At 44.8% G+C, this 56832-nt stretch carries 61 protein-coding genes and 2 pseudogenes (2 of these 63 running past the window's edge); 29 read left to right on the top strand and 34 right to left on the bottom strand.

Annotation, left to right across the window (positions count from 1 at the left end; translation table 11 throughout):
• The 3 genes from FB592_RS06415 to FB592_RS06405 form a co-directional block, all read right to left on the bottom strand.
• On the bottom strand, window positions 1-191 hold the 5' end (the start) of the coding sequence (locus tag FB592_RS06415) for a monooxygenase (RefSeq protein WP_141949381.1). Its footprint begins 1306 nt before the window's first position; the window shows 191 of its 1497 coding nt (coding positions 1-191); the start codon lies at window positions 189-191; the stop codon falls past the left edge of the window.
• A 180-nt stretch (window positions 192-371) separates the two neighbouring features.
• Entirely contained in the window at window positions 372-878 is a 507-nt protein-coding gene (lepB, locus tag FB592_RS06410; protein ID WP_003233128.1) for a signal peptidase I, read from the bottom strand.
• 1 nt (window position 879) lies between these two features.
• Window positions 880-1503, bottom strand: a complete 624-nt coding sequence (locus FB592_RS06405; RefSeq protein ID WP_010886465.1) for a TVP38/TMEM64 family protein — start codon at window positions 1501-1503, stop codon at window positions 880-882.
• A gap of 151 nt (window positions 1504-1654) precedes the next feature.
• Here FB592_RS06405 and FB592_RS06400 point away from each other — a divergent pair, with 151 nt between their 5' ends.
• From FB592_RS06400 to FB592_RS06390, 3 genes are all read left to right on the top strand, one after another.
• Window positions 1655-2026 (top strand): YhjD family protein, encoded by a 372-nt coding sequence (locus tag FB592_RS06400; protein WP_064671203.1) that lies wholly within the window; start codon window positions 1655-1657, stop codon window positions 2024-2026.
• 198 nt (window positions 2027-2224) lie between these two features.
• Window positions 2225-2425, top strand: coding sequence for a DUF3311 domain-containing protein (locus tag FB592_RS06395; protein WP_103803927.1), 201 nt, complete (start codon window positions 2225-2227; stop codon window positions 2423-2425).
• Window positions 2422-3891, top strand: a complete 1470-nt coding sequence (locus FB592_RS06390; RefSeq protein WP_070548774.1) for a sodium:solute symporter family protein — start codon at window positions 2422-2424, stop codon at window positions 3889-3891. The genes FB592_RS06395 and FB592_RS06390 overlap by 4 nt, the downstream gene beginning before the upstream one ends.
• 43 nt (window positions 3892-3934) lie before the next feature.
• Here FB592_RS06390 and FB592_RS06385 read toward each other — a convergent pair whose 3' ends face one another.
• A complete protein-coding gene (locus FB592_RS06385; RefSeq protein WP_103803929.1) occupies window positions 3935-4204 on the bottom strand; it encodes an excalibur calcium-binding domain-containing protein in 270 nt (89 codons plus the stop codon).
• 216 nt (window positions 4205-4420) lie between these two features.
• Between FB592_RS06385 and FB592_RS06380 the strand changes: the two genes are divergently transcribed.
• Window positions 4421-5320: an SDR family oxidoreductase gene (locus FB592_RS06380; protein WP_041851019.1), complete on the top strand. Its 900-nt coding sequence runs from the start codon at window positions 4421-4423 to the stop codon at window positions 5318-5320.
• A 44-nt stretch (window positions 5321-5364) separates the two neighbouring features.
• On the opposite strand, the gene comK is transcribed toward FB592_RS06380, so the two are convergent.
• Window positions 5365-5943: a competence transcription factor ComK gene (gene comK / locus FB592_RS06375; protein WP_029317573.1), complete on the bottom strand. Its 579-nt coding sequence runs from the start codon at window positions 5941-5943 to the stop codon at window positions 5365-5367.
• 292 nt (window positions 5944-6235) lie between these two features.
• Here comK and FB592_RS06370 point away from each other — a divergent pair, with 292 nt between their 5' ends.
• Complete coding sequence (locus FB592_RS06370) at window positions 6236-6469, top strand: IDEAL domain-containing protein (protein WP_003233142.1); 234 nt, start codon at window positions 6236-6238, stop codon at window positions 6467-6469.
• Between the two features lie 27 nt (window positions 6470-6496).
• Here the strand turns inward: FB592_RS06370 and FB592_RS06365 are convergent, their stop codons facing one another.
• On the bottom strand, window positions 6497-7354 hold the full coding sequence (locus FB592_RS06365; RefSeq protein ID WP_021479616.1) for an SDR family oxidoreductase: 858 nt from the start codon (window positions 7352-7354) through the stop codon (window positions 6497-6499).
• A 111-nt stretch (window positions 7355-7465) separates the two neighbouring features.
• Here FB592_RS06365 and FB592_RS06360 point away from each other — a divergent pair, with 111 nt between their 5' ends.
• From FB592_RS06360 to phoE, 7 genes and pseudogenes are all read left to right on the top strand, one after another.
• Window positions 7466-8995 carry an FAD-dependent oxidoreductase gene (locus tag FB592_RS06360; RefSeq protein WP_064671201.1) on the top strand — a complete coding sequence of 510 codons (1530 nt, stop codon included), beginning with the start codon at window positions 7466-7468 and terminating at the stop codon, window positions 8993-8995.
• 54 nt (window positions 8996-9049) lie between these two features.
• Window positions 9050-9676, top strand: a pseudogene (locus FB592_RS21285) (protoglobin domain-containing protein); the annotation flags it as partial.
• A gap of 240 nt (window positions 9677-9916) precedes the next feature.
• Window positions 9917-10432: a methyl-accepting chemotaxis protein gene (locus tag FB592_RS21280; protein ID WP_326255844.1), complete on the top strand. Its 516-nt coding sequence runs from the start codon at window positions 9917-9919 to the stop codon at window positions 10430-10432.
• Between the two features lie 134 nt (window positions 10433-10566).
• Window positions 10567-11127, top strand: coding sequence for a biotin transporter BioY (locus FB592_RS06350; protein WP_003233151.1), 561 nt, complete (start codon window positions 10567-10569; stop codon window positions 11125-11127).
• Window positions 11128-11133: 6 nt separating this feature from the next.
• Window positions 11134-12573, top strand: coding sequence for an acyl-CoA synthetase (locus FB592_RS06345; protein ID WP_103803933.1), 1440 nt, complete (start codon window positions 11134-11136; stop codon window positions 12571-12573).
• On the top strand, window positions 12570-13664 hold the full coding sequence (locus FB592_RS06340) for an acetyl-CoA C-acyltransferase (RefSeq protein WP_103803935.1): 1095 nt from the start codon (window positions 12570-12572) through the stop codon (window positions 13662-13664). The genes FB592_RS06345 and FB592_RS06340 overlap by 4 nt, the downstream gene beginning before the upstream one ends.
• 70 nt (window positions 13665-13734) lie before the next feature.
• Complete coding sequence (gene phoE / locus FB592_RS06335) at window positions 13735-14316, top strand: phosphatase PhoE (protein ID WP_103803937.1); 582 nt, start codon at window positions 13735-13737, stop codon at window positions 14314-14316.
• A gap of 31 nt (window positions 14317-14347) precedes the next feature.
• On the opposite strand, the gene FB592_RS06330 is transcribed toward phoE, so the two are convergent.
• From FB592_RS06330 to FB592_RS06320, 3 genes are all read right to left on the bottom strand, one after another.
• A complete protein-coding gene (locus FB592_RS06330) occupies window positions 14348-15319 on the bottom strand; it encodes an ABC transporter substrate-binding protein (protein WP_072173854.1) in 972 nt (323 codons plus the stop codon).
• 216 nt (window positions 15320-15535) lie between these two features.
• Window positions 15536-16528, bottom strand: a complete 993-nt coding sequence (locus tag FB592_RS06325) for an NADPH:quinone oxidoreductase family protein (protein ID WP_003233163.1) — start codon at window positions 16526-16528, stop codon at window positions 15536-15538.
• A gap of 74 nt (window positions 16529-16602) precedes the next feature.
• Window positions 16603-17052 (bottom strand): GNAT family N-acetyltransferase, encoded by a 450-nt coding sequence (locus tag FB592_RS06320; RefSeq protein ID WP_015252428.1) that lies wholly within the window; start codon window positions 17050-17052, stop codon window positions 16603-16605.
• Between the two features lie 434 nt (window positions 17053-17486).
• Between FB592_RS06320 and aprE the strand changes: the two genes are divergently transcribed.
• A complete protein-coding gene (gene aprE, locus FB592_RS06315; RefSeq protein WP_015715621.1) occupies window positions 17487-18632 on the top strand; it encodes a subtilisin AprE in 1146 nt (381 codons plus the stop codon).
• A 38-nt stretch (window positions 18633-18670) separates the two neighbouring features.
• Here the strand turns inward: aprE and FB592_RS06310 are convergent, their stop codons facing one another.
• Window positions 18671-19951 (bottom strand): M48 family metallopeptidase, encoded by a 1281-nt coding sequence (locus tag FB592_RS06310; protein WP_103803941.1) that lies wholly within the window; start codon window positions 19949-19951, stop codon window positions 18671-18673.
• A gap of 148 nt (window positions 19952-20099) precedes the next feature.
• Here FB592_RS06310 and FB592_RS06305 point away from each other — a divergent pair, with 148 nt between their 5' ends.
• Window positions 20100-20495 carry a YhfM domain-containing protein gene (locus tag FB592_RS06305; protein WP_014479359.1) on the top strand — a complete coding sequence of 132 codons (396 nt, stop codon included), beginning with the start codon at window positions 20100-20102 and terminating at the stop codon, window positions 20493-20495.
• Window positions 20496-20533: 38 nt separating this feature from the next.
• On the opposite strand, the gene lcfB is transcribed toward FB592_RS06305, so the two are convergent.
• The 4 genes from lcfB to FB592_RS06285 all read right to left on the bottom strand — a co-directional run bounded on the left by lcfB (window position 20534) and on the right by FB592_RS06285 (window position 24644).
• Window positions 20534-22075 carry a long-chain-fatty-acid--CoA ligase LcfB gene (gene lcfB / locus FB592_RS06300; RefSeq protein ID WP_103803943.1) on the bottom strand — a complete coding sequence of 514 codons (1542 nt, stop codon included), beginning with the start codon at window positions 22073-22075 and terminating at the stop codon, window positions 20534-20536.
• A 117-nt stretch (window positions 22076-22192) separates the two neighbouring features.
• Window positions 22193-22837: an SDR family oxidoreductase gene (locus FB592_RS06295; protein ID WP_103803945.1), complete on the bottom strand. Its 645-nt coding sequence runs from the start codon at window positions 22835-22837 to the stop codon at window positions 22193-22195.
• Window positions 22838-22901: 64 nt separating this feature from the next.
• On the bottom strand, window positions 22902-23897 hold the full coding sequence (lplA, locus tag FB592_RS06290; protein ID WP_014479356.1) for a lipoate--protein ligase: 996 nt from the start codon (window positions 23895-23897) through the stop codon (window positions 22902-22904).
• 12 nt (window positions 23898-23909) lie between these two features.
• Window positions 23910-24644, bottom strand: coding sequence for an MBL fold metallo-hydrolase (locus FB592_RS06285; RefSeq protein ID WP_103803947.1), 735 nt, complete (start codon window positions 24642-24644; stop codon window positions 23910-23912).
• A gap of 158 nt (window positions 24645-24802) precedes the next feature.
• On the opposite strand from FB592_RS06285, the gene yhfH reads away from it, so the two are divergent.
• Window positions 24803-24937, top strand: coding sequence for a protein YhfH (yhfH, locus tag FB592_RS06280; protein WP_003244802.1), 135 nt, complete (start codon window positions 24803-24805; stop codon window positions 24935-24937).
• A 270-nt stretch (window positions 24938-25207) separates the two neighbouring features.
• Entirely contained in the window at window positions 25208-26497 is a 1290-nt protein-coding gene (gene gltT / locus FB592_RS06275; protein ID WP_003245579.1) for a glutamate/proton symporter GltT, read from the top strand.
• Window positions 26498-26533: 36 nt separating this feature from the next.
• Here gltT and FB592_RS06270 read toward each other — a convergent pair whose 3' ends face one another.
• The 4 genes from FB592_RS06270 to FB592_RS06255 form a co-directional block, all read right to left on the bottom strand.
• Entirely contained in the window at window positions 26534-26941 is a 408-nt protein-coding gene (locus tag FB592_RS06270; RefSeq protein WP_003233192.1) for an ASCH domain-containing protein, read from the bottom strand.
• A gap of 12 nt (window positions 26942-26953) precedes the next feature.
• Window positions 26954-27994 (bottom strand): M42 family metallopeptidase, encoded by a 1041-nt coding sequence (locus FB592_RS06265; RefSeq protein WP_014479351.1) that lies wholly within the window; start codon window positions 27992-27994, stop codon window positions 26954-26956.
• Window positions 27995-28127: 133 nt separating this feature from the next.
• Window positions 28128-28379: a hypothetical protein gene (locus tag FB592_RS20925; protein WP_015715616.1), complete on the bottom strand. Its 252-nt coding sequence runs from the start codon at window positions 28377-28379 to the stop codon at window positions 28128-28130.
• A 26-nt stretch (window positions 28380-28405) separates the two neighbouring features.
• Window positions 28406-29182, bottom strand: coding sequence for a YhfC family intramembrane metalloprotease (locus FB592_RS06255; protein ID WP_072173858.1), 777 nt, complete (start codon window positions 29180-29182; stop codon window positions 28406-28408).
• A gap of 128 nt (window positions 29183-29310) precedes the next feature.
• On the opposite strand from FB592_RS06255, the gene fabHB reads away from it, so the two are divergent.
• A complete protein-coding gene (gene fabHB, locus FB592_RS06250; protein WP_003233200.1) occupies window positions 29311-30288 on the top strand; it encodes a beta-ketoacyl-ACP synthase III FabHB in 978 nt (325 codons plus the stop codon).
• Between the two features lie 41 nt (window positions 30289-30329).
• Here the strand turns inward: fabHB and FB592_RS06245 are convergent, their stop codons facing one another.
• The 6 genes from FB592_RS06245 to FB592_RS06220 form a co-directional block, all read right to left on the bottom strand.
• Window positions 30330-32657 (bottom strand): YhgE/Pip domain-containing protein, encoded by a 2328-nt coding sequence (locus FB592_RS06245; RefSeq protein WP_038829126.1) that lies wholly within the window; start codon window positions 32655-32657, stop codon window positions 30330-30332.
• 70 nt (window positions 32658-32727) lie between these two features.
• Window positions 32728-33303 (bottom strand): TetR/AcrR family transcriptional regulator, encoded by a 576-nt coding sequence (locus FB592_RS06240; RefSeq protein ID WP_038829129.1) that lies wholly within the window; start codon window positions 33301-33303, stop codon window positions 32728-32730.
• A 145-nt stretch (window positions 33304-33448) separates the two neighbouring features.
• Window positions 33449-34861: a protoporphyrinogen oxidase gene (hemY, locus tag FB592_RS06235; protein ID WP_141949380.1), complete on the bottom strand. Its 1413-nt coding sequence runs from the start codon at window positions 34859-34861 to the stop codon at window positions 33449-33451.
• A gap of 14 nt (window positions 34862-34875) precedes the next feature.
• Window positions 34876-35808 (bottom strand): ferrochelatase, encoded by a 933-nt coding sequence (gene hemH / locus FB592_RS06230; RefSeq protein ID WP_014479346.1) that lies wholly within the window; start codon window positions 35806-35808, stop codon window positions 34876-34878.
• 71 nt (window positions 35809-35879) lie between these two features.
• On the bottom strand, window positions 35880-36941 hold the full coding sequence (gene hemE / locus FB592_RS06225; protein WP_038829123.1) for a uroporphyrinogen decarboxylase: 1062 nt from the start codon (window positions 36939-36941) through the stop codon (window positions 35880-35882).
• A gap of 121 nt (window positions 36942-37062) precedes the next feature.
• Window positions 37063-39207: a transglycosylase domain-containing protein gene (locus FB592_RS06220; protein WP_038829121.1), complete on the bottom strand. Its 2145-nt coding sequence runs from the start codon at window positions 39205-39207 to the stop codon at window positions 37063-37065.
• A gap of 121 nt (window positions 39208-39328) precedes the next feature.
• On the opposite strand from FB592_RS06220, the gene hmoB reads away from it, so the two are divergent.
• The 4 genes and pseudogenes from hmoB (at window position 39329) to sndC (ending at window position 42909) form a co-directional block, all read left to right on the top strand.
• On the top strand, window positions 39329-39829 hold the full coding sequence (hmoB, locus tag FB592_RS06215; protein WP_003244748.1) for a heme-degrading oxygenase HmoB: 501 nt from the start codon (window positions 39329-39331) through the stop codon (window positions 39827-39829).
• A 44-nt stretch (window positions 39830-39873) separates the two neighbouring features.
• Window positions 39874-40190: pseudogene (locus FB592_RS06210) on the top strand (hypothetical protein).
• A 65-nt stretch (window positions 40191-40255) separates the two neighbouring features.
• Window positions 40256-41647 carry a hypothetical protein gene (locus FB592_RS06205; RefSeq protein ID WP_080474457.1) on the top strand — a complete coding sequence of 464 codons (1392 nt, stop codon included), beginning with the start codon at window positions 40256-40258 and terminating at the stop codon, window positions 41645-41647.
• Between the two features lie 71 nt (window positions 41648-41718).
• Complete coding sequence (gene sndC, locus FB592_RS06200; protein WP_064671190.1) at window positions 41719-42909, top strand: N-acetyl amino acid acetylase SndC; 1191 nt, start codon at window positions 41719-41721, stop codon at window positions 42907-42909.
• A gap of 17 nt (window positions 42910-42926) precedes the next feature.
• Here the strand turns inward: sndC and FB592_RS06195 are convergent, their stop codons facing one another.
• From FB592_RS06195 to ecsA, 3 genes are read right to left on the bottom strand one after another with little or no spacing between them, the layout of a single operon-like run.
• Window positions 42927-43637 carry an EcsC family protein gene (locus tag FB592_RS06195; protein WP_141949379.1) on the bottom strand — a complete coding sequence of 237 codons (711 nt, stop codon included), beginning with the start codon at window positions 43635-43637 and terminating at the stop codon, window positions 42927-42929.
• 19 nt (window positions 43638-43656) lie between these two features.
• Window positions 43657-44883: an ABC transporter permease EcsB gene (gene ecsB, locus FB592_RS06190; RefSeq protein ID WP_003245169.1), complete on the bottom strand. Its 1227-nt coding sequence runs from the start codon at window positions 44881-44883 to the stop codon at window positions 43657-43659.
• On the bottom strand, window positions 44876-45619 hold the full coding sequence (gene ecsA, locus FB592_RS06185; protein ID WP_003233230.1) for an ABC transporter ATP-binding protein EcsA: 744 nt from the start codon (window positions 45617-45619) through the stop codon (window positions 44876-44878). The genes ecsB and ecsA overlap by 8 nt, the downstream gene beginning before the upstream one ends.
• A gap of 487 nt (window positions 45620-46106) precedes the next feature.
• Here ecsA and FB592_RS06180 point away from each other — a divergent pair, with 487 nt between their 5' ends.
• From FB592_RS06180 to trpP, 3 genes are all read left to right on the top strand, one after another.
• A complete protein-coding gene (locus tag FB592_RS06180; RefSeq protein WP_003233231.1) occupies window positions 46107-46544 on the top strand; it encodes an HIT family protein in 438 nt (145 codons plus the stop codon).
• 146 nt (window positions 46545-46690) lie between these two features.
• Complete coding sequence (gene serC / locus FB592_RS06175; RefSeq protein ID WP_141949378.1) at window positions 46691-47770, top strand: 3-phosphoserine/phosphohydroxythreonine transaminase; 1080 nt, start codon at window positions 46691-46693, stop codon at window positions 47768-47770.
• Between the two features lie 124 nt (window positions 47771-47894).
• The gene (gene trpP, locus FB592_RS06170; RefSeq protein WP_003233236.1) at window positions 47895-48413 is read left to right on the top strand and encodes a tryptophan transporter TrpP; all 519 of its coding nucleotides are present in this window, start codon (window positions 47895-47897) and stop codon (window positions 48411-48413) included.
• Window positions 48414-48486: 73 nt separating this feature from the next.
• On the opposite strand, the gene yhzF is transcribed toward trpP, so the two are convergent.
• Window positions 48487-48678 (bottom strand): membrane protein YhzF, encoded by a 192-nt coding sequence (gene yhzF / locus FB592_RS06165; protein WP_014476318.1) that lies wholly within the window; start codon window positions 48676-48678, stop codon window positions 48487-48489.
• Between the two features lie 126 nt (window positions 48679-48804).
• Here yhzF and FB592_RS06160 point away from each other — a divergent pair, with 126 nt between their 5' ends.
• A complete protein-coding gene (locus tag FB592_RS06160) occupies window positions 48805-49161 on the top strand; it encodes a YtxH domain-containing protein (RefSeq protein WP_003245875.1) in 357 nt (118 codons plus the stop codon).
• Window positions 49162-49338: 177 nt separating this feature from the next.
• Window positions 49339-49950 (top strand): HTH-type transcriptional regulator Hpr, encoded by a 612-nt coding sequence (locus tag FB592_RS06155; protein WP_003239501.1) that lies wholly within the window; start codon window positions 49339-49341, stop codon window positions 49948-49950.
• Here the strand turns inward: FB592_RS06155 and FB592_RS06150 are convergent.
• Window positions 49947-50288: a YhaI family protein gene (locus FB592_RS06150; protein ID WP_009966921.1), complete on the bottom strand. Its 342-nt coding sequence runs from the start codon at window positions 50286-50288 to the stop codon at window positions 49947-49949. The two genes, FB592_RS06155 and FB592_RS06150, sit on opposite strands and share 4 nt — an antisense overlap.
• A 207-nt stretch (window positions 50289-50495) precedes the next feature.
• Here FB592_RS06150 and FB592_RS06145 point away from each other — a divergent pair, with 207 nt between their 5' ends.
• Both FB592_RS06145 and FB592_RS06140 read left to right on the top strand, forming a co-directional pair.
• Window positions 50496-51014, top strand: a complete 519-nt coding sequence (locus FB592_RS06145) for a DUF3267 domain-containing protein (protein ID WP_003245590.1) — start codon at window positions 50496-50498, stop codon at window positions 51012-51014.
• Between the two features lie 107 nt (window positions 51015-51121).
• Complete coding sequence (locus FB592_RS06140) at window positions 51122-51304, top strand: hypothetical protein (RefSeq protein WP_024571667.1); 183 nt, start codon at window positions 51122-51124, stop codon at window positions 51302-51304.
• A gap of 52 nt (window positions 51305-51356) precedes the next feature.
• Here the strand turns inward: FB592_RS06140 and yhzE2 are convergent, their stop codons facing one another.
• Together yhzE2 and yhzE1 are read right to left on the bottom strand one after the other, a co-directional pair.
• Window positions 51357-51443, bottom strand: a complete 87-nt coding sequence (yhzE2, locus tag FB592_RS06135; protein WP_003155248.1) for a sporulation protein YhzE2 — start codon at window positions 51441-51443, stop codon at window positions 51357-51359.
• 124 nt (window positions 51444-51567) lie between these two features.
• Window positions 51568-51654 carry a sporulation protein YhzE1 gene (gene yhzE1, locus FB592_RS06130; RefSeq protein WP_003327753.1) on the bottom strand — a complete coding sequence of 29 codons (87 nt, stop codon included), beginning with the start codon at window positions 51652-51654 and terminating at the stop codon, window positions 51568-51570.
• Window positions 51655-51813: 159 nt separating this feature from the next.
• Here yhzE1 and prsA point away from each other — a divergent pair, with 159 nt between their 5' ends.
• On the top strand, window positions 51814-52692 hold the full coding sequence (prsA, locus tag FB592_RS06125) for a peptidylprolyl isomerase PrsA (RefSeq protein ID WP_014476317.1): 879 nt from the start codon (window positions 51814-51816) through the stop codon (window positions 52690-52692).
• Window positions 52693-52732: 40 nt separating this feature from the next.
• Here prsA and yhaL read toward each other — a convergent pair whose 3' ends face one another.
• From yhaL to sbcE, 3 genes are all read right to left on the bottom strand, one after another.
• Window positions 52733-52945 carry a sporulation protein YhaL gene (yhaL, locus tag FB592_RS06120; protein WP_003233252.1) on the bottom strand — a complete coding sequence of 71 codons (213 nt, stop codon included), beginning with the start codon at window positions 52943-52945 and terminating at the stop codon, window positions 52733-52735.
• Window positions 52946-53069: 124 nt separating this feature from the next.
• A complete protein-coding gene (gene yhaM, locus FB592_RS06115) occupies window positions 53070-54014 on the bottom strand; it encodes a 3'-5' exoribonuclease YhaM (RefSeq protein ID WP_003245698.1) in 945 nt (314 codons plus the stop codon).
• Window positions 54015-54087: 73 nt separating this feature from the next.
• Window positions 54088-56832, bottom strand: the 3' portion of a protein-coding gene (gene sbcE, locus FB592_RS06110; protein ID WP_129110487.1) for a DNA repair/recombination ATPase SbcE. Its footprint extends 147 nt past the window's final position; the window shows 2745 of its 2892 coding nt (coding positions 148-2892); the start codon falls outside the window, past its right edge — the gene reads right to left on this strand; the stop codon is at window positions 54088-54090.

Raw genomic sequence — 56832 nt, 5'->3', positions numbered from 1 at the left:
AACCGCTCTAAAATCCCTCTCATCTCAAGGAGCTCCAGCGTTCGGGGATGCAGCGTCAACGCCTTGGAATGCGGAACAGGTTTTTCAAGCCGTTCAATCACACATGTTCCCACTCCGGCCATCGCAAGCTCAGAAGCCAGCATAAATCCAACCGGTCCTCCTCCTATAATCACTGCTTCATATTTCATCATTCACCACTCCTTTTGTTTCATGAAAAACGAACAAAAACCAATAAAAACGGCCCTCCAATCAAAAAAATATATAAATTTTGTTACGATAGTAACAATTTTGATTATAGCTCCTTACAAATTTTTCTTCAACACATTTTTCCAAACGGCATACAAAAAGACGCCTCTTCCATTAGCGTCTTTTTATTCGGCATCAGAAATCACACCGACAATATTTTTTTCTCTTATCGGACCAAAATGCCGGCTGTCGAAGCTGTATATGCGATTATCTCCAACGACAAAATATTTTCCTTTCGGCACCTTGCTTGTTCCCGTCACATCTTTCAAAGAAAAATCACCCGTTACATGGCTGCCGGCAGAAACAGATTTCAAATGCTTCAAAAATGGCTCAGCAACCTGCTTTCCGTTCACATACAGCTGATCATCTTTATATTTGATCGTTTCACCGGGCAAGCCGATTACCCGTTTAATCAGCACTTTATGATCAGGGCCTTTAAAAAGGACGATGTCAAAACGATGGATGGTTTTAAATCGATGCGAAAATTTATTGACCAACAATTCGTTTCCTTCCTGGAAGGTCGGGTTCATACTGACGCCTTCTACCTTGTAATCAATAAAGACAGCATTTTTAACCTGAATGGCGAGAACAACGGACACTACACCGGCAAGAAACCAAAACCGTTTTTTCATGTTACTGTCTCCCTCCATCATGCTCACGCTGACTGGCTCTTACATGCAGATACCGCTCCACCTTTTTGCCGACATACCATAAGACAGTGATCACCAATACGGCGATGACCGTTCGAATCGGCTGTGTAATCAGCGCGTGCAGATCATATCCGATGAAGCTGATCATAAAAATCATGACAAGCTTCCCCGAGGCTGCCGCCAAAATAAACGGCCGCGTTCCGATCCTTGACAAACCGGCAACAACATTCACCGCGGCTGACGGTGTAAATGGAAAACAAAGCAGAAGAAACATGGGACCGAAGCCGTGTCTTTCCACCCATAACATCAGCTTTCTTACAGACGGATGACTGCGGATAAATCCAAGCAATTTTCTCTGTCCGTATTGACGGACAATCAAAAATACGAGAATGGAACCAGCAGTTGATCCCGCCCAAGACAGGATGAATCCTTCCCACAAGCCAAACGAGTTCGTATTCGCCACCACAAACACGATCAGCGGCAAAAACGGGAGAAATGCTTCAATTAAAGGCAGCAGCACAGCTATGAGCGGACCGAAAGCCCTATAGCTTTGAAATAATTCAGTTAAATGTTCTTGTGTCAAATAGGATAAAAAATGCTCCAACATTTATACTCCTTACCGGGTTTGTCTATCCTTATTCTACACATTATCAGCAGAAAACTAAAAAGTTTTGGTGATTTTTTCTGTCTTGAAACATTTCACCAGCCGATATAGAATACAAATAGAACAAACGTTCCCTTAGAAAGAAGGAGTCAACATGCCAAATCTGCAGGAGGAAATATACGATTTAATTGAACGGGCTCTCTTTTTGCCCATGGCCATTACGATTTTTAACCGTGATCTCGCCGGAATTGAAGAAAGCACATTAAAATTGAAGCATCCTTATAAACAGCTTATCGGCGAATCATTAAAAATAGCACAAAAGGATTTGATGGAGGTCAGAAAAGAACTGAGGAAAAGAAAAATTGCAATCCGCGAGACGGAACGCGATGAAGCCTTTACGCTCTATACATTTGTCATCGACGGTTATGAAGAAAACCATCGCTATTTTAATCCGCGAATCCGTGAGCAGGTCAGCGAATTATTAACATACTATCTATTTGCCCCGGACAGACTCCGAGCCTTTTGAATCATACTGCCCGTTCCCTCTTCGGGCGATTCAAAGCATTAATTTCAGACAATTCACACTATACAAACAAAATAAATTTATTTATAATTCGAACCACAGCCTTTCACCCTAAAAAGTGACATGTGCTGCCATATCTGCGACATCATTTTCAGTACGCTTAGGCTTGTACACCCCAATCCTAAATAGAAGGAGGATTCTATGAAACTGATTCACGTTCTTGCCGCTTTGCCCTTTATCGGAATCTTACTCGGCATCCCTTTTGCAAATAAGGTGACCCCCTATGTGTTCGGCATGCCGTTTATTCTTGCCTATATTGTGATGTGGGCTCTTGTGACCTCTGCGCTGATGGCGATTGTGTATGTCCTCGACAAGGAAAATAAAAAGGAGGAAGCAGAATGAATGCAGCTCTCATCATCATTTTCGGTGTCCTGCTCTTGAGTATTTTTCTCGGTATACGCGCCCAAAAAGGAAAAGACATGAACCTGGAGCAGTGGACGGTCGGAGGGCGCGGCTTCGGAACTGTTTTCGTCTTCCTTTTGATGGCAGGCGAAATTTATACTACTTTTACGTTTCTCGGCGGCAGCGGCTGGGCCTACGGAAAAGGCGGTCCAGCCTTTTATATCATCGCCTACGGATGTCTGGCCTACATCCTTTCTTACTGGCTTCTTCCAGCAGTTTGGACGTACGCGAAACAGCATAAACTGATGTCGCAGTCTGATTTTTTCACAAAAAAATACAACAGTCCGCTGCTTGGCATTCTCGTTTCACTGGTCGGCATCGCCGCACTCATTCCCTATCTTGTACTGCAGCTGAAAGGCCTCGGGCTGATTGTATCGGAAACCTCGTACGGCAAAATCACCCCGACCGCCGCCATCTGGATCGGCGCTGTTTCCATCACGGTTTATGTTATGGTTTCAGGCATTCACGGGTCTGCCTGGATATCGGTTGTGAAGGACATCATGATTCTGGTTGTCGTTCTGTTTTTAGGTGTGTATTTGCCAATTCATTACTACGGCGGATTTCAAGACATGTTTCAGCAGATTGAAACGGCAAAGCCTGGCTTTCTTACGCTACCCGAATCGGGACAAAGTGTGGCCTGGTTCAGTTCAACCGTACTCTTGACAGCGCTCGGGTTTTACATGTGGCCTCACACGTTTTCCGCTTCGTATTCAGCCGAAAACCCAAAAGTGTTTCGTAAAAACGCCATCATCATGCCTTTGTACCAGCTGGTCCTGCTCTTCGTCCTTTTCGTCGGCTTCGCGGCTATCCTGCAAGTTCCAGATCTGAAAGGCGCAGACGGGGATCTATCGCTTTTGAAACTGTCTCTGCAAGCATTTGACCCTTGGTTTGTCGGAATTATCGGTGCTGCCGGACTGCTGACAGCACTTGTGCCAGGGTCTATGATCTTAATGTCCGCCTCCACGCTGTTTGCAAAAAATGTATACAAGGTAATTGCGCCCCGCACGACAGAACAACAGGTATCGGCTCTTGCTAAGTTTTTAGTGCCGGTGATTGCGCTGATTTCGGTTTATTTTACCTTCAAAGGCGGGAATACCATCGTTACGCTGCTTTTGATGGGCTACAGCCTTGTCACACAGCTATTCCCCGCCCTTTTGTTCAGCCTGCTCAAGCATAATATGGTGACAAAACAGGGGGCCTTCGCCGGCATTATTGCAGGTGTTGGAGCAGTTACTTATATTACAATGACGGAAACGACCATCGGCACTTTATTTCCGGCGCTGCCGCAAGCCGCAAAAGACTTGAATGTCGGCATCGTCGCCCTGCTTTTGAATATCACGGTCATGATGGCAGTCAGCCTTATGACAAGGAAGGCGAAAAGCGCTGCGGCCGATCAGGCGGCTTAAGCAATAGAAAAAGCAATCTGGTCATCAGATTGCTTTTTCTTGTTTAACGTTCACAGGCGATAAGATCTTTATCGCGGTCTTTATTTTTATTGGCATCATAAAGCGCCTTAGAGACGTAAGGCTTGTACTTCGTTTTTCCGCCTTTGTTTTTCGCCTTCGAAGTGCGGGCCACCCCGCCTTTGTATACTTTGTTTAACTCCTTGCAGTTCTTATAGACCTTCACCTTTGTTTTGGCTTCTGCCACATGGTCAGCTCCGTATGAAAAACCGAAAACGAGACCGAGTGACAGCAAAACCGCGGCAGCTTTTTTCATGACGATTCACTCCCCCAACACCCAATATTTAGTTGATTTATAGCTCGAATTTATCATAATTCATATAGTCTTATTTGACAAGATAAATATGGAAGAAGTCTTTGTTTTTTCTTGTTTTCTTTTTCCTTCACTATTCAAACTGCCAAAACATGTTTTTCTGCTTATGCTCAGGGGTACACATACGAATGTACACCAAACAGAAAAGGAGCGTTGATGATGTCTGATTCAAATCTTACGAATCCTATAAAAGCATTTTTTCATGATGAATTTCCTGAACAATATCAAGAGCCGCCAGGCCTGCAAAAGAACATGAAGCCTGTCCCTGATTGCGGAGAAAAAAGCTACAAAGGATCAGGTAAACTAACGGGTCGAAAAGCGCTTGTCACGGGCGGCGATTCCGGTATCGGCCGCGCTGCCGCGATTGCTTACGCCAGAGAAGGTGCCGATGTGGCCATTAACTACTTGCCCGAGGAACAGCCAGATGCTGAAGAGGTAAAAGAGCTGATTGAAGCAGAAGGCCGAAAAGCAGTGCTGATCCCCGGAGATTTGAGCGACGAATCCTTTTGCCAAGATCTAGTCAAACAGTCGCATCACAAACTCGGCGGACTTGATGTGCTAGCGCTCGTTGCAGGCAAACAGCAAGCGGTCGAAAACATCGAAGATCTGCCTACTGAACAAATCTATAAAACATTTGAAGTGAACGTCTTTTCCCTTTACTGGGTTGTAAAAGCGGCGCTTCCGTATTTGCCGGAGGGAGCTTCAATTATCACAACTACCTCAGTTGAAGGCTATAATCCAAGCCCGATGCTGTTAGATTACGCAGCAACAAAAAACGCCATTATCGGCTTTACCGTTGGACTGGGAAAACAGCTTGCTTCCAAAGGCATCAGAGTAAATTCAGTTGCGCCCGGACCAATTTGGACACCGCTGCAAATTTCCGGCGGACAGCCGACGGAAAACATCCCGAAATTCGGACAAGGCACGCCGCCAGCTCCATTAAATCGCGCTGGACAGCCAGTGGAATTGGCCGATGTTTATGTATTTCTAGCTTCAGAGAATTCAAGCTATGTGACATCTCAGGTATATGGAATCACCGGAGGAATTCCGACGGCATAGGTTTATGAAAGGAGCTGCCCTGTAGGTCAGCTCCTTTCTATTTTCTAATACCGCTCCCCGAGCTCACGCAAAATAAAATCATAAATCATCTTCGTCCGCTCTTCCTTCGGGTACAGCATAAATTCCTGCCTTTTCGGCACGCGGTGGTCGATTCTGTCTTGGAATTTGGTTCTGAGCCACGCTGTTCGGTATACCTGGTTCTCGAACGAATTATAAGAGATCGGCAGCTCCATCGTTTTCCCATTCGAAAACGTCACTTCCGTATCGTCGAATTCAGTCGCTTTGAATTCTTTTACATGCACATGGGAAATCCAGCCGCATTGGGGTCTTGTCGAAGAAAGTGTAGGGAATAAAAAGATTTGGTTCGAAGGGTCCACCATGATCGGCGGCTTGTGTGAAATTTTTGTCACTTCATAAGTTCCTGCTTTTCTTCCCGCATAGCTTGATCCAAAAAATCGGCAGCTTCTGTCGACAATTTGCAGCGGCTTCATGTTGACATAAAACACGCAATCTTTTTCAATAATTCTGGAACAGATTTTGCCGTCTATTTCTTCTGGCAGCACGGCAATTGTTGCGCCGTTCACTTCATACGATTCTAAAGGTGCGTCTGTTTTCTGACTCATATTATGGCCTCCATCCTTTTTCTGCAAAATTTATACTAATAATCTATCATCTGTTTTTGTAAAACGACAGGTTTTTTTAACATTTAAGATAAAATCATCTTTTAATGATATTTACTGGTACTAAATGACTAGTAATAAACCGATTTTACTTTCATAAGATTTGCCGGTTTACGGCATTTTGCAGGATATGTCGATAGATTGCCAAGTATTAGTTGTCTAAAAATTATAAAAATTTATTGATTTTTTCGACCGTTATCCATATACTATAAAAAAGGCATTGGGGGGATTCTTTATGAAAGAGAAAAAATCGTACACTGAGCTCATGAAGTCCCGCAACACGCAAAAAACAAAAGAATTCGATGTCACAATGACGGATATTTACATTCAAATGGTGCTCGATGAATCCTTGTATAACCGTCGGCTTGCCATGCTGACGGACCAAATTAACAAAGCCTTGGACGAAAAAGATAAAGATGCGTTTCTTACGCTCTCTAAAGAATATGCAGCGCTCAAGCAGAGCGAATAAGCCAATCCTTCAAGGATTGGCTTTTTATTATCCGTTCACAATTGTTCCGCCATTGACGTGAATCGTCTGCCCTGTGACGTATGTGGAATCGTCGCTGGCAAGGTATAGATAGCTTGGCGCCACTTCGACCGGCTGTCCCGGGCGTTCCATCGGCACGTCTGAACCAAACACTTCCACGTCTTTTGCGGCAAAGCTGGCCGGGATAAGCGGTGTCCAAATGGGACCCGGTGCCACTGCATTGACCCGTATGCCCTGCTGAACAAGCGACTGGGAAAGGGACCTTGTAAACGTAACGATCGCGCCTTTTGTCGCTGAATAATCGATCAGCGTTTTATTGCCTTTATAGGCGGTAATTGAAGCGGTATTAATAATAGAGCTCCCTTTTTTTAAATGAGGCAGCACTGCCTTTGTTAAGTAAAACATGGAAAAAATGTTTGTTTGGAAGGTTCTCATCAGCTGGTGGCTGGTGATTTTTTCAATGCTTGGCTGGACATGCTGCTCAGCTGCATTGTTAACCAATATATCAATGGATGGAAACACTTGGCTTGCCTGCCCGACCACATCATTGCAAAACGCTTCATCCCCGACATCTCCTGCAATCAGCAGGCATTTTACCCCTTCCTTTTCTACATACTGCTTTGTTTCCTCGGCGTCCTGATGTTCATTCAAATACACAATGACCACATTAGCCCCTTCTTTTGCGAATAACACCGAGACAGCGCGTCCAATCCCGCTGTCTCCTCCAGTAATAATAGCGGTTTTGCCCTCTAATTTTTTCGCTTTCTTCGGCTTATCAAAAACCGGACGCGGGTCCATCAGATATTCAAAACCAGGCTGCTGGTTCTGGTGCTGAGGCGGTAATGTTTTCTTTTTTTGATTCGCCAATGAAATCACTCCTTTTCAACCTTATTATGTTATGAACAATGCCTGCTTCCTATGTATGAAAAGATAGAATATGGAAAAATTAAGAATAAATCTGATTGGAGGTATAACGGCTTGGCTAATCAACATTTTGCAAAGGAAGCACCTGAAACATACTGGAAAACATCAACTGACCTGCCTTCTTTTCCTGCGCTTCAAGAGGACACTGAATGTGACGTCACCATTATCGGAGGCGGGATTACGGGAATCACAACGGCATATGAACTTACGAAGAGAGGCTTCCGTGTCGTTTTGATTGAAGCAAATCAGGTTCTTAACGGAACCACTGCGCATACAACTGCTAAAGTTACCGCACAGCATGACATGATATACGACGAATTTATCCGCCATTTCGGATTAAACCATGCGAGGCTTTATTATGAAGCAAACCAAAACGCAATTGATTACATAAAAGGCATTGTGGATGAACATCAAATTGATTGTGAATGGATCGAGCAAGACGCATATCTTTATACGGCAAATGAAAAAAATGTTCAAAAAATCCGCACCGAGCATGAGGCATACACAAAGCTGGGAATTGAAAGAGACCTTATCAAGGATCTTCCAATTCCCTTAGGTTCTAAGCTGGCGCTTGTCATGAAGAATCAAGCTCAATTTCATCCGCTTCAATACTTAAAAGCGCTTCTGGAGCAAATTGTTCAAAAAGGCGGCCGAATTTATGAAGAGACCGTTGCGCTTGATATCAAAAAAGGCGAAAGGCCCGAAGTGGTAACAAAAAGCCGGCACGCCATTAAGAGCCGCTTTATCATATGCTGTTCCCACTTCCCTTTTTATGACGGAGGCGGATTATATGCTGCGAGAATGTACTCCGACAGATCTTATGTCCTTGCCATCAAGCCGAAGATCGAGTATCCCGAGGGCATGTATTTGAGTATCGATCAGCCGTCAGTGGCGCTCCGCTATACGGTTGTAAACGGTGAAAAGCTGATTCTCTTCAGCGGAGTAAGCCATAAAACAGGCCAGGGAAAAGCCATGTCTACACATTATGAAACACTGAGACAACTGGCCGAAAGCTCCATCGGCATCGAAAGCATTCCATATTATTGGTCCACACAAGATCTAGTGACGATCGACAAAATCCCGTTTATCGGGCCGATGTCGGAAAATGAGGACAATATTCTAGTAGCGACCGGGTTCAAAAAATGGGGCATGACGTCCTCAGCAGTCGCAGCCACTCTATTGTCAGACCTTGTAGAGAAAAAAGACAATCCATACGAAAGCATTTTCACTCCGTCCCGTTTCCATCTGAATCCCGGGTTGCAGAAAGTGATTTCCTACAATGCCGATGTCGCCAAGCATTTGATTAAAGGAAAGCTTGAAAAGCCTGATGTCCAATTTGAAGACATTTCGCCAGGAGAAGGGAAAGCCGTCACCATAAACGGCAGGCGAGCGGGAGCATTTCGGGATGAGACAGGCTGCCTCCATCTCGTTGATACGACTTGTACCCATTTAGGCTGCGAGGTCGAGTGGAACGACAGTGAGCATACGTGGGATTGTCCGTGCCACGGGTCACGCTTTAAGCCATCTGGCGAAGTTGTAGAGGGTCCGGCCATTAAACCATTAAAACAAATAGATCTCGATTAAACCGTTCATTTTAATGAACGGTTTTTCAAATATTTTTCATCTGCAGCTTCATTCATGTTTCCCTTGGCCGATAAAAAAGAAAAAGGCTTAAAAAGCCAAAAAGTAAAAATTATATTTTTCCCAAGGGGGATCATTGTATTGTTATTTAAAAAAGACAGAAAACAAGAAACAGCTTACTTTTCAGATTCAAACGGACAGCAAAAAAACCGCATTCAGCTCACAAACAAACATGCAGATGTCAAAAAACAGCTCAAAATGGTCAGGTTGGGAGATGCTGAGCTTTACGTGTTAGAGCAGCTTCAGCCACTCATTCAAGAAAATATCGTAAATATCGTTGATGCGTTTTATAAAAACCTTGACCATGAAAGCTCATTGATGGATATCATTAATGATCACAGCTCAGTTGACCGCTTAAAACAAACGTTAAAACAACATATTCAGGAAATGTTTGCAGGCGTTATCGATGATGAATTCATTGAAAAGCGTAACCGAATCGCCTCCATCCATTTAAGAATCGGCCTTTTGCCAAAATGGTATATGGGTGCGTTTCAAGAGCTTCTTTTGTCAATGATTGACATTTATGAAGCGTCCATTTCAAATCAGCAAGAACTGCTAAAAGCCATTAAAGCAACAACAAAAATCTTGAACTTAGAACAGCAGCTTGTCCTTGAAGCGTTTCAAAGCGAGTACAACCAAACCCGTGATGAACAAGAAGAAAAGAAAAACCTTCTTCATCAGAAAATTCAAGAAACCTCTGGATCGATTGCCAATCTGTTTTCAGAAACAAGCAGATCAGTTCAAGAGCTTGTGGACAAATCTGAAGGCATTTCTCAAGCATCCAAAGCCGGCACTGTAACATCCAGCACTGTTGAAGAAAAGTCGATCGGCGGAAAAAAAGAGCTAGAAGTCCAGCAAAAACAGATGAACAAAATTGACACAAGCCTTGTCCAAATCGAAAAAGAAATGGTCAAGCTGGATGAAATCGCGCAGCAAATTGAAAAAATCTTCGGCATCGTCACAGGCATAGCTGAACAAACAAACCTTCTCTCGCTCAATGCATCTATTGAATCCGCCCGCGCCGGAGAACACGGCAAAGGCTTTGCTGTCGTGGCAAATGAAGTGCGGAAGCTTTCTGAGGATACGAAAAAAACCGTCTCTACTGTTTCTGAGCTTGTGAACAATACGAATACACAAATCAACATTGTATCCAAGCATATCAAAGACGTGAATGAGCTAGTCAGCGAAAGTAAAGAAAAAATGACGCAAATTAACCGCTTATTCGATGAAATCGTCCACAGCATGAAAATCAGCAAAGAGCAATCAGGCAAAATCGACGTCGATCTGCAAGCATTTCTTGGAGGACTTCAGGAAGTCAGCCGCGCCGTTTCCCATGTGGCCGCTTCCGTTGATTCGCTTGTCATCCTGACAGAAGAATAACCATCAAAAACCGGTCTGCGATACGGCCGGTTTTTTTGCGTTCATTATGTAAACTTAAATTAAAAATCAGTTGACATAATAATTACCTGCATTTATTGTATAACCATATTTGATTACTGTTTGGAGGATTTCACATGCTGAAATTAATCGACATGATGCATATTGCTATTTTCACCGCGCTGATGGCAGTGCTCGGCTTTATGCCCCCTCTCTTCTTATCCTTTACACCTGTTCCGATTACATTGCAAACGCTTGGTGTCATGTTGGCAGGCAGCATCCTCAGGCCAAAGTCTGCTTTCTTAAGCCAGCTTGTCTTTTTGCTGCTCGTCGCCTTCGGAGCGCCGCTGTTGCCCGGCGGACGAGGCGGTTTTGGTGTGTTTTTCGGACCGAGCGCAGGCTTTTTGATTGCTTATCCCCTCGCTTCATGGCTGATCAGTTTAGCCGCTAACAGGCTGCGGAAGGTGACAGTATTGCGTCTCTTTTTCACTCATATCGTATTCGGCATCATCTTTATTTATCTGCTTGGTATACCGGTACAAGCTTTTATCATGCATATTGATTTGTCACAGGCCGCCTTCATGAGCCTTGCATATGTGCCTGGTGATTTGATAAAAGCGGCTGTATCTGCATTTCTGGCGATAAAAATCACTCAAGCCTTGTCTCTTTCTGATACGATGTTTACAAAAGGAGGATGACACTACATGACAATTACTCATACCTATTCATCTACTGCCGAAACATCGCCCGGCCGTGTAGCGATCCAGACTGAATCGGAGCAAATCACGTACCATGATTGGGATCGGCTTGTCTCTCAAACCGCAAATTGGCTGCGGTCACAGCCGAGCATGCCGAATCGTGTGGCGATCCTGCTCCCAAATAGTCTGGCGTTTTTACAGCTGTTTGCCGGAGCCGCAGCGGCTGGATGCACAGCCATTCCCATCGACACACGCTGGAGCCCGGCTGAATGTAAGGAGCGGCTGTCCATAAGCAATGCGGATCTTGTGGTTACTTTAGCCTTTTTTAAAAACAAACTGACAGATAGCCAGATACCTGTTGTTTTGCTGGATAACTGTATGGCAGATATTTCTGAAGCAACCGCTGATCCCTTGCCTACCATTGATCCGGAGCACCCTTTTTATATGGGATTTACGTCGGGCTCGACAGGAAAACCGAAGGCCTTTACGCGATCTCACCGCTCATGGATAGAGAGCTTTACCTGTACAGAAACAGATTTTTCGATTTCATCAAATGACACAGTATTGATTCCCGGGACGTTAATGTCCTCTCACTTCTTATACGGGGCAGTCAGCACTTTGTTTCTTGGAGGAACCGTTTGTTTGCTGAAAAAGTTTTCTCCTGCCAAAGCGAAGGAATGGCTGTGCCGTGAATCCATCAGCGTTCTCTATACCGTACCGACGATGACAGACGCCCTCGCAAGGATTGAGGGTTTTCCCGACAGTCCCGTCAAAATCATTTCATCCGGCGCAGACTGGCCGGCAGAATCCAAGGAGAAGCTTGCCGCTGCATGGCCTCATCTCAAGCTGTACGATTTTTACGGCACATCAGAGCTTAGTTTTGTGACGTTTTCTTCACCGGAAGACAGCAAACGGAAGCCTCATTCAGCGGGCCGCCCTTTTCATAATGTCCGGATCGAAATCCGCAACGCTGGAGGAGAACGCTGCCAGCCAGGGGAAATCGGAAAAATATTTGTCAAAAGCCCGATGCGTTTTTCCGGCTATGTTAACGGCAACACACCAGATGAATGGATAACAGTGGATGATATGGGCTATGTTGATGAGGATGGCTTTCTATACATATCAGGAAGAGAAAACGGGATGATCGTGTACGGAGGATTAAATATTTTCCCAGAAGAAATTGAACGTGTGCTTCTCGCCTGCCCAGAGGTTGAAAACGTGGCTGTCGTTGGCATTCCCGACGAGTATTGGGGAGAAATCGCTGTAGCTGTCATTCTTGGAAACGCTAATGCCAGAAAGCTGAAAGCCTGGTGTAAACAGAAATTAGCCTCCTACAAAATCCCGAAAAAATGGGTGTTTGCAGACAGCTTGCCGGAAACGAGCAGCGGAAAAATTGCCCGTTCCAGCGTGAAAAAATGGCTGGAAGAGGGTGTACAGTATAATTGAATGCGGTTATTGTTGATGCAAAACGAACGATCTTTGGAAATCAAAACGGACTGCTGAAGCCCTTCCTGCCGGAGGATTTGGCGGCTCCCATCATCCGCTGTCTCAGCCGAAAGCTAGAGGATCAAATTGACGAGGTTATTCTCGGAAATGCTACCGGCAGAGGCGGCAACCTCGCCAGACTGTCAGCCCTTCAAGCCGGACTGCCTTTATCGGTTCCCGGAATGACAATTGACAGACAGTGCGGCTCCGGCCTTGAAGCTGTGCGTTATGCCTGCAGCCTTATTCAAGCGGGAGCCGGCACGGTGTATATCGCGGGCGGCTCAGAAAGCAGCAGCCAATCCCCTTTTTCAGAACGGGCCCGCTTTTCTCCAGATGCCATCGGCGATCCCGACATGGGCATCGCAGCAGAATATACGGCAGCACGCTATTCCATCAGCAGAAACATGCAGGATGAGTACGCGCTTCTCAGCCATCAACGCAGCAGGAACGCGCATGATGGAGGATTTTACCGTGAAGAAGTTGTTGCTCTCGGGGAATTGGAGACGGACGAAGCATTTTTGAAAACGCGGCCAATAGAAGCGATTATTCCCCGTGCAAAGCCGGTTTTCGACACCAGCTCCGGAACAGTCACAGCAGCCAACAGCAGTGGCATAGCAGACGGAGCAGCGGCTCTTTTGGTAATGGAAGAAGAAAAAGCGGCAGCCCTGGGACTTAAGCCTGTTCTCCGGTTTATCGGCAGCGCTGTCAGCGGGATTCACCCCAACTATCCGCCCGCGGCACCGGTTGATGCGATCCGTAATCTCTTACATACACACGATGTAACACCTGAGGATATCGGTTTATTTGAAATCAATGAAGCCTTTGCCGTCAAAATTTGTGTCTGCTCGCAAGAACTCGGCATTCCCTTTTCAAAAATCAATGTGCGCGGCGGCGCATTAGCTCTTGGCCATCCGTACGGTGCATCAGGTGCAGCTCTGGTAACCAGATTGTTTTATGAAGCGAAAAGACGGACAGACTGTCAATATGTGGTTGCAGCCATCGGAAGCGGCGGCGGAATCGGACTGGCTTTATTATTTGAAGTTCTTGCATAGGCTTTTTCATAGGACACACGCTTTCGATTTAGTATAATAGCGATATGAATAAAGTCAGGAAGGGGATTTTATGACAGCCGTTTGTTTAGTAAGACATGGAGAAACCGATTGGAACCTGCAGCAAAAATGCCAAGGCAAAACCGATATCCCGCTAAACGCAACAGGTGAACGCCAAGCAAGAGAAACCGGAGAATATGTAAAGGACTTTTCTTGGGATATTATTGTGACGAGCCCGCTGAAAAGAGCGAAAAGAACCGCGGAAATTATTAATGAATATCTGCATCTTCCGATAGTCGAGATGGATGATTTTAAGGAACGCGATTACGGCGACGCGGAGGGCATGCCGCTGGAGGAACGGACAAAGCGCTATCCAGATAACATCTATCCGAATATGGAAACCTTAGAAGAACTCACTGACAGGCTGATGGGCGGTTTGGCAAAAGTGAACCAGGCGTATCCAAACAAGAAGGTGCTGATCGTGGCGCACGGTGCGGCAATTCACGCCCTGCTGACAGAAATATCCGGCGGTGACCCGGAGCTTCAAAGCACCCGTCTCGTCAACGCCTGCCTCAGCAACATTGAATTTGCAGAAGAAAAATGGCGGATAAAAGACTATAATATCAACAGCCACTTATCCCGCTTTATCAAATAAGAAAAAGACAGGCGTTTGCCTGTCTTTTCTTTTATTTCTTAGCAGCCGGCATCTCTTTTTGAAGCTCGTCCAAAATGGCATTCGCCCCGTCTACACTACGGCGCAGAGACCACACCGCACGGTCCATGTGGTATACATGCCCGTTTTTCACTGCCTTCAGTTTTTTCCAAAGGACATTCTTTTCGATCGGGCGTTTACCGTCGGCGTCGAGGTCATCTGTTTTTCCTGTCATCAGGATGATCACATCCGGATCTGTTTTCAGCAGCTGCTCCAGTGTCATTTTCATATTCACAGAGTCGCCGCCATTGCTTGAATCGCTATTGCCTGACGTACTGATTGCATATCGGTAGCCGACCTGTGTTAAAAGTCTCGATGTAAAGAAGTTTTCATCCCTGGCCATAATGGTATCATTTGTATTTCCGATCAAAAGCACGGACTGGCTGTTCGCGCTGATTTTCTGCTTTGTCTCGCTAAGCTTTTCTTCATGCGCCGTCAGCTTTTTCTCCATTTCCTTCTCCTTGCCGACTGCTTTTGCAATTGTAAGCGAAGCGTCAATTGTATCCTGATAATCAGCATTTAAATTATTAAGTGCAATCGTCGGCGCTATTTTTTTCAGCTGATCGTACACCTTCTTATGCCGGGTCGTGTCAGCAATAATTAAATCGGGTTTTAATGAAGCGATTTTTTCCATGCTTGGCTGTGAGCGAGTGCCGACAGATGTGTAGCCGTCAATTTTCTTCAGCACATCCTTGTTGATCAGCTGCTTCGCTTTGTTATCATCGGCAACCCCGACAGGCGTAATGCCGAGATCAAGCAGTGTATCAATAAAACCAAGCTCAAGAACAACAACCCGCTCCGGATGCTCAGGTACATTTGTCTTCCCTAAATCATGTGTTACCGCCACTTTATGGTCTTTACTGTTTTGATTGCCGCTTGAAGACGAGCAAGCAGCCGTTAAGACAGAAAGAAGTAAAACTGTAAGAATAATCAGTGTTTTTTTCATATGTTCCAGTCTCTCCTGTTGGTAGTTTCTATGGTTAAGATGTCCAAGAGTAGTATAACACGGAATGAGAATCATTATCACCAATTATTTTTTAAATGAGAAGAGAAAGTTCGGCTTACAGGAAAATCTTGTTTCACGACACAGCAGTTCAGCAGCTGAACATCCTGTCCACAAAAAAGCTTGCAGAAAAATAACATTCTCTGCAAGCTGATCCTGTTAAAGCTTCACAATCACTCTTCCTTGAATGCGATTTTGCAAAATATCTTTTAACGCACCCGGCGTTTCTTCCAATGATACTTCCCTGTCCACGATGGTCAGCAACTGATCAGGCTTGAGATCAGAAGACATGCGCTCCCAAACAGCGGCTCTGACGTCCATCGGACAGTATACTGAATCGATTCCGAGCAGGCTTACTCCGCGAAGAATAAAAGGATACACCGTTGCCGGAACTTCTCCTCCGCCGGTTAAGCCGCTCACTGCGACAGATCCGCCGTATTGAATTTTGCTTAAAAGCGAGGCAAGCTGTTTTCCGCCGACTGGATCAACCGCTCCCTGCCATTGCTGCTTGGACAGCGCCTTAAGCGTTCCGTCATAGACATCTTCCCTGCTGATTACTTCGCTTGCACCAAGCTGTTTCAAATAATCAGCCGCCTCCCGATTTCCGGTACTTGCCACCACATCATAGCCCCGCTTGTTCAGCATCGATACCGCAATTCCGCCGACACCGCCAGTTGCTCCTGTGACTAGCACGCTGCCTTTTTCCGGAGACAGACCGTTCTGTTCAAGCCGATGCACTGATAACGCCGCAGTAAATCCCGCCGTTCCGTACACCATCGCTTCTTTTAACGAAAGATTCTGTGGCAAAGGCACCAGCCAGTCACCAGGCACCGAAGCGTATTCACTTAATCCGCCATCACGGGAGACACCGAGCTCATAGCTTGTCGCGATCACCTCATCCCCCTCCGCAAAACGCGGATCATTGGAAGAGACGACCGTACCCGCAGCATCAATGCCTAAAATAAGCGGATACTCTCTGACGATATTGCCTCCTGCTTTTCCGGCCAGACCATCTTTGTAATTGATGCCGGAATAAGCAACTTTAATCAGGACACCATCCTTCGGCAAATCCTCTGTTGATATGGTTTTCACATGGACTGAAACATCATCGGCATTTTTTTCTGCCTGCAATGCTTGAAATAACGTTGACATTCGGCACACTCCTTTTCATTTATATCGTAACCGAAGAACGTTCAAAAAACCAAATCATCATCAAGCCGCCATTTTCACTTCGCCGGCACATTGAGACAATAATGGACAAATCCGGTATCCTCTTCATAGCCGTTTTGCTCATACAAGCTTCTTGCCTTCCGGTTGTGGTGCTCAGTCTGAAGTGTTAAACATTTTGCCCCGTTTTCCTCTGCATAATCCTTTGCGGCAGAAAGCAGCCGGCCGCCGGCTCCCTTTGTACGCGCATGAGGAACGACAAATAAGTCATTTAATATGTAGATCCTTTTCATTGACACAGAAGAAAACGTTGGATAGAGCTGGGTAAAGCCTATGAATTCTCCATTTTCTTCTGCTATCAAAATAACAGACTCGTGATTTTCCAAACGAGCTTTCAAAAAAGCCTCTGCCCCTTGCAAATCGGATGCCTGTCTATAAAATTCCCGATATTGGTTAAACAACGGCGCAATGGCGGCCGCATCTGATGTCTTTGCTTGGCGAATGTTCATCTTATTTCTTCCTCCCTCTCAATAATTTTTTCATTCTATCCCTTTTCTGTAAAGTTTATTTTTCAGAATACTTTTATCATCATGCTTTGAAAAAATATCACGATAATATCCATTGTTCTCACGGAAGCACACGCAGGTCATTTGAACGAATTTTTTCGACAGAAATTTGCCGGGACTCAGGAGCATTTAACCTAAAAAAGCATGACATTTCAGCATAATGAACATTTACTCATGTCTATTTTCGTTCTTTTCTGTATGAAAATAGTTATTTCGAGTCTCTACGGAAATAGCGAGAGATGATATACCTAAATAGAGATAAAATCATCTCAAAAAAATGGGTCTACTAAAATATTATTCCATCTATTACAATAAATTCACAGAATAGTCTTTTAAGTAAGTCTACTCTGAATTTTTTTAAAAGGAGAGGGTAAAGAGTGAGAAGCAAAAAATTGTGGATCAGCTTGTTGTTTGCGTTAACGTTAATCTTTACGATGGCGTTCAGCAACATGTCTGCGCAGGCTGCCGGAAAAAGCAGTACAGAAAAGAAATACATTGTCGGATTTAAACAGACAATGAGTGCCATGAGTTCCGCCAAGAAAAAGGATGTTATTTCTGAAAAAGGCGGAAAGGTTCAAAAGCAATTTAAGTATGTTAACGCGGCCGCAGCAACATTGGATGAAAAAGCTGTAAAAGAATTGAAAAAAGATCCGAGCGTTGCATATGTGGAAGAAGATCATATTGCACATGAATATGCGCAATCTGTTCCTTATGGCATTTCTCAAATTAAAGCGCCGGCTCTTCACTCTCAAGGCTACACAGGCTCTAACGTAAAAGTAGCTGTTATCGACAGCGGAATTGACTCTTCTCATCCTGACTTAAACGTCAGAGGCGGAGCAAGCTTCGTACCTTCTGAAACAAACCCATACCAGGACGGCAGTTCTCACGGTACGCATGTAGCCGGTACGATTGCCGCTCTTAATAACTCAATCGGTGTTCTGGGCGTAGCGCCAAGCGCATCATTATATGCAGTAAAAGTGCTTGATTCAACAGGAAGCGGCCAATATAGCTGGATTATTAACGGCATTGAATGGGCCATTTCCAACAATATGGATGTTATTAACATGAGCCTTGGCGGACCTTCTGGTTCTACAGCGCTGAAAACAGTCGTTGATAAAGCCGTTTCCAGCGGTATCGTCGTTGCTGCCGCTGCCGGAAACGAAGGTTCGTCCGGAAGCTCAAGCACAGTCGGCTACCCTGCAAAATATCCTTCCACTATTGCGGTAGGTGCGGTAAACAGCAGCAACCAAAGAGCTTCATTCTCAAGCGCAGGTTCTGAGCTTGATGTGATGGCTCCTGGCGTATCCATCCAAAGCACACTTCCTGGTGGCACTTACGGTGCTTACAACGGAACATCCATGGCGACTCCTCACGTTGCCGGAGCAGCAGCGTTAATTCTTTCTAAGCACCCGACTTGGACAAACGCGCAAGTCCGTGATCGTTTAGAAAGCACTGCAACATATCTTGGAAACTCTTTCTACTATGGAAAAGGGTTAATCAACGTACAAGCAGCTGCACAATAATAGTAAAAAGAAGCAGGTTCCTCCATACCTGCTTCTTTTTATTTGTCAGCATCCTGATGTTCCGGCGCATTCTCTTCTTTCTCCGCATGTTGAATCCGTTCCATGATCGAAGGATGGCTGCCTCTGAAAATCTTCACAAGCACCGGAGGATCAACCTGGCTCAGCCCCGTCACGGCCAAATCCTGAAACGTTTTAACAGCGGCTTCTCTGTTCTCTGTCAACTCGATCCCATACTGGTCAGCCTTATTCTCCTGATAACGCGAGACAGCATTAGAAAAAGGCGTCACCGCAAAGCTCAAAACAGAAAACAAAAGCAATAACAGCGGAAGTGCCGCAAGATCATGCCGCCCTTCTATATGAAACATGCTGCGGGTTAGGCGAACCGTCCGCTTGTAAAGCTTATCAATGACATAAAATCCGGCGAGCGACACGAGCAAATAACCAGCCAGACCGATGTAAACGTGCTTCATGACATAATGGCCCATTTCGTGGCCCATAATAAACAGAATTTCTGAATCGTCAAGTTTGTTCAGTGTCGTATCCCACAATACAATCCGTTTATTGGCCCCAATTCCTGTAACATAGGCATTCAGCGCATTTGTTTTTTCCGACATGTTCACTTCATATACATGATCAGCCGGAATATTGGCTTCTTCTGCCAGCTCTAAAATTTTGCTTTCAAGCTCTTTATTTTTCAGCGGATAAAATTCATTGTATAAAGGATCGATAATGACCGGCTGAATAAAAAACAGAAAAAGCGAAAACGGCACTGTTAACAGCCAGGCGTATAACCACCATTGTTTTTCATGCCTTTTGATCAGCCAATAAAAAACGAGAACGCAAAGCGCAAAGATTGGGAAACTGATCCAAAAGCTGATAACCTGATCCTTAGCCCAGCTGGCCGTAGTCTGTGTGGAAATGTTATAGTCAAGCGATACTTGATAGCCTATCCAATCTAAAGGCAGCGTCACCAATGTTGTAATCAGCGAAAGCACAAACACAAAACCAACGATCTGCAAAAACCGAAAAGGCACGGCCGCTTCCATCCATTTCTTGATTTTCTTTGAAACACCGCTGACCAGCAGAACAAAAAACAGAAACCAATCAAGTGGCACCCCGATAAAAAATAAAAAATTCTTGACATTCGAATACTGCTCGGCCACTGCCAGCTCAGACGGCTTCATGAAAGAAGCCGGATCAGCCTGCGTCCCTTTCACGGCTTCCGGTATTGCGGAATCACCCGACAAGAAAAAATACCAATAAAAAAACAGCCCGTACAGAACGTAAGCAAGTCCTGCTGCCGCGATCCACTTGCGCATAACGCCTCACTCCTCACATCAACCCGTTACTTCTATTGTAATCATAAATTCAAATTCTTAGAACCAAGCTGTGTTCCGCACTTTTCCACCCTTTTAAGCATGGAAAGCCCGATCGCTGGGAAAACTAACAATGTTTGGAGTGATGCAAATGAAAAAAATAGTGGCAGCCATCGTGGTAATCGGTCTTGTGTTTATAGCATTTTTTTATCTTTACAGCCGATCAGGGGATGTGTATCAATCGGTAGACGCGGATTTGATCACACTGTCTTCAAGCGGCCAGGAAGATATCGAGATTGAAAAAAGACAGCACGTCAAAGATATGCTGGATATTATGAATCAGGGAAAACAGGTGAAGACAGAAAAAACATCAGCCCCTGATTACGAAGGGACAATCAAGTTTCATAAAGACCGGTATGACTCATTCAGACTATGGATTGACGGCAGCCAGCAAGCCGTTTTTTCGAAGGATGGCACATACTACAAATTGAGCAAAAATGATACAAAGGCGCTGCTAAATATTATTAAAAAAGAAGCAAAGGATTGAAAATGAAAAAGCGAAGCTAACCGCTTCGCTTTTTCATTTTATTGGGGCAAAATATCTCTCAGTGCCCGTCTGAGCATTTTCCCCGTCGCATTTTTCGGAATATCGTCAAGAAACGTAATGGCGGCAGGCCGCTTGTATTTTGCCAGATACTTTTCGCAGTGCTGCATGATGTCCTCCTCTGTTACCCCAGAGCGTTTCGGCACCACATATCCCTTTACCGCTTCCCCGCTTTGGGGGTCCGGCACGCCGATGACAACCGCCTCCTTGACGTCCGGATGGCTGTACAGCACCTCCTCCACCTCCCGCGGATACACATTGTATCCTCCTACAATGATCATGTCTTTTTTCCGGTCAACAATGTAAAAATAGCCGTCCTCATCCCGTCTTGCCAAGTCCCCCGTATAAAGCCACCCGTCTTTTAATGCATGCTCTGTTTCCATCGGCATTTTATAATAGCCCTTCATCACATTGGGGCCTTTCACGATCAATTCACCGACCTGGTGAGCGGGCAGCTCGCGTCCGAGCGGATCTACGACCTTGTTTTCGACATGTAAGATACTTGTCCCGATGGAGCCCGGCTTTCTGCCCCTGTCAAACGGGTTAAAGCACGTGACGGGTGATGCTTCCGAGAGCCCGTAGCCTTCCAAAATGGTAACACCGAATTTTTCTTCAAACGCCGTCAGCAACGCGACTGGCATGGCCGCGCCTCCCGAAATGCACAGCCGGATCGAAGAAAAATCATCTTTCTTTCCGTTTTCATGCTGAAACAAGTAGTTATACATTGTAGGCACACCGGCAAAAATGGTCGCCTGCTGCTGCTTAACAAGCTTAAAAACAGATGCCGGACTGAATTGAGGCTCAATCAAGACAGTTGCGCCGCTCATCAGCGGTGCATTCATGCAGACGGTTAAACAAAACACGTGAAACATGGGAAGAGCGCAGACCACATTGTCCCTCTCATCCATTCCCAAATAGCCTGCGACATCGTTGGCATTGCTGTACAAATTCTGATGTGTCAGCATCGCGCCTTTCGGTTTTCCAGTCGTTCCTGACGTATATAAAATAACCGCGGTATCATCAGGTACAGGTTCTTGGTTTTGTTTAGCGGCAGATGTCGGGCGCAATTTTTTTGCAAACGTTGTCATTTTCATCCTGACCTCTGGGTCCGCAGCTTCCGGCTCCTCCTCCCTCGTCTGGCATAAAATGACGAGCTCAACCTTTGGCAGCGAATCATGCATGCTCTCATAAAGCGGCAAAAGCTGGCTAACGCCCACAATCGCCTTTACATCGCCATTTGTCAGCATATAACCAATTTCTGTCGGCGTGTACAACGGATTGATGGGAACAACCACGATCCCAGCTTTTAAAGCGCCAAAAAACGCGATGATAAAATCAGGCGAATTGCCAAGCAGCAAAGCTAGATGGTCCCCTTTCTCCATACCGGCTTCCTGAAGGCCGTCCGCAAATCGCTGAATATGTTCATTCAGCTCTTGATACGTCATCAAGTGATCTTTAAACCTGCATGCGATGCTGTCGGGCTTCTCAGATGCTGTTTCTTCCAATTTTGAAACAAGATTCATTCTCCCACCCCTTAAAGTGAATGAATAGTCATTCATTATTGAAGCCTAGCTTTCTCCTCCATTATAGAGAAACAGAAAAAAACACTCAAGAGCAAAAAGCCCTGAGTGTCAGTACTGTCATAGTTTCTTCAATGCTTCGGCAATCGGTATATCTCCTTCGGTCAGATCAAAGGCCCGATTTTCCGTATTCTTCTCATCTAAAGAGGCAATGACCGTTTTTGCAACGTCATCACGGGAAATAAATCCCCGCTCCAGATTCTTAGCTGCTGAAACAGTTCCCATTCCAGGCTCATTGCGAAGGCCTCCCGGACGGATAATCGTATAGGTTAAACCGCTCGCTTCCAGAATTTTATCAGCATAATGCTTGGCCACATAATAAGGCTTGAGTGCCTCATTCCAATTTTCACGGTGATGGGCTTGCAGGGCGCTGACCATAATAAACCGTTTGATTCCGGCAATGGCCGCAGCTTCAATGGCTTTTGCCGCTCCATCAAGATCCACCAGCAGTGTTTTATCATAGCCTGTACTGCCGCCGGAACCAGCTGTGAAAATGATCGCGTCACAACCTTTTGCCGCAGCGGCGATTTCTTCCGGGCTGCCCTCCAGATTCGCAAGCACAGCTTCTGCACCGGCAGCTTCAAGAGACGCTTTCTGTTCTTCTTTTCTGACCATCGCTCTGATGGAATGATCAGGATTATCTTGGAATAAAGAGACGAGTCTTTGCCCGATTTGTCCGTTCGCTCCGATTAAAAACACTTTCATGTGAATCCCTCCTGCCTCCATTATTTCAAAAACACAACCGCTCTTTCAAACGATGTGTTTTGCCTTAATAAATCAGATCAAGGAAATCCTCTTTCGTAATGTTCCCAAAGTAATGCTTGAGATTCACACCTTCGAGCACATCAGCGATGACGCTGCGTTCGTATTGTTTTCCGACCAGCAGGTTTTCAATTTCAGATACATCACCGACACCGAAGAAATCTCCGAAGATTTTGCAGTCCTCGATTTTGCCTTTCTTGACTTCCAGGCGCAAATCGATCGATCCAACCGGATAACGCTTCGAATGATTAAGGTTAAATTTTGGTGAGCGGCCGTAGTTCCAATCCCAATTCTGATAGCGCTCTTTCGAAATTTGATGAATGGTCTCCCAATCTTTTTCCGTCAGCTTATACTCCGGCACGTTTCCAATGTCGTTTGTGTTAAAAATATGGCGAAGCAAATGGCTGCGGAATTCTTCGGTGGTCATTTTATCATCGAGAAACTCACTGATGTTTGCCACTCGGCTTCTGATCGATTTGATGCCTTTTGATTCAATTTTATCCTTTTTCACCTTTAATGCTGATACAACATGATCAATGGCTGAATCAAACATGAGGGTGCCGTGGCTGAAAATACGGCCTTTCGTTGCAAACTGAGCGTTTCCGGATATTTTCCGGCCATCCACTACAATGTCGTTCCGGCCGCTTAATTCAGCTTCAACCCCAAGCTGATGTAACGCCTGAATCACCGGCTCAGTGAATTTTTTAAAGTTATGAAAGCTGTCCCCGTCATCCTTGGTAATAAAGCTGAAGTTCAAGTTCCCCAGATCATGGTACACAGCGCCCCCGCCTGATAAACGGCGGACGACGATAATCCCGTTTTCCTCAACATATTTTGTATTGATTTCTTCTATTGTATTTTGGTTTTTCCCAATGATAATAGACGGTTGATTCACATAAAAGAGCAAATATTGCTGTTCAGGGTCTAAATGCTTTACACAGTACTCCTCAATAGCAAGATTGATCCGCGGATCATTGATATTTTGATTGTCTATAAATAACATGGTGCTCCTCCTTTATCCTTCCCACACAAAACCTGATTTCGCAATATTCACTTCTCCGTTAAAAACGGTTTTCGCTTCTTTGCGAAGGTTGTCATGCACGCCAAAATGCGGCAAATGGGTCAGCAGCAGTTCTCCCGCTCCCGCTTCTTTTGCAATGCGCCCGGCTTCCAGGCTGTTCATATGGCCTGCACTTGTTCCGTCTTGATCGGCATAAAAATTGCATTCTGAGATCAATAAATCAGCATCTTTCGAAAACGGTATAAATGAATCCTGATAGCTGGAATCAGCAGTATAAACGACAGTGTGGCTGCCGTCAGTAATCCGCATGGCATAGCACGTCACCGGGTGAATCGTTTTTAAAAAGGTGATCGTAAACGGACCGGCAGTCAACGGCTGATCCGGCTGATAGGCGATCCCTTTCGTATGTGTTTTATATGTAAGCTTTTGAAACTGTTCTATATCAGCATCATGTCCGTAAATCGGAAGCGTATGATCTCCTTTGCCGAGAAACGAACCGACTTGCTTGGCAAATTGCAGCGGCCCGATATCAGCGATATGGTCATGGTGATAATGAGACAGAACGACCGCATCCAGCTTTTCCGCCGGCACATATCCGAACAGCTTAGACAAAACGGCACTGCCGCAATCAACAAGCAGAGAGTAATCACCTGACTGAAACAAATAGCCTGACGTCGCTTCATTTGCGGCCGGAAAACCGCCATAGCATCCGATAACTGTAACTTTCATAATGTCCTCCTATCTTTTCAAAAAAAATTGATCCTCCTTCAATATACCCATTTTTCTTGAAAAAAGCATGTTTTAAACATTGTATCAAAACAGTTATTGATTTTTGCGCTCTGTTATATTACAATGAAATCACTACAAAGGGGAAAGAGGGATTGGTTATGCTGGGGAAAATCACAGAATTTTTTAGAAACCTGCCTTCGAAAAAGTGTGCGGAATGCGGAAAAAAGATAGAAGAGCAGCATGAGTGTTATGGTAATATCTGCAATGACTGTATAAAAGTAAACGATTTGTAATGAGCGAAAATCCCGCGCCTTACGCGTGGGATTTTCTTATTTTTTCACATATCTCTTAATTTTGAAATAATAGTCAGGTTAGGTCAAAGCTCACCTGTTTTTAGATAATTCTGGTGATTATCATAATGTCATTGAATATTCTTTATTTTCGAAATATAATTTACTATAGACGAATTGATTTCTTATCTATTATAATTTGATCTAATAGTGAGATTAAATATATGTCTATTCATGATATATGTTGATACTTTGTTTTTTGGGAGGTAATCTATGAAAAGAATTAAGTTTGGATTAGCCACACAAATATTCGTTGGACTTATTCTAGGTGTCATTGTTGGCGTCATTTGGTATGGCAACCCAGCATTGCCTACTTACCTGCAGCCAATCGGGGATCTCTTTTTACGCTTAATCAAAATGATAGTGATTCCTATTGTTGTCTCCAGCTTAATCATCGGTGTAGCCGGTGCAGGAAATGGAAAGCAAGTCGGTAAATTAGGCTTCAGAACGATTCTGTACTTCGAGATCATCACGACTTTTGCCATTATTCTCGGACTAGCCCTTGCAAACATCTTCCATCCGGGTACAGGAGTTAATATACACGAAGCTCAAAAATCGGACATCAGTCAATATGTTGAAACTGAAAAAGAACAAAGTAATAAATCAGTGGCGGAAACGTTCCTCCATATTGTGCCGACAAACTTCTTCCAGTCATTGGTCGAAGGGGATCTTCTAGCCATCATCTGCTTTACAGTACTATTTGCATTGGGTATTTCCGCGATCGGTGAAAGAGGCAAGCCTGTATTAGCCTTTTTTGAAGGTGTATCCCATGCCATGTTCCACGTTGTAAACCTTGTGATGAAAGTGGCGCCATTCGGCGTTTTCGCTCTTATCGGAGTGACTGTGTCTAAATTCGGACTCGGTTCTCTTATCTCTCTCGGAAAGCTCGTCGGATTGGTTTATGTCGCGCTTGCTTTCTTCTTAATTGTTATTTTCGGGATTGTCGCAAAAATTGCTGGCATCAGCATCTTCAAGTTCCTTGCTTACATGAAGGACGAAATCTTACTGGCGTTCAGTACGTCCAGCTCTGAAACGGTTCTTCCGCGCATCATGGAAAAAATGGAGAAAATCGGATGTCCAAAAGGCATTGTTTCATTTGTCATTCCGATCGGTTACACGTTTAACTTAGACGGTTCCGTTCTCTATCAATCTATTGCCGCACTCTTTTTAGCACAGGTATATGGCATTGATTTGACGATTTGGCACCAAATTACGCTTGTGCTCGTCTTAATGGTGACATCCAAAGGGATGGCTGCCGTACCTGGTACTTCTTTTGTTGTCTTGCTTGCAACGCTTGGCACCATCGGCGTTCCGGCTGAAGGACTTGCCTTTATTGCCGGCGTAGACCGCATCATGGATATGGCACGTACAGTTGTCAACCTGACTGGTAACGCGCTTGCTGCCGTTGTGATGTCTAAATGGGAAGGCATGTTTAATCCTGCGAAAGCAGAAACTGTTATGTCCCAATCGAAAACAGAACAAAACGCAACCATTTCTGGTTAATGAAAAGCCTGCGGGGTTCTTGCCCCGCAGGCTTTTTTAATCTTTAACAAGCACAAACAGTTCTGTAATCAAAACAGTATCCTCATTCAGCTCCAGTTCACCGCTTTTGATCAGTTCCGCCCATGCCATCCGATGATCCTCTTGAAACTCCTCAATTCGGTCTCCATTGCCCTCTCCTTTGACTAACCTCATATCAGGCGCACCAAAGGTGGTTTCAAAGACATCTGTCACTTTTATATTGCATCTTGGATTGTCATGTTTATCATAAACGGTAACAAGCTGACCCGCTGTTTGATAAACGTCCCTCAATTCATCTTTTGAATACAATGATTTCGGCGCGCACGTGGCGGTTTTTTCTCCGGCAAGGATCTGCTGAATCAGCTGTTCTCCCAACCCGTCATCACCTTCCCAGCCGAATGTGCTTTTCAGCTTATAAATCTTCATTGGTCCTCCCCCTTATACCATTGGTGACTGTACATAGTAATACAGAAGCTTAGCGGTATGGCGAAGAGATGATTTATGGGTGCGTTCAAATGCATGGGAAGCGTCAATTCCCGGCCCTATGAGGCCATGCACAATATCATGCCCGGATTTGATCGCTGCTGATGCATCAGACCCGTAGTACGGATATATATCAAGCTTATAGTCAATATGATGCTTCTCGGCTAATTGAACTAAATGCTTTCTGAGCTGATAATGATACGGCCCGCTCGCATCCTTCACACAGATTGATACTGAATATTCATCTGTCGCCTGCCCGTCACCGATAGCGCCCATATCAACCGCCAAATATTCAACTGTTTCAGGAGGAATATTCGAATTCCCGCCGTAACCGATTTCTTCATTATTGGAAATAAGAAAATGGGTTGTATACGGCAGCTCAATGTCTTCTGTTTGAATTTCATGAATTAAGCGGAGCAATAAGGCGACGCTTGCTTTGTCATCCAAATGGCGCGATTTAATAAATCCGCTTGATGTGATCTCGACACGTGGATCAAACGACACAAAGTCTCCGACGCCAATGCCAAGCTCCTCCGTATCTTTCCGGCAGTGAACAGGTTCATCTAGGCGGATCTCCATATTCTCTTGATTCCGCTCAGCCTTTCCCGCGTCTTTGTATACGTGCACAGACGTTTGATGCATTAAAATTGTGCCTGTGTACGTTTTTCCTGAGGCGGTTTCAATTTGGCAATACTCCCCCTCAATCGAGTTGTAGCGGAACCCGCCGATTAAATCGATTTTCAGCCGGCCGTCCGCTTTAATTTCCTTTACCATAGCGCCGAGGGTGTCAACGTGCGCAGTCAGCATGCGATGCCGGGATGTGTCGCGTCCTGGAAGCGTTGCAATTAAGCCGCCCTTGTGGTTCCGAACCGTTTCTACCTTCCATTCTTTTAAAAGGCTTTCAATATAATTGATCACCTCATATGTATTTCCTGTCGGGCTTGGGATCGATACCAGTTCTTTAATGAGCTCCATCGTTTTACGTACAGACGTCATAGGGCATTCCTCCTTTTATTTTCTACTTAAAATATACTCTTTTCCCGAGGGACCCGTCCAATCTTTTCCTATCAATCTCTCATATGCTGTAGAGAGCATGGGAAGAGGAGGGATTTCTATGTGCTGTCGTCATTCACATGAACAGAAATGTCGTTGTCACGATTGGTTCGATGATTTTTGGTTCTTTGACGAGTGGTTCGATAAAGATTTCCACGACCATTGCAAGAAAAAGAAAGAATGCCATGACCCTTGCGAGAAGAAGAAAAAGAAACACCATTGTTTCTCTTGTAAAAAACACAGACATTCTTGCTGTCATTGTAAAGACTGAATCAGAAATATTCTGATGACCCATGCTTAATGAATATTTCCATTCACATTTTTCCAAGCGGGCATTGCTGCTGCTTGGACCTTTTATTGAAACACCCTTTTTGCTTTTACAATCCAATAAACTGATAAAGCCGCTATAAGAGCAATAATGATTTCAACAGCTGCAGCATGCTCTATGATTCCTCTCTGATATAAAACCGCCGGTACATTAAACAGTGCATGTAAAAGAATAGAATACAACAAAAACAGCGGCCGGCGGCTTTTAACCGCGTACAAAACAAGCAGAGACAGCCCAATTTGGACGGCAATGGCACTGATTCTTTCTATTCCGCCCAGCATCCATTCATACGAAGGAGTATGCAGCAGCTGCTCCTGTATCGGCAAAAGCGCCTGTTTGACGTCGCCATTGACCAAAAGCTGTTCAAACGTCCCGCTATTGATTGCAAATGCGTATACAATAAGTGAGATAGAGGACAAGCCTGTAATCAGGATGGCTTCAAGCCCGCCATGGCCTGCCCCGAAAGCCAGACCATCCGCCCAGGTATGATGGCGCTTCATAAAAAATCGCATCATCATATACCTTCCGCACTCCTCAAAAATTCCGGCCATCAAGCAGCCGTAAATGCCATACCATAATGGATGTTGCATCGCTTCTTTCGTCATTTCATTCACTTGCAGTACATAAACATGAACGCCGCCTTCCAGCAGCTGAGCGAAGACAAAAAACGTGAGAGCGCCAATAAAAAACACTTTAAGCGAGGCGCCATACTTTCGCTTAAACCATACAATCAGCCCGATTGGCAACAGAAACGCAATAGCCCCGGATAATGCCAAAAAGACTACTGCTTCTTGACTGACCATTTTTCAGCCTCCTTTTTCTTTTTCATAGATTCCCTATTCTACACTTCTCTTTTTTTGTAAAAAAACCTTCTTTTTAGTACCAGATACTAATATCTAGTGTTATAATCTGACCATAAGGAGTGATTCATATGTCAAAAGCAAAAATTACAGCTATCGGCACCTATGCGCCGAGCAGACGTTTAACCAATGCAGATTTAGAAAAGATCGTTGATACCTCTGATGAATGGATCGTTCAGCGCACAGGAATGAGAGAACGCCGGATTGCAGATGAACATCAATTTACCTCTGATTTATGCATAGAAGCGGTGAAGAATCTCAAGAGCCGTTATAAAGGAACACTTGATGATGTCGATATGATCCTCGTTGCCACAACCACATCCGATTACGCCTTTCCAAGTACGGCATGCCGCGTACAGGAATATTTCGGCTGGGAAAGCACCGGCGCGCTGGATATTAATGCGACATGCGCCGGGCTGACTTACGGCCTCCATTTGGCAAATGGATTGATCACATCTGGCCTTCATCAAAAAATTCTCGTGATCGCCGGAGAGACGTTATCAAAGGTAACGGATTATACCGATCGAACGACATGCGTTCTGTTCGGCGATGCCGCTGGTGCGCTGTTAGTGGAACGAGATGAAGAGACGCCGGGATTTCTTGCGTCTGTACAAGGAACAAGCGGGAACGGTGGCGATATTTTGTATCGTGCCGGACTGCGAAATGAAATAAACGGTGTGCAGCTTGTCGGTTCTGGAAAAATGGTGCAAAACGGACGCGAGGTATATAAATGGGCCGCAAGAACCGTCCCTGGCGAATTTGAACGGCTTTTACATAAAGCAGGACTCAGCTCTGATGATCTCGATTGGTTTGTTCCTCACAGCGCCAACTTGCGCATGATCGAGTCAATTTGTGAAAAAACACCGTTCCCGATTGAAAAAACGCTCACTAGTGTTGAGCACTACGGAAACACGTCTTCGGTTTCAATTGTTTTGGCGCTCGATCTCGCAGTGAAAGCCGGGAAGCTGAAAAAAGATCAAATTGTTTTGCTTTTCGGGTTTGGCGGCGGATTAACCTATACAGGATTGCTTATTAAATGGGGAATGTAACAAAAAAAGAACTTGTTTCCAAGGAAACAAGTTCTTTTTCTTTATGAAGCCGGCTGTTCTTCTGATGATTCTTCCTTCCGGCTTAACATTGTAAAGTAAGTAATGCTTAGTGCAATCATGACGAGGGCGATGCCGATTAAGACGCCGGCCATCTGCCACATGTAGCCAAAGTCACCGTTTGAAATGACCGCTCTGAATCCGTTAATGCTGTAGGTCATCGGCAATGCGCCGTGGATGACCTGATAGAAATTCGGAAGCAATTCAAGCGGGAAGGTTCCTCCGCTCGCTCCCAGCTGCAGCACTAAAATAATGACTGCGATAAAACGTCCAGGGTTGCCCATCGTTGTAGCCAAAAATTGAATCATCGCCAGGAAAGCGAGACTCGTAATGATCGTAAACACGTAAAATCTCCACGTGCTCTCTACCTCGAGACCAATTCCCAATAGAAGAACCGTCGCCACAATCAATGATTGAATGATTCCTACAAGCATCATGACATTGAATTTGCTGAAGAACCACTCAAAACCGTTTCTCGGACGTCCTGACGCTTCCTTCAGCGGGAAGACAACCGTCAGCATGATGCCGCCGACATACAAGCCCATTGACAGGATATAAGGTGTCAGCCCTGTTCCATAGTTAGGAACGGAATGAATGGCATCATCTTTGGTTTTAACCGGATCCGCAAACATGCCGTATGTTTGATCATCAGCATCGATATCTCCTGTTTGATCAGCCGCATCCTTCAGCTTACTAGACAGCTCTCCTGTGCCGTCCAATAGCTTGCCTAAACCTGTATCAAGTGATGCAGATCCGTCTGCAAGTTTTGATGATCCGCTTTGGACCTGTTTAGACCCGTCTAACAGCTTAAACAATCCGCCGGATACTTGGCTGCTTCCTGTCACCAATTGCTCTGAGCCCGCTTTTGCCTTTGCGAACTGCTTATTATATTCACCGATGCCGGCTGTCAGTTTAGTTTGGCCATCTGTCAGCTTCTGTGAACCATTGTATATCTTATCAGCTCCCTCAGTTAATCTGTCAATCGCATCTTGGATTGTTTTTGCGCCGTTATAAAGCTTAGATGTAGCTTCCGGCATGGCTTTCACCTGCGCCACCTGCGCTTTCACGTCTTCAAGAGAGCTTTTTATCGTTGCGATGTCAGGCAGCTGATCAGCTGAAGGAAGCCCACTTAAAATTTCATCAAAATCAGGCGCATCAACTTTCGGCAGCTGCTTTTCAACAGAGCTGATCAACTGGCTTTTTTGCTCCGCTGTTAAGAAATCACTCGAATTGATGAGATTTTTGAATGCCTGATCACGGTTTTTTAAGCTGTTTTCAAAGTCAGACAGCTGTTTTTTAAATTCCTTCATCGCAGTTTCTGATTTTTCCAGATTGTTTACAGCAGTTTCAAGCTTCGTTAAATCGAGCGCATTAATGAGCTTTTCCGCTTTTGCTGCTTTCTCAGAACCTTCTTGGGCTTTACTGTTGAGCTGATCCAGCCCGTTAGTAAGATTAGGCGCACCCTTCTGCACATTTTGAAGTCCAGCAAGAAGTTCATTCATCTTGCTTGTCAGCTCGCCTGATCCTGCTGCAAGCTGACTAGATTTATCATAAATCTGGTTGCTGCTGTCCTGGAATTTACCGAGCGAGCTGTCAAGTGATTGGATGCCGCTCGTCACCTGAGCCGCTCCATCTGCAAGCTGCGCTGTTTTGTCACTGATGGTAGCGGTGCTTTCCTTCAGCTTCGCCAGATTTTCTTTCAGCTGGGCGCTTCCGTTTTTCGCATCCTTTGTGCCGTCATCAATTTTTTTCGCGCCGCTGCTCGCGTCGCTCAAACCTTTTGCGATATCTTTAAAGTTATCAAAAATAACTTTCGTATATTGCTCGGTCACTTCTTTTGAAACAGAGGCTTTCAGTTTATCAATCGCTTTTTCGCCGATCGTTGCCCCTACATAGTTAGAGCCTGCATTTGTATGGTATTTCAGATCCAATTTTTTCGGATTTTTGTCTAATACAGTGCTGGCATTCTTAGAAAAATCCTCAGGAATCTCGACAACTAAATAATATTTTTGATTCAATAAGTCCTTTAACGATTGGTCGAGATCATTGGAAAAATGCCAATCAAAGTTGTTATTATCCTTTAATTCTTTGACCAGATCATCACCGATTTGAAGTTTTTCTCCTTCATACGTTGCTCCCTTGTCTTGGTTGACGACAACGACAGGCAGCTGGTCAACTGTGCCGTACGGGTCCCAATAAGCCTTTAAGAATACGCCGCTGTAAATAAGCGGGACAAACAAAATGGCGATGATGGGAATCAATAATTTTTTACTTGTTACGATGTCTTTCCACTGACTTCGTATTGTGTTCATCCTGATGCCTCCATTCTAAAACTGACTCATCATGAAAAATGGTCATTTTCTTGCAAAGAGAAAGGATTATCTAGTTCGCTGACAATCCTTTGACAACATACAATTCAAGCAGTCCCGCAATTGTCTCTTTATCAAGCGGGGGGTGTTGTTTTTCCCAGTCAAAAATGAGCGCGATATAAAGCTTCAGCATCACAAAGGCTGTCAGTTCAGTGTCGCACGGCTTGATTGCGCCGCTTTTGATCCCGTCTTCAATCTTACTTTTGATATAAGACAGTATGGCTCGCTCCATTTTCTGGATCACTTCCTGAACTGCCATTGTACCAATCTCGGCATTCTCTTGGAAAATTTTAATCGTCAGCTGATGTGTTTTCCTGAACTCCAGAATGGCAAACAGCGCTCTGTGCACATTTTCATGGAACGGAAGGTTCGGCTCCATCGCTTCATCCGCTTTTTGCTTCATTTCCTTTAATAAAGTAGTGAAAATCTCGTCAAACAGCTCTTCTTTGTTTTTGAAAAAAGTATAAATGGTCCCCTTCCCCACGTTCGCAAGTTTTGCGACAAGATCCATTGTCGTCGCTTTATACCCGAACTGCGTGAAAGACTTTGTAGCCGCCTCCAAAATGAGCTTTTTTCGATCTATTGACATTGTATTCACCTCAAAACTGACCATTTGAACATTTTAGTCATTAAGTACATATGCAAATGTATCATAACCTGCTGTTCAATTCAATCATTTTTTTACACAATATTGCCATTGCACATCAAAAAAACTCCGCGATAAAGCGGAGGTTTTAGCTGAATAAATAGGTAAGCGCGTCAGACACGGCAGCTTTTCCTTGATCAATGCAGTCGGGAATGCCGACACCTTCGAAAGAAGCGCCTGTCATATAAACACCCGGATACGCAGATGCAAGTGCTTCACGCAGCTCCTTGATACGCTGCTTATGGCCGACATGGTACTGCGGCATGCTTTCATGCCATCGGGTGACACATGTCATTTCCGGCTCGCCGTTTATGTTCATGACTTTCTTTAAGTCTTCTAACACAATGTTGATAATGTCATTATCTGATAGATCGACAATGGATTCGTCTCCAGCTTTTCCGACATATGCTCGAAGCAGCGTTTTGCCTTCCGGCGCTGCGTGCGGCCATTTTTTATTCGTCCACGTACAGGCTGTGATCGCAAAGTCACTGTTTCTTGAAATGACAAAACCCGTGCCCTCATGCTCCATTTGGACGGAGCCTTCAAGGAAACCTAAAGCGACGTTTGCCACGGATGTGGAGTGCATATTTTTCAAATGAGAAATGGCAGGAAGCTCAGAAAGCATTCCCGCAGCCGCTTTATGCGGAGCAGTCACAATTACTGAATCAGCATCAAGTGTGACGCCGTTATCCAGTTCGAGCGAATAGCCAGAGCCGCTATGGCTGAGTTTGGTCACTTTTGTGCCTTTATACACCTTCGTCAGCTTTAACTGCTTTTCGATCTCTTCTACAAGGGTCTGCAAACCGGTTGACAGAGTCTGGAACTGCCCTTGTTTTTTTGCCGTCAGCTGCTGGCCTGAGCCTTGAGGCCTTGTTTTTTTCATGCCGAGAATCAGGCTTCTATGCTTTTGTTCCGTCTGGTAAAATTGCGGGAATGTCGACATCAGGCTGAGCTTGTCAATGTCGCCTGCGTAGATCCCTGATAGAAGCGGCTCGATTAAGTTCTCGACCACTTCATCTCCGACACGTCTGCGGAAGAATTCTCCCAATGACTGATCATCCTTTGTTTTGCTAGCAGGCAGGATGAAATCCATAGCAGCTCTCGCCTTCCCAGACAAAGAAAACAGACCCGTAGAAACAAACGGCGCAATTTTTGTCGGTATCCCCATTACAGCGCCCTTCGGCATTGGATGCAGAGTGCGGTTTACAAGCACATAGGATTGTCCGGTCGCATTGTTGACAAGCAAATGCTCAAGACCTAAGTCTTTAACAAGCTGCGGGGCGCTTTTCTTTCGTTCCAGAAATGAGTCTGGCCCTCTTTCGATGATATAGCCGTCCTTCTTGACAGTCTGGATTTTTCCGCCGACTCTCGGACTTGCCTCAACAAGCGTCAGTTCAAGCGGCAGATTCTTTTCTTTGATTTCTTTTTCCATATAGAAGGCGGCGGCTAAACCGGTAATGCCGCCGCCGATGATGACTACATGTTTTTTGCCGTCACTCATGTTCATCGCCTTCTTTAACGTCCTAATTTTTTTAATACGACTGTTGCCAAAGCATCAATAAATTCAGGCTTGGCATTTGGCATTTCCGGCCGGTAATAGCTTGCGCCGATATCGTCAGTCACCACTTTGCATTCATAATCATTATCATAAAGCACTTCTAAGTGATCCGCGACAAATCCAACAGGAACATATACAAATGCTTGATAGCCTTTTTGTTCGAATAAATCACGTGTTAAATCCTGAACATCGGGTCCGAGCCAAGGATCAGGCGTGTTCCCTTCACTTTGCCAGCCGACAGCATATTCGGAAACGCCTGCGCCTTCAGCAATCAATTTCGCCGATTCATGCAGCTGGTCCGGGTACGGGTCTCCAAATTCTTTGATTTTTTCCGGCAGGCTGTGTGCGGATACGATGAGCATTGCGTTTTCTCTTTCATCCTCAGGCATTGACGCATATGTTTCCTTCACTCGGTCAACCCAATATTTCACGAACTTCGGTTCATCGTACCAGCTTTCAACTGACGTAATCGTTAAGCCGCCGAGTTTTTCAGCCTCTTCTTTGGCACGTTTGTTGTAGGACTGAACGCTGAACGTGGAGAAATGCGGCGCCAGCACGATGCTGACTGCTTCTGTAATGCCATCCTTATGCATCTCTGCTACGGCGTCTTCAATAAACGGCTCGATATGCTTCAATCCGATATACGCTTTAAACGTAATCTCATCCTGAATTTCATTCAAGTGCTGTTCCAGATTATGCGCCTGCTCTTCTGTGATTTTGGCAAGCGGTGAAATGCCGCCAATCGCTTCGTATCTGTCTTTCAAATCTTGAAGCATTTCAGGTTCAGGCTTTCTGCCTCTTCTGATATGTGTATAATAACGTTCAATATCTTCTTCCTTATAAGGCGTGCCGTACGCCATCACGAGAAGCCCCATTTTCTTTCTACTCACTGTTTACACCCTCTTTAATGATCTGATACAAACATTTTGACAGGATATCATTAAGATACCAAAAGATATGCTTAGGAATATTGACCCATTTTTTTGTTTTGTGAATATTCATGGACAAACGCTGTCAGTTTTTTCAAAACCTCGGGACTGACGTCAGGAAATACCCCATGGCCAAGATTGAAAATGAAGCCGTCTGATTTCATACCCTGATCAAGTATTTCCTTCGTTTTCTTCTCAATGACTTCCCATGGCGCAAGCAAAATGGACGGGTCCAGGTTGCCCTGCACTGTTTTAGTAATTCCTTTTGATCTGGCTTCATCAATGCCGAGTCTCCAGTCAAGCCCGACAACATCGAGAGGAAGGTCATGCCAATCACCTGCGAGATGGCTTGCGCCGACGCCAAACATGATCAGCGGCACATTCTCCTTTGCGAGCTCTGAAAAAATCCGGTTCATCACGGGTTTGATGTATGTTCTGTAATCTGCCTGATTCAATGCGCCGACCCACGAATCAAAGATTTGAATCGCTTTTGCGCCTGCCTCAATCTGCGCTTTCACGTACACGATGATCATGTCGGCAAGCTTGGACATCAGCAGATTCCATGCATCTGGCATGCTGTACATGAAGGCTTTTGTTTTATTGTAGTTTTTCGACGGGCCGCCTTCGATCATATAGCTTGCAAGCGTAAAAGGCGCACCTGAGAAACCGATGAGCGGGACGTTCAGCTGCTCATTGACAAGCAGTTTAATTGTCTCAAGCACGTACGGCACGTCCTGTTCCGGATCAATTTGGCCGAGTTTTTCAATGTCCGCCAGAGACCGGATTGGCTGATCAATCACAGGACCGATCCCGTTTTTGATTTCAACATCCACACCGATTGACGGCAGCGGCGTCATGATATCTTTATAAAGGATTGCAGCATCGACTCCGTATTGCTCAACCGGCAGTCTTGTGACATACGCACAAAGTTCGGGCTGATGTGTGATCTCAAACAATCCGTACTTTTCCTTCAGCTTGCGGTATTCCGGCTGTGAGCGCCCTGCTTGCCTCATATACCACACAGGCGTGTGATCCGCTTTTTCTCCCCGCGCAGCTTTTAAAAACGTCTCGTTAAACGTTTCTCGTTTACTCATCTGATTTCCACCTTTCATACGGCAACCATACGTTCGTATTTCTTGACTTATTCCACTATACCTTGTTTTAGGCAAATGGTATAGAAATGTAGCTCAAAGTTCAAAAAATCGCCGAATTCCATTAAGAGGAAAACAATTTTGGCTGAACGTAATCGGTTCCTTCCCCTTCTCTTTTTGTCTGTGTATTATAAGGCACAATTTTATAAGACGCGCCCGAAAATAAGTTGGCATAAGGAATTTCATAGCTTCCCTTCCCTTCAACCGAATCAAGAAGCGTCTCCTTGCCGTCCTTGTTTACATAAATTCTGTATACGGCCCGATCATCCTCTTGAGCGTCCCACTTTAATTCAATAGTAAAGAGCCCCGCTGCTTTAAATGTGTAATCGGCTGTGAGTGTTTTGACCTGCTTCAGCTCAATCGGGCTTTCCAGTTCTTTAACGTTTTTAGGCTTTGTGAACACATGACCGGTTTCTCCTGCCTGTGTCAAAATATCCTTAAACAGCCGCGTCGGGTATGAGCTCCCGGCTTTCAAATAATGGTTTTGATCCGTTTTGTCATAACCCATCCAGACTGCCCCGGTTATTTTCGGCGTATAGCCTGCAAACCAAGCGTCCTTTGTCGCGCCGGAGACGCCTGTATAAGATGTAGAACCTGTTTTTCCCGCCAGGTCGCCGTGATAGGTGCCGGACGTGGCCGTTCCCTTTTTGACTACCTGCTGCAGCATTCTCGTCATATTCCAAGACGTCTGCTTGCTGAAAACCCGCTTTTCTTCCTCTTTATGATCGGCTATTGTTTCTCCGTCTTCATCTATTATGCTCGAGATAAAGAAGGGTTCCGTATACGTTCCATTCGCGGCAAATGTATGAAACGCGCCGGCAAGCTGGAGCGGCGAAACGCCTTTTTCCAAGCCGCCTAGAGCGAGAGCAAGTCCTTCATCAGGGATATCAATGCCGTTTGCTTTCAAATAAGATTTTCCTGTTTCGACGCCGATCTCATTCAGCGTCCAGACAGCCGGCGCGTTTTTGCTGTACGTAATGGCGTCAGACATAGTGACTTCGCCCTCATACCGGCTGTCGTAGTTTTTCGGCGTATAATCTCCGTAGGACTGCAACTCATCCTTCAATAGAGAATATGGCTTAAATTTCTTTTCCTGCATCGCCGGTCCGTATACAGCAAGCGGCTTAAATGTGGAACCCGGCTGGCGGACAGCTGTGACACGGTTATATCCTTTGGATGTGTAATCCCTTCCGCCGATGGCCGCTTCTACACCGCCTGTCTTGTTATTAATAAAGACCGCGCTTCCCTCGGCATTCTGATCTGTTCCGGGATAATAGCTACCCTCTTTCATCACCTGGTAAGCCGTTTTCTGCAGCTTTGAATCGAGCGGCACCTTGATCGTGTATCCTCCTTGAAGAAGCTGCTCCCCAGAAATGGAATACTTGTCTTCCGCCTCTTTGATCACAAGGTCAATGTAGCTGTCAAACCAAGGTGTTTCCGACTGTTTCTTCACATGCAGTCCAAGCGTTCGGCCTTGCGCGGTGACAGCCTCTTTCGCACTGATATAGCCTTGGTCATTCATCATGCCTAGAATTGTATCACGCCGCTCCTTATTTTTATCAGGGTGCAAAATCGGAGAGTACGTAGAAGGCGCCTTCGGAATAGCGGCCAAAACAGCGCCTTCAGATACAGTCAAATCTTTTACTTCTTTATTAAAATAATAGTGGGACGCCGCTTGTATGCCGTAAACCCCGTGTCCGAAGTAAAGCTGGTTTAAATACATTTCAAGCAGCTTGTCCTTGCTGTAATCCCGTTCAAGATTAATCGCAATGATCACTTCTTTTGTTTTTCTTAGAAATGTTTTGTCATGTGTCAGAAAAATATTTTTGGCAAGCTGCTGGGTGATCGTGCTTCCGCCTTCCACCTTTCCGCCTGCTAATATATCGCGATACACTGCCCTTCCGACGGATTTTGCATCAATGCCGTGATGCTCATAGAACCTTTTATCCTCAACAGCGATAAACGCTTCTCTGACCTGCTTAGGAATCTCATTGATCGAGACCGGCTCGCGATTTTCTGTATACAGGCTTGCAACCTCATCTCCGTTTTGATCAACAATTTTTGAAGAAGCATGAAGAATAAGCTTTTTTTCATCTATGACATAATGGCCGAGAAAAATAATTGAAATATATCCTATTAAAGCGAGAAAAGCAGTTAACACTAAAATAATGATAGGTATAAAAAGTTTCTTTTTCTTTATCTTAAACATGAACTCACCTCGCCTTTCTAAAGGTAGTATGGGAAAAATTGTTTGGAATTATGTTCGAAGCACTCGCCAATAGAAACTTATACCATTGTTTTGATATACTAGCAAGCAGGAGGTGGCTGATATGAAGGTTTATATTACATATGGGACAGCCGATTTTTTAAAAACGATCGTACAGAAGCATCCCTCAGAAAATATCCTTTTGATGCAGGGGCAGGAAAACGCCATTTTAATTCATGAAACAAACGGAGATACCGTTTTCCAGGCACCACACGCTTATGAAGTCATTGACCAAGTCGGAGAGATCAAACATCCCGGTTTTGCAGTATTGAACAATATTGCCGTTACTCAGGAAGGGCGTCCGCTGTTTGAAAACAGATTTAAAAACAGAGCGGGAAAAGTCGAAAACGAGCCTGGCTTTGAAGCAATTCGAGTGCTCCGTCCGCTTGACAGTGACACCTATGTCATTCTGACCTTGTGGGAAACGGAAAGCGCCTTTCAAGACTGGCAGCAGTCCGGTTCTTACAAAGAAGCCCACAAAAAACGCGATACATCTGCCGGAATTGACACAACGTCGATCTTCTCCCGGCCTTCCTATGTCACCACATATTTCGCTGTCGAATAGCTGCCGGCATGTCCGGCAGCTTATTTTATTGGGAGGAAAGCAAAATGAAGCATACTTGCCCAGTCTGCGGGTTTAAGGGATTGGCTGAACCGCCATATGATCATGAAGGCAATCATTCTCATGAAATCTGCCCGTGCTGCGGTTTTCAGTTCGGATTTGATGATTACGAGATGCAGCACGAGGATGATTCATATTTAGAGCCATCGGAAAGCAGCATCGCCTATAGAAAAAACTGGCTTGCTGAAGGGTGCGTCATTTTTTCTCCTGAATGCTTCCCAAAACATCTGCAAAAAGCGAATAGAGTATTAAGGCATCATCTGATTGGCAGCTGAAACAGATCAATGTTCATCTTCCATCATAACCCTCCCCTCTGTCCCGGCACCTTCCGCCCGCCTATGAATAATCTGTAAGCGGAAGGAGTGATCGATGATGGAAGTCGGGATTTTGTCTGTCCATGTTCTGTATGTGTTTTTTATCGGTGCAATTATCCTATTTATGCTGCTGAGAAAAGACACGACATTTATTTCTCTATTCGGCATTTTTATCATATCGCTATGGGCCAGCCATTCACTTTCAGCTTCTGTCAGCAGTTTATTCCACAGCTTTATCTATGCGGCCGGCGAACTGCTGCCCACGATTTTCATCATTTGCTTTATCGTTTCAATGAGTGATTTGTTAACAAAAACAGGGATAAATGAAGCGATGATTTCTCCCTTTGCAAGCCTTGTGAGAGGGCCTGTGACTGCCTATTGGCTGATTGGGGGCCTGATGTTCGCCATTTCTCTCTTCTTCTGGCCTTCTCCGGGTGTCGCTTTAATCGGCGCCGTCCTGCTCCCCGCAGCCGCACGTGCCGGTTTGACGCCTCTTGCCGCGGCCATGGCCATGAACTTATTCGGACACGGTTTTGCCCTGTCAGGAGACTTTGTCATTCAGGCGGCGCCAAAGCTGACTGCGGATGCAGCAGGCATTCCAGTCGGTGATGTCGTCTCGGCCAGCATTCCGCTTGTGCTGATTATGGGTGCGACAACAACAACCGCTGCCTTTATCATGATTCAGCGCGAACGCAAAAAACAGGAGCATCCCGCTTCTTTTTCCCCCGTTCTTTCCGGCGAACAAGACAACTCGCTGTACTTGCCAAAACGCCTGCGGTCCATACTGGCTTTTTTGATTCCGCTTGCCTTTCTTGCAGATATCGCCTGCATGCTCTTGTTTAACCTACAAGGAAATGATGCCACCGCGTTAATTGGCGGGTCTGCAATCTGTATCCTCCTTACCGTTCATTTTTTCGTGTATAAGCATAAAGGGCTTGAAAAAATCACCGGCTATTTTATTGACGGATTTAAGTTCGGTTTTAAGGTTTTCGGCCCCGTCATCCCGATTGCCGCTTTCTTTTATCTTGGCGACTCAGGCTATGAGAGCATACTGGGCACTTCACTCCCTAAAGGTTCCCACGGCATTGTCAACGATCTTGGCATTGCTTTATCCCATATGATGCCTATGTCAAAGGAGCTTGCCGCCGCTGCATTAACTGCCGCTGGAGCCATAACAGGCCTTGACGGCTCAGGATTTTCTGGCATTTCTCTCGCCGGCTCCATCGCAAAGCTCTTTTCGTCCGCTCTCCATGCCGATCCCGCCGTTCTGACCGCGCTCGGACAAATCTCTGCCATCTGGGTGGGCGGAGGAACACTGGTCCCATGGGCGTTGATTCCCGCCGCGGCCATTTGCAAAGTTGATCCTTTTGAGCTTGCCAGAAAAAACTTCATTCCCGTCGCGATTGGCCTTTTGGTGACAACCCTCGCAGCTGTGATGATGCTTTAAAACAGCATGAGTTGAAATATTCAGACTTTTTCTATACAATCATGGAAAACATAGAAAAGGGGGAAGCGGCTTTGTCCATATCCACACTGCAGAAAGAGATAAACAAACAGCTCGACAGCTGTTTTGAAGAAATGGTTGAGATCAGGCGCCATTTTCATATGTATCCTGAGCTTTCATTTCAAGAAGAAAAAACCGCCGCATTTATTGCTTCCTATTATGAATCGTTAGGAGTCCCAATCCGCACAAACGTTGGCGGCAGAGGGGTTTTAGCATATATAGAAGGAAGCGAACCCGGCCCTACAGTCGCTTTGAGGGCCGACTTTGACGCTCTCCCCATTCAAGATGAAAAAGATGTCCCTTACGCCTCCAAAGTGCCTGGTGTCATGCATGCATGCGGCCACGACGGCCACACCGCAGCTCTTCTCGCAGTGGCCAAGGTCCTTCACCAAAACAGACATGAACTGAAGGGAACATTTGTGATGATCCACCAGCATGCAGAAGAATATTATCCGGGAGGCGCAAAGCCAATGATCGATGACGGCTGTCTAGAAAACACGGATGTGATATTCGGCACTCATCTTTGGGCAACTGAGCCGCTCGGAACTATTCTCTGCCGCCCCGGCGCCGTAATGGCGGCGGCAGACCGATTTACGATTAAAGTCTTCGGAAAGGGCGGCCACGGCGCTCATCCGCATGATACTAAAGACGCCGTCCTGATCGGTTCGCAAATCGTTTCCTCTTTGCAGCACATTGTCAGCCGCAAAGTCAATCCGATTCAATCCGCCGTCATTTCGACAGGCTCCTTCATCGCCGACAATCCGTTTAATGTCATCGCAGACCAAGCAGTACTCATCGGCACAGCGCGTTCTTTTGATGAAAATGTCCGGGACATTCTGGAGAAAGAAATTGAAGCCGTTGTAAAAGGAATATGCAGCATGCACGACGCGTCCTATGAGTACACCTATGAACAGGGTTATCCGGCGGTTGTGAACCATCCTGCCGAAACGAGCCACTTGGTGAGCACCGCAAAGAATACCGAGGGCGTTCAGCAGGTCATTGACGGTGAACCGCAAATGGGCGGCGAGGATTTTGCTTATTTCTTACAAAACGTGAAAGGCACTTTTTTCTTTACAGGTGCAGCTCCCGAACAGCCAGATCGAGTTTATTCCCACCACCATCCGAAATTTGATATCAACGAAAAAGCCATGCTGACAGCGGCCAAGGTCCTTGCCGGTGCTGCGATCACCTATCATCAGCTATAAAAAAACAGCCGGAGTGTTTATACTCCGGCTGTTTCCTTTAATATCCTCAGATGAAAAACATGTCTTGCCGTTTCTCCAAGCTGAGCAAGCAGCTTATAATTGGCAATTCCGCCGACTGCCGCTCCTACGCCCGGCAAAAGCTGAAAAAGCTTCACGACGTCGATATAATCGCGATATTCCTGCTGGAACACTCTCCAGTCGATGCTCTTTTTCTCCGTCTCCCAATTTTCGATGACAGAAAAAAGCGATTTACGGCCATCGTCACTCGAAAATGCAAGCTGAAACACGAGCAGCAAAAACATCCTTTCTTGTGCATCCTTCACATCAAAGCCGTAAATGGAAGACAAGGTAAATAAACACTTCATCTTAATTGAAAGCAGCAGCGGAAAATCAGCAATGCCTAAAAAAATGCCGCCCGCTCCGGTGCCGACTCCCTCAGCAGCCGCCACCTTCTGATAAGAAATAATCGTTTTTTTCGCCAATTCGTTTTTTTCACTGAGCGACAGTGCACTTGTATCCTTTTTATAAGTAATGATATTGGAGCCGGCCATTGTCGCTTCTACCATTTTTTTCACACTCTCGGTGACGACCGTATGGATTTTTTCAGGAATCCGTTCATTCACCTTCGTCTGGACACGCTTCGAAAAGCGTTCAAACATGGAATCCTTTCGCAAAAAATGCATTTTCCATTCCAAAGCTTCCTGCATCAGCAGCTGATTATCTGTCATTTGATTACCTCTTTTCAGTTCACAGCTTTCCGTGCTTTTTCAGCCTGGTTGTCATATAAGCAGGCAAAACAACAAAAATCAGAACGGCAGAACCGATCAGCGCGTACAGAAAACCGGTCAAGCCGGCTGCATAGGCAGATGCAACAGACATCAGCAGCGCTTGAATACTAAGTGCAGTTTTTAATAGAGAGAAATAGCTTTTCAGCTTTGTTTCTTTTTGCACAGGGTACAGCTCTTGAAGCGCCAGATGGTCAAAGTGGCCGAAGAGCGGCAGAAGCTGAATGCCCGTAATGAAAATGGCAAACACAGTCAAAACCGCTGCAATCAGCGGGCTGGCTGAGACATACATAATGATCAGCGCGAAAACGATCGTTAATCTGACAAGAATGCCCAAATAATCACTCGAACGCAAAAAGGCGCGGGTGAACATATAGGCAAATGTTTTGCGCTGTTCAAACGGCACAAGCCGCAGCAAAAAGTCGAGATAAGCTCTGCGTTTGGCTTGCTTTCGCAAATGCGGCACATCAGTAAACAGGTTGGCAATCCGATAGAAACGCTGCTTTCGTCTCAATTCGGACTCAATATGGCTCTCCCATTTAAATGTTTTCCGTTTTGCTGCGGAAGACATATACAGATAAAGAACAGCCATAATGACATAGACGAGAAGCGCATACATATAAACAGATTGGAAAACAAAATAAAGAACGAGTGTATTCGCCGCAAAGCGAATGATGACGTCCATCCGTTTCATGCTGCGGTCGTTTTGGAAAGTCGTGCGCCATTCCATTACCTGATTCCACGCTTTCAGCAGCAACAGTTGGACAAAGACCGCGGCATACGATACGAGCGAAGCCCCCGGTGTGACTGCGAAATAAAGCGGCATCGCAACGATGCTCAGCGCAATAAGCGGAAACAGCTGAGACACATAGCTGTAGACAAACGCCTGCTTCAAGTAAGGCTCCATTTTTGCTTCAAGAGGCAATAAGAAAACAAGGTCAGCCTCCTTCAAAAGCGTTCGCACATAAGAGCTTGTCAACACGAGCGAAAACAGCACGGCCATCACCCAAAAGGACGGAAAGTGAGCGGGAATGTCCCGTATCCATTTGCTGTACCAGCTTGCAGCGCCCGCTAGAAAAAAAATCAAAACAATGACGAGGTGATCATTGAGCATATATTTCATGTATGTTCTTGTTTCTTTGATATGCTCCTGCAGCCGCGACTGCCAAATATCAAGCATATTATTCATGGCCAGCGTCTTCCTTTGTAAGCTCAAGATACAAATCGTCCAGCGCCGCGTCCTTCATTCCAAACTGCTCTCTGAGCTCTGACAGCGTGCCGCGCGCCCGCACCTCGCCGTTATGTAAAATAATAAACGAATCGCAATAGCGTTCTGCCGTTGCCAAAATGTGTGTTGACATCAGCACGCTCGCCCCGCCTTTTTTCGCTTCATTCATCCGCTCAAGCAGCGCGTTAATGGCAAGCGGATCAAGCCCTAGAAAAGGCTCATCAATAATGTAGAGCGCAGGCTCTGCCAAAAAGGCGCACATAATCATAACCTTCTGCTTCATTCCTTTAGAAAAATGGGCCGGGAACCACTTCAGCCTCTTTTCCATTCGGAATTCCTTTAAAAGCGGAGGCAGCCTTTTCTCCATCGTTTCTTTTGACAGTCCATATGCCATGGCTGTTAGTTCAAGATGCTCCATCAGCGTCAATTCTTCGTATAAAACAGGTGTTTCAGGTATATAGGTAAATTGTGAACGGTAGCCTTCCGGATCCTCAGCAAACGTTTTACCGTTTAATTCGATTGAACCTTTATGCGGGTCCATCAGCCCGATGATATGTCTGATTGTTGTACTTTTACCAGCACCATTCAGCCCAATTAAGCCGACAATTTGATTCGGTTCAAGGGTGAATGATACGTTTTTTAAAACCGGATTCCTTGTATATCCGCCGGTTAAGTCTTTTACCGATAGCAGAGACATAGTTTCTCCCCTTATAGTGTTTTTCTTCATAGTACCAAAAACAAGGCCTGATTTGAAACAATTCCCTTTTAACAAATGATGAATTTGCTGTCATAAAGAGACAGGGTTCTGGACATCATAATAGTTGTAGAGGAAAAGCATATCAACTGAAAAATGAGGTGTTTGTCAAAGACGTCTTAGAAACAGTTGGATAGAAAATAAACATGTCCAATGCTCAAACCATTTCTCTTCACTGAATTGATGAATTCTTCATGTATGAAGCAAATTGTCAAATGAGGTGTTTATCGCAGGAATCGTTAGGCATTAAACAAGTCTTCATTTTATTGACAAATGAGGTGCTTACCAAAGGCATAACACATTTTCTTCATATAAGCTCTTCCTCTGCATTCAGGGTGAACGCTCGCCGTTCATCCTGTTTTCTATTTTCTGCATTTCTGTGGTACGATGAGTGTATACATACTAAACAATTTCATAAGGAGGAACCCTCATGCATTGTGCAGAGAATTGTATCTTTTGTAAAATTATTGCCGGCGACATTCCATCCGCGAAGGTGTATGAAGATGAACATGTACTTGCCTTTCTTGATATCAGCCAAGTGACAAAAGGCCATACGCTTGTCATTCCGAAAACACATATTGAGAATGTATATGAATTTACAGATGAATTAGCAAAACAATATTTCCATGCTGTTCCAAAAATCGCCCGCGCTATCCGGGATGAATTTGAACCGATCGGCTTAAATACGCTGAACAATAACGGCGAAAAAGCTGGACAATCTGTGTTCCACTACCATATGCATATTATCCCTCGCTACGGAAAAGGAGATGGATTCGGAGCGGTTTGGAAAACCCATGCTGATGATTATAAACCGGAAGATCTGCAGAACATCTCTTCCTCTATCGCAAAACGCCTGGCCTCATCATAAGATGAGGTTATTTTATTTTGTGAACATTTCGTAAACATCCGTCAATTTCTTTTGATTATTCTAATTTTTTATCAAAAAACTGAATTTTTGTGATAGGATAATTGTATTATTTTATACATTAACGTGGAAAACAGGGAGAGATCATAATGGAACGTACAACGAATTTTAACGCAGGTCCTGCAGCGCTGCCACTGGAAGTTCTGGAAAAAGCACAGAAAGAATTTATTGATTTTAACGAATCCGGCATGTCTGTTATGGAGCTTTCCCACCGCAGCAAAGAGTATGAAGCGGTGCACCAAAAAGCGAAAAGCCTCTTAATCGAACTGATGGGCATTCCGGAAGATTACGATATCTTGTTTCTTCAAGGCGGGGCAAGCCTTCAATTCTCAATGCTTCCGATGAACTTTTTAACACCTGAAAAAACCGCACATTTTGTCATGACAGGCGCTTGGTCTGAAAAAGCACTGGCAGAAACGAAACTGTTCGGGAACACGTCTATCACCGCTACAAGTGAAACAGACAATTACAGCTATATTCCAGAGGTTGACCTTACGGATGTAAAAGACGGCGCATATTTACATATCACATCCAACAATACAATTTTCGGCACTCAGTGGCAGGAGTTTCCGAATTCTCCAATTCCGCTCGTAGCCGACATGTCCAGCGATATTTTAAGCAGAAAAATCGATGTGTCTAAATTTGACGTGATCTACGGAGGCGCCCAAAAGAACCTCGGTCCTTCCGGCGTGACTGTAGTCATCATGAAAAAAAGCTGGCTGCAAAATGAAAATGCGAACGTCCCAAAAATCCTGAAATATTCCACGCATGTCAAAGCGGATTCACTCTACAACACTCCGCCGACATTTGCGATTTATATGCTGAGCCTTGTTCTGGAATGGCTCAAGGAAAACGGCGGTGTGGAAGCTGTTGAACAGCGCAATGAACAAAAAGCGCAGGTTCTCTACAGCTGTATTGATGAAAGCAACGGCTTCTATAAAGGACATGCCAGAAAGGACAGCCGCTCACGCATGAATGTCACCTTCACGCTTCGGGATGACGAATTAACGAAAACATTCGTTCAGAAAGCAAAAGATGCGAAGATGATCGGCCTTGGCGGACACCGTTCGGTGGGAGGCTGCCGCGCTTCTATTTATAACGCGGTCTCTCTCGAAGACTGTGAAAAATTAGCTGCGTTCATGAAGAAATTCCAGCAGAAAAATGAGTAAAAAGTCTGGCTATGCAAACCGTCCGTTTGGTATACTGTTTGCATAACACATTCTGTAAAGCCTTCGCAATAAATGATGAGCATATTATTGGAGGGCAAAAAGCTTAGCAGAGGAGAGCATAGTTATGAAAACAAAAGAGTTAGTCATTATGGCTCTGTTTGCCGCAATCGGCGCAGCGCTTCATTCCATTATTCCGCCCTTTTTAGGCGGCATGAAACCAGATATGATGCTGATCATGATGTTCATGGGCATTCTGCTGTTCCCGCGGGTGCAAAATGTACTCGTCATCGGGATCGTGACCGGAATCATTTCCGCGCTTACAACCGCGTTTCCAGCTGGACAGATCCCTAACATCATTGATAAACCGGTATCAGCGTTTCTGTTCTTCTCCCTGTTTCTTTTGTTCAGAAAGAGCCGAAAAACAGGTGCAGCCGCTGTGCTGACAGTGATCGGGACCATCTTATCAGGAATTGTGTTTCTATCGTCAGCTTTATTGATCGTCGGTTTGCCGGGCGGTTTCGCCGCATTGTTCGCGGCTGTTGTTCTGCCGGCCGCTGTGCTGAATACAATCTCAATGATCATTATTTATCCGATTGTGCAAACCATTTTAAGACGTTCAAGCTTTATGGAAGCTGCTAAATAATTGTCACACAAAACCTCTTCCGCTTCCGGGAGAGGTTTTTTTGAACAGAGCGTCCGCAGCATGTCAGCATGTTTTAAGCGAGGAGTTTTGTGAAAAAGATAAGACATAGTGTAAAGGCGGTTCCGGTTGAACAAACAAGCGCTTTCTGCCGGATGACTTTCTTGGGCGGATAAGAAGCAGCCTGGCTGAGAAGTCTGATATAGTAAACAGCGCCTGAAGCGAAGGCAAGGGTGATGCAGGATAACACAATCAAAAAGACAGACAACCTTCTCCCTCCTTTTCACTTAAAAAATATGCTAAAATAAAGCAAGCTATGTATAGAAGTTCAGGCTTTCAACAAAAATGAAAAATGGAATGAATCCTATTTGAAGAAAAAGACGGGGTGATTGTAATGGCGAGCGGACGTTCTCTATTAACAGGACTATTCGTAGGCGGCATCATCGGAGGAGCAGCGGTTCTTCTTACTGCACCTTCCTCAGGAAAGCAGCTGCGTGAAAAAATGAAAACCAATTATGATTCTTTTGAAGAAACAATCAAACGCTTAAAGTCAGACGGGCTTGCTTTAAAAGACCAGCTGATCAAAGCGGCAAAAGAAAGCACGGATGTTATTAAAGACGTGGGCGGCGAGCTCCAAACGTCAATTAAAAAATGGCAGGAAGAGATCAAGCCTCACCAGCAGGATCTGCAAAAAGAAATTGCCGATATCGAAGAGAAAATCAGACAGCTGGAGAAAACCTTACAAAACTAATATCCTATTCAAAAGAAAAAAATGCGGGCCAAAATTGGACCCGTATTTTTTTTGGCCGAAAAACCCTTCCGCCGCAATGGTTTGTGAATTTATTAAAAAATTCTTACATTTTCATCTTTATTAATCTTTATTTTATTGGCATAATAGAGAAAAAGAAAAAGAGAAGCAGGTGACGTAATGAATCGAGTGGAACCGCCCTATGATGTGAAAGAAGCTCTGGTCTTCACCCAGAAAATGGCTCAGCTTAGCAAGGCGCTTTGGAAATCAATCGAGAAGGATTGGCAGCAATGGCTCAAACCGTATGACCTGAATATTAATGAGCATCATATTTTATGGATTGCGTATCAATTGAATGGAGCTTCCATTTCTGAAATCGCGAAGTTCGGGGTCATGCACGTATCAACCGCATTCAACTTTTCAAAAAAGCTGGAAGAACGGGGATATTTAAGGTTCTCCAAACGGCTGAATGATAAAAGGAACACATATGTCCAATTGACTGAGGAAGGTACCGAGGTATTCTGGAGCTTGCTTGAGGAATTTGATCCGACACGCAACGCTGTTTTTAAAGGGTCACAGCCTTTGTATCATTTATTCGGAAAATTTCCTGAAGTGGCAGAAATGATGTGTATGATACGCCATATCTACGGCGATGATTTTATGGAAATTTTCGAAACGTCACTCACCAATATTGACAATGACTTTGAAAGCGTAAACGGAAAACTGAAGAAAAAAGCAAAGGACAGTGCGGCGGATGAACCGGCTGAAGAGCTTGAACCTGTAAACAGTTAATCAAAATGCTTCATGATGTCGATAAAGACTTCCATCAGCTCTTGATAAAGCCCCTGCTCATACAGGGCAAAAATCGTTTCATGAACATCTAATTTTTCATTCAGCTGTCCGGCAAAAAGCGCAAGGAGCTTATCAAAGGTTACAAATCCTTGCGCTTTTTGTGTTGCCAGCTCTTCCGACAATTCATCGCATATCCTCATAACCGCTTCCCCTTCTTCCTTGCTCAGCCCTTTGTCAATGAGAAGCGCATAGAAGGGGTACCTGTCCATATCTACTGTTTTCACTAATAATTGTATGTAATATTCTAATCGCTCAATGCGATGATCCATCGAATCCATCCACACCACTTCTTTCTATCTTTAATCTTATTTTAGCTGATAATTCACTGAGAAGAAAGTTCTAACCCCATATTTCGCAGTTTGTTTGCTTGTTTCAAAAAAATACCTGCCGGATGATATTTTTTCTTAAAAAAGCATTGATTTTTTCTCTTGGGAGGAGTAAATTATTTTGAGATTCTATTCAAGATGTATGGAAGGATGACTTTGATGAATTGCTGGAAGACCATAAATCTCATGAAGGATTATGGCGCCGTTCGCATAATATTAACTGCTGTATGTTTTATGATTTTGGTTTTTATATCTACCTTTTTAGCTTTTGAGCTGCTGCGGCCTGGCACAAGCTTAAGCGATGAATATGTATCTTTATTCGGCGGTTTGCTCGTCGTTATTTTATTTGTACATAAAGTCATCCATGTCCTGCCAATCATCTGCAAAAAAAGAAAAATAGAAAAAAAGTTTTACATATTGCGCATGCGCACATGGAAACGTATACCAAAAACAACAATGCTGATTTCACTCGTCAGCCCGTTCTTGCTGATTACACCGGTATTGTTTTACGCAGCACTGGCATTTCCGAATCACGCTCATTATTTTTGCATGATCTCGGGCATTCACGCCGGCTACTGTCTGCCTGATTTCCTGCTGGCTCTCAAGCTGATAAAAGCACCGAAAACCGCTTTTATTGATCAGGAAGCTGACGGCTTGGATATTCTTGTTGAAAAGTAGTCAAACCCTGGTGCTGGTGGCGATTTTTCAATTTGCATTCTATCTTTTTTAATAAATATTTGGTAATGTAATATGGGACAGTTCAGAGAGAGGGGGAATCTCCCATCATTTTATTCTATTTTATCGTGGCTGCCGTGTTTATTTTATATTTCATAAACAGGCTCACCAATACATTATGCCTTGTCAGAGAGATTCCTGAAGAGCGGCAAGATAAGGTATTCCGATTTATTAATGTATCTATATTAATTTTACTGATCTCTTCGTTTGTGGAGATCTCCTTTACAGTGTAAATACGAAAGAAAGCATAGCTGCTGATTAAGCAGCTATGCTTTTTTATGTTGATTAGTACAGCCAAGAAGCGCCGATGATAATCAATAAAATAAATAACACAACCAATAAAGCGAATCCGCCTGCAAATACTTCACCCATCTTAAAAAGCACCTCCTGTAATAAGCTTTATTTACCAATTACATGTTATGCAATTCATGTTTGAAACGATTAGGCGCTAGTGAAAATAAAGGATCGCTTATGTTGCAAGCGATCCTCGGTCTGCTTAGTAGATGTAAGCTGCACCTACGATGATAAGCAAAATGAACAGTACTACGAGCAACGCGAATCCGTTAGAGTATCCTCCGCTCATGTTACATACCTCCTTTTCTTGATCAATATATAAGTATGTCATCAGCAAAAGTTTGACTAGACGAATGCCCTTTATTTAAAATCTTTTTACAGAAAGCCACAATATGTTATGATACGCATAGGTAATTTAATTTGGAATGATTAGGAGTGTTTGAAAACAATGAAGAAAATCGCAATAGCAGCTATCACTGCTACAAGCATCCTCGCTCTCAGTGCATGCAGCAGCGGCGACAAAGAAGTCATCGCAAAAACTGACGCAGGCGATGTCACAAAAGGCGAGCTTTACACAAACATGAAGAAAACAGCTGGCGCAAGCGTACTGACACAGCTAGTGCAAGAAAAAGTATTGGACAAGAAGTATAAAGTTTCGGATAAAGAAATTGACAACAAGCTGAAAGAATACAAAACGCAGCTTGGCGATCAATATACTGCCCTCGAAAAGCAATATGGCAAAGATTACCTAAAAGAACAAGTAAAATATGAATTGCTGACACAAAAAGCGGCTAAAGATAACATCAAAGTAACAGACGCCGACATCAAAGAGTACTGGGAAGGCTTAAAAGGCAAAATCCGTGCAAGCCACATCCTTGTTGCTGATAAAAAGACAGCTGAAGAAGTAGAGAAAAAGCTGAAAAAAGGCGAGAAGTTTGAAGACCTTGCAAAAGAATACTCAACAGACAGCTCTGCTTCAAAAGGCGGGGATCTTGGCTGGTTCGCAAAAGAAGGCCAAATGGACGAAACATTCAGCAAAGCTGCATTCAAATTAAAAACAGGTGAAGTCAGTGACCCTGTCAAAACGCAATACGGCTACCATATCATTAAAAAGACAGAAGAACGCGGCAAATACGATGATATGAAAAAAGAACTGAAATCTGAAGTGCTTGAACAAAAATTAAATGACAACGCAGCTGTTCAGGAAGCTGTTCAAAAAGTCATGAAGAAAGCTGACATCGAAGTAAAAGATAAAGATCTGAAAGACACATTTAATACATCTTCAACAAGCAACAGCACTTCTTCATCTTCAAGCAGTTCCAAATAATAAAAAAGCTGTGCAGGCTCATTGAGCCGCACAGCTTTTTTTATGCGATGGAATGGTTTTGATTTTCTTCTTCATGCTGCTGAGAACTGCGGCGTTCTCGCTCCTTTTCCATCCTCTCCATATAAATCTGCCCTTCTTTTTCAATAAAAGCCTGGTCTACTTTTTCTTCCTCTTTGGCTGCCGCCACAAGTTTATATGCGCTGAAAATAATGCCTACAATACAAAGATACACCCACCACGGAAAAAATAACACGGGCTCCTCCCCCTTTGCATAGATTCTTTATTCTTAACCATATGCGGGAATGAGACGAGTTATGTGCGGGAAAGACGCATCAAAAAGGACTGAGCTGAATATGTCAGCATCAGTCCTTTTTACGTTATTTATGAAATGTCGGTTTATAAAAGGAACGGTTTTCCAGTGCGAATACACGTTCAGTATACTCGCCAGGCTTCACGCGCTCAAGCGCTCTGTCCATCATATTCATTTTTGCATCCAGATTGTCTATATAGTGAAGAATTTCCGCTTCTTTCACCATCGGCGGTTTCGGGCTGCCCCATTCTGCTTTGCCGTGGTGACTCAAAATCAAATGCTGAAGAATTAACACCTCTTCAGAATCGATTTGAAGCTCCTCAGCCGCTTTTGAAAGCTCTGTCACCATGATGGAAATATGGCCAAGCAAATTGCCTTCAACCGTATATGAAGTGGAAACAGGGCCGGACAGCTCCTTCACTTTTCCAAGATCATGCAGGATGACACCGGCGTAAAGCAGATCACGATCAAGAGAAGGATATAAATCTGCTATTGCCTTCGCCAGGTTCAGCATAGAGACAACATGATACGCCAAACCTGAGACAAACTCATGGTGGTTTTTCGTAGCCGCCGGATAATCCATAAACTCAGCTTCGTGTTTTTTAACCAAAAACCTTGTGATTCGCTGGATATTCGGATTTTTCATTTCAAATATATATTGAGTGATGGTATCCATCATTTCATTTTTTGGAATCGGCGCGGTTTCTAAAAAATCATCAATATTGACGTTTTCTTGCTCGCTTACCGGTCTGATATTTCTTAACTTCAGCTGGGTGCGTCCGCGATAATGATGAACATCGCCGACGACCTTGACAATCGTCTGCGGCGCATAGGTCACTTCATCACTTTGCTTGGCATCCCACAGCTTCGCTTCAATATCGCCTGACTGGTCTTGCAGCATCAGCGTCAAAAACGGTTTTCCATTGCTTGCAATCCCTTTCGTCGAGGATTTAATCAATAGATACTGGTCCACCTGTTCGCCAACCTCATGTAGCATAATCCCTTTAGCCATTCTATTAAAGCTCCCTCCGTATCTTACATAATACCAGTATATCACATACCGATTTTCAGCTATAGAACCTCTTTTATGAGACCAAATGGATGATTTGGCTGCTATGAAATGCATCTTTTACGTGCTCATGGCATGTAAAATACAAAATCTGCCTACCGCCTTCAGATAAATCATACAGAACATGTAATACACGTTTCAGCCTTTCCTGATCAAAATGAACAAAACTGTCGTCAAGCTGGAACGGAAGCTTTGACCCACCCTGGCGCGTAACGGCCAAAGCAAATCGGATCGCTGTATACAGCTGTTCACACGTCCCTTGTGACAGCTCTTCCGCATGATAGACAGTTCCATCGCGATGCATAACCATGATCGAATCATCCGTTTCGGAAAAATAAATGGTTTGGTAGTTTCCGTCAGTCAGAGGGCGGAAGAATTCTCCTGCCGACTCTAGAAGGCGCGGAAGCTCGATTTTTTTATGCCGCTCCAATTTGTTTCTGATCACCTGTTTGACCATTTGTATCGAGGCCCATTTTTTAGCCGTTTCTTTTACACGTTCTTTTTGCATTTCGGTTTGAAGCTTGAGGTCTGAGACCAATCCCGAAGCCTCTAATTGTTCCTGTTTGACTGAGAGCAGTGCGATTTGGCTGCGGAGCTGCTCGATCTCCTCAGTCAGCCGCTCTTTTCTTTCATTCTCAACAAATTGCTTATCTTTCAATTCAGAAAGCGTATTGGAATCCGCCAGTTCAAGTTCCTCCGGGTACCCGCCTTGAAGCTGTGCGTTTACGTGATGAAGCTTGTTCTCCGTATCCTTCAATTGCCTGCTGATGTCGGCTATGGCAAAAAACGCATCTCTGTCTTTTGCAGCAGCCGCGGCAAATAACTGTTCAATCTGTGCGTGGAAATACTGTATTTCTTGCTCAAGTTCAAGCATCTGTTCCTTTGTATAATGAATATCTGTTTCAATTTCCTTTTTTTGCTTCTCAATTTCTTTTTCACGTTCAATGTTTTTCCGCAATGTGTGAAGGGCGTCCGAAATGGAGATATCCTGACTCTGATTCACGGGAAGAAGCATACTGACGCGTTCTTCGAATGTTCTCCGGTGCTTTTTCAGCCTGCCTGCTTCAATGGTCAGCTCATGCTTTTTCTTCACTTCTTTTTTAACATCCTTCATTAAGCTGTATGCATCAAGCAAAAATGATGGATCTTCCTTAAATCCGAGCTCATTCATAAAACGCTCAACCTGTGTAAAGGACGGCGCCATTTCGGCTTCCCACTGTTCAAACTGCTGGATGACCCTTTCATACGCCGCCTCCTTTTGCTGGAGCGCTGCACGCTGTGTGAGAAGGTGCTGCTTATTGCGGTCATCCTCCCATAACGCTTCTCTAAGCATTTCAGCTTCTGCTGGTGAAATATCCGTCATGGGCTGTCTTGTCTCTCGGCTGTTTCGAGAAGACGATTTTCCTGATACAAGCCAATACACAATAAGTGCAGCGCCGAAACTTATGGCGGGAATCCATTGCTGCAGCAGAGAAAAGAGAACGATGAACAACATACCAGCTGCAATGACAGTCTTTTTCTGTTTAGCCTGCTGTCTTTCAAAAAACGTTAGCTGTTCTCTGAGCTTCGCTTGCTCTTGGTGCTGCCCCTGTGTTTCATCATATGCTCTAAGAGCAGCTTCTTTATCTTTTCTTTGGCTATCTTCAAGAATCGCGGACGAAGCGGCACGAACGGCCTTTTCCGTGTCTTCCAGCTCTTGCCGGGCAAGTTCAAATGTCTCGTCAAGCTGCCGTTTTCTGTCTCTTGCCTGTACATATTGCTGCACCGCTTGCTGAAGCTGCCATTCATAATCATATGAGGTGTTCATATTCAGGAGCTCATTTTCATCCGTTTTATTGAGCTGTTCCAGCCCTGCCGCTGTCTGCGCAGACGTCTGGCGCAGCTGTGCCTGAATGGCTGCCAGCTGTTCTCCCCAGGATTGGTACATATGAAACGCTGCCGAAAGCTCTTGTATCAGCGTTTCTTTCGCCAATAGTTCTTTATCGGGGATAAGCTTTTGCCTCTGTTTGTCCAACTCCGCCATCTTCACCCGAAGCGCCTCAAGCTGTGCTGATTTCGGGTGAAGATGGGATTCGTATTTTTCCAGCTGATGCAGGCCGTCAGCAGGAAATTGTCCTGCATGTTCCGGATATTCTGCAATCACCTGTTCGAGTGTCGCTTTTTCATTTAGCAGCGGCTTTCGCTCAATCGCTCCCTCAATCATTCGGATATGTCCCGCCGTCTCTTTCAATTCGGTTTCCGCGGCTGCAAGGCGGGCTACAAGCGTTCGTTTTTCCTCGAGAAGCTGATGATAGCCCGCTTCCTCTGCTTCAGCCTGTTTTAGCTTCACTGCCAGCTGCTTAAGCGTTTCCAGCTCCTGATTCAATTGAGGGTTTCGCCCATTTGGTTTATAGAGCCTTTCGCTTTCCTTCGTCAGCCTTGAATCAAGCTTTGATACGGCTTCAGCACCAAACAAGCTGGAAAAGAGCAAAAATTCCCCTATCTTGTCCCGATTAAAGGCGTGAATTTCCTGCAGCCCGAATACGTCGAACGAATATATGGCTTTGTACAACGACCTGTCTGTGCCCTGGAACAGCTGCTTTAAAACATCTCCCTGCTTTACTTCGCCCTTTTCTGTGTACACGCTTAGTTTTTCGGCAGTCCCTTTCGTCCGTTCGATCTTCAGCACCCCATACTCAGGATGTTCAGCTTCAAGAACACCGCCGTAGACACCGCCTGTTTTCGGTTCATATTTTTTCGTTTTCGGAAAACCGAACAGCAT

It is taken from the genome of Bacillus sp. SJZ110 (genome assembly GCF_006715455.1).
GTDB lineage: Bacteria > Bacillota > Bacilli > Bacillales > Bacillaceae > Bacillus > Bacillus subtilis.
The sequence above is the reverse complement of the archived record's forward strand: the minus strand, read 5'-3'. Positions and strand labels throughout refer to the sequence as shown.

Excerpts from the sequence above, each read along its gene's own strand:
- prsA (WP_014476317.1), top strand. The coding sequence starts at position 51,814 with ATGAAGAAAATCGCAATAGCAGCTATCACTGCTACAAGCATCCTCGCT.
- FB592_RS06370 (WP_003233142.1), top strand. The coding sequence starts at position 6,236 with ATGAAAGAGAAAAAATCGTACACTGAGCTCATGAAGTCCCGCAACACG.
- FB592_RS06345 (WP_103803933.1), top strand. The coding sequence starts at position 11,134 with ATGACAATTACTCATACCTATTCATCTACTGCCGAAACATCGCCCGGC.
- hemE (WP_038829123.1), bottom strand. The coding sequence starts at position 36,941 with ATGAGTAAACGAGAAACGTTTAACGAGACGTTTTTAAAAGCTGCGCGG.
- yhzE1 (WP_003327753.1), bottom strand. The coding sequence starts at position 51,654 with ATGAGCGGAGGATACTCTAACGGATTCGCGTTGCTCGTAGTACTGTTC.
- FB592_RS06160 (WP_003245875.1), top strand. The coding sequence starts at position 48,805 with ATGGCGAGCGGACGTTCTCTATTAACAGGACTATTCGTAGGCGGCATC.
- ecsA (WP_003233230.1), bottom strand. The coding sequence starts at position 45,619 with ATGTCTCTGCTATCGGTAAAAGACTTAACCGGCGGATATACAAGGAAT.
- FB592_RS06325 (WP_003233163.1), bottom strand. The coding sequence starts at position 16,528 with ATGTCAACGTTATTTCAAGCATTGCAGGCAGAAAAAAATGCCGATGAT.
- FB592_RS06320 (WP_015252428.1), bottom strand. The coding sequence starts at position 17,052 with ATGAACATTCGCCAAGCAAAGACATCAGATGCGGCCGCCATTGCGCCG.
- FB592_RS06270 (WP_003233192.1), bottom strand. The coding sequence starts at position 26,941 with ATGAAGATTTATAAGCTGAAAAGCACATTCGGCTGGGAAGGTGATGAC.
- lepB (WP_003233128.1), bottom strand. The coding sequence starts at position 878 with ATGAAAAAACGGTTTTGGTTTCTTGCCGGTGTAGTGTCCGTTGTTCTC.
- FB592_RS06350 (WP_003233151.1), top strand. The coding sequence starts at position 10,567 with ATGCTGAAATTAATCGACATGATGCATATTGCTATTTTCACCGCGCTG.
- phoE (WP_103803937.1), top strand. The coding sequence starts at position 13,735 with ATGACAGCCGTTTGTTTAGTAAGACATGGAGAAACCGATTGGAACCTG.
- FB592_RS06245 (WP_038829126.1), bottom strand. The coding sequence starts at position 32,657 with ATGAACACAATACGAAGTCAGTGGAAAGACATCGTAACAAGTAAAAAA.
- hemY (WP_141949380.1), bottom strand. The coding sequence starts at position 34,861 with ATGAGTGACGGCAAAAAACATGTAGTCATCATCGGCGGCGGCATTACC.
- FB592_RS06220 (WP_038829121.1), bottom strand. The coding sequence starts at position 39,207 with ATGTTTAAGATAAAGAAAAAGAAACTTTTTATACCTATCATTATTTTA.
- trpP (WP_003233236.1), top strand. The coding sequence starts at position 47,895 with ATGAAAACAAAAGAGTTAGTCATTATGGCTCTGTTTGCCGCAATCGGC.
- yhaM (WP_003245698.1), bottom strand. The coding sequence starts at position 54,014 with ATGGCTAAAGGGATTATGCTACATGAGGTTGGCGAACAGGTGGACCAG.
- FB592_RS06255 (WP_072173858.1), bottom strand. The coding sequence starts at position 29,182 with ATGGTCAGTCAAGAAGCAGTAGTCTTTTTGGCATTATCCGGGGCTATT.
- comK (WP_029317573.1), bottom strand. The coding sequence starts at position 5,943 with ATGAGTCAGAAAACAGACGCACCTTTAGAATCGTATGAAGTGAACGGC.
- FB592_RS06405 (WP_010886465.1), bottom strand. The coding sequence starts at position 1,503 with ATGTTGGAGCATTTTTTATCCTATTTGACACAAGAACATTTAACTGAA.
- FB592_RS06400 (WP_064671203.1), top strand. The coding sequence starts at position 1,655 with ATGCCAAATCTGCAGGAGGAAATATACGATTTAATTGAACGGGCTCTC.
- FB592_RS06305 (WP_014479359.1), top strand. The coding sequence starts at position 20,100 with ATGAAAAAAATAGTGGCAGCCATCGTGGTAATCGGTCTTGTGTTTATA.
- FB592_RS06390 (WP_070548774.1), top strand. The coding sequence starts at position 2,422 with ATGAATGCAGCTCTCATCATCATTTTCGGTGTCCTGCTCTTGAGTATT.
- ecsB (WP_003245169.1), bottom strand. The coding sequence starts at position 44,883 with ATGAATAATATGCTTGATATTTGGCAGTCGCGGCTGCAGGAGCATATC.
- FB592_RS06150 (WP_009966921.1), bottom strand. The coding sequence starts at position 50,288 with ATGGATTCGATGGATCATCGCATTGAGCGATTAGAATATTACATACAA.
- serC (WP_141949378.1), top strand. The coding sequence starts at position 46,691 with ATGGAACGTACAACGAATTTTAACGCAGGTCCTGCAGCGCTGCCACTG.
- FB592_RS06310 (WP_103803941.1), bottom strand. The coding sequence starts at position 19,951 with ATGCGCAAGTGGATCGCGGCAGCAGGACTTGCTTACGTTCTGTACGGG.
- gltT (WP_003245579.1), top strand. The coding sequence starts at position 25,208 with ATGAAAAGAATTAAGTTTGGATTAGCCACACAAATATTCGTTGGACTT.
- yhfH (WP_003244802.1), top strand. The coding sequence starts at position 24,803 with ATGCTGGGGAAAATCACAGAATTTTTTAGAAACCTGCCTTCGAAAAAG.
- FB592_RS06380 (WP_041851019.1), top strand. The coding sequence starts at position 4,421 with ATGTCTGATTCAAATCTTACGAATCCTATAAAAGCATTTTTTCATGAT.
- lcfB (WP_103803943.1), bottom strand. The coding sequence starts at position 22,075 with ATGAATCTTGTTTCAAAATTGGAAGAAACAGCATCTGAGAAGCCCGAC.
- FB592_RS06155 (WP_003239501.1), top strand. The coding sequence starts at position 49,339 with ATGAATCGAGTGGAACCGCCCTATGATGTGAAAGAAGCTCTGGTCTTC.
- FB592_RS06385 (WP_103803929.1), bottom strand. The coding sequence starts at position 4,204 with ATGAAAAAAGCTGCCGCGGTTTTGCTGTCACTCGGTCTCGTTTTCGGT.
- FB592_RS06240 (WP_038829129.1), bottom strand. The coding sequence starts at position 33,303 with ATGTCAATAGATCGAAAAAAGCTCATTTTGGAGGCGGCTACAAAGTCT.
- fabHB (WP_003233200.1), top strand. The coding sequence starts at position 29,311 with ATGTCAAAAGCAAAAATTACAGCTATCGGCACCTATGCGCCGAGCAGA.
- FB592_RS06295 (WP_103803945.1), bottom strand. The coding sequence starts at position 22,837 with ATGAAAGTGTTTTTAATCGGAGCGAACGGACAAATCGGGCAAAGACTC.
- FB592_RS06330 (WP_072173854.1), bottom strand. The coding sequence starts at position 15,319 with ATGAAAAAAACACTGATTATTCTTACAGTTTTACTTCTTTCTGTCTTA.
- FB592_RS06205 (WP_080474457.1), top strand. The coding sequence starts at position 40,256 with ATGATGGAAGTCGGGATTTTGTCTGTCCATGTTCTGTATGTGTTTTTT.
- yhzE2 (WP_003155248.1), bottom strand. The coding sequence starts at position 51,443 with ATGGGTGAAGTATTTGCAGGCGGATTCGCTTTATTGGTTGTGTTATTT.
- FB592_RS06195 (WP_141949379.1), bottom strand. The coding sequence starts at position 43,637 with ATGACAGATAATCAGCTGCTGATGCAGGAAGCTTTGGAATGGAAAATG.
- FB592_RS06285 (WP_103803947.1), bottom strand. The coding sequence starts at position 24,644 with ATGAAAGTTACAGTTATCGGATGCTATGGCGGTTTTCCGGCCGCAAAT.
- FB592_RS21280 (WP_326255844.1), top strand. The coding sequence starts at position 9,917 with ATGAACAAAATTGACACAAGCCTTGTCCAAATCGAAAAAGAAATGGTC.
- FB592_RS06180 (WP_003233231.1), top strand. The coding sequence starts at position 46,107 with ATGCATTGTGCAGAGAATTGTATCTTTTGTAAAATTATTGCCGGCGAC.
- FB592_RS06395 (WP_103803927.1), top strand. The coding sequence starts at position 2,225 with ATGAAACTGATTCACGTTCTTGCCGCTTTGCCCTTTATCGGAATCTTA.
- hmoB (WP_003244748.1), top strand. The coding sequence starts at position 39,329 with ATGAAGGTTTATATTACATATGGGACAGCCGATTTTTTAAAAACGATC.
- FB592_RS06145 (WP_003245590.1), top strand. The coding sequence starts at position 50,496 with ATGAATTGCTGGAAGACCATAAATCTCATGAAGGATTATGGCGCCGTT.
- lplA (WP_014479356.1), bottom strand. The coding sequence starts at position 23,897 with ATGTTATTTATAGACAATCAAAATATCAATGATCCGCGGATCAATCTT.
- FB592_RS06265 (WP_014479351.1), bottom strand. The coding sequence starts at position 27,994 with ATGACGTCTGTACGTAAAACGATGGAGCTCATTAAAGAACTGGTATCG.